This is a genomic window from Bacillus sp. FSL R5-0820 (assembly GCF_038593385.1).
GTDB classification, from domain to species: Bacteria; Bacillota; Bacilli; order Bacillales; family Bacillaceae; genus Bacillus; species Bacillus altitudinis.
Genome location: NZ_CP151991.1, coordinates 359,750 through 417,420, shown reverse-complemented (window position 1 = coordinate 417,420; position 57,671 = coordinate 359,750). Strand labels below are relative to the sequence as shown.

17 protein-coding genes and 1 riboswitch (2 of these 18 running past the window's edge) are annotated in these 57,671 nt (G+C 44.5%); of the genes, 4 read left to right on the top strand and 13 right to left on the bottom strand.

Features of this window, described 5'->3' with window-relative positions; genetic code table 11:
* Positions 1-33 carry the 3' portion of a 4'-phosphopantetheinyl transferase superfamily protein gene (locus NST15_RS02030; RefSeq protein WP_342498795.1) on the top strand. 669 nt of this gene lie to the left of the window's left edge, so the window shows 33 of its 702 coding nt (coding positions 670-702); its start codon lies off the left edge, out of view; it ends in the stop codon at positions 31-33.
* On the opposite strand, the gene NST15_RS02025 is transcribed toward NST15_RS02030, so the two are convergent.
* Positions 20-1,357: a PLP-dependent aminotransferase family protein gene (locus tag NST15_RS02025; protein ID WP_268358200.1), complete on the bottom strand. Its 1,338-nt coding sequence runs from the start codon at positions 1,355-1,357 to the stop codon at positions 20-22. The genes NST15_RS02030 and NST15_RS02025 overlap by 14 nt on opposite strands.
* A 131-nt stretch (positions 1,358-1,488) precedes the next feature.
* On the opposite strand from NST15_RS02025, the gene NST15_RS02020 reads away from it, so the two are divergent.
* From NST15_RS02020 to NST15_RS02010, 3 genes are all read left to right on the top strand, one after another.
* Positions 1,489-2,415, top strand: coding sequence for a DMT family transporter (locus NST15_RS02020; RefSeq protein WP_017358537.1), 927 nt, complete (start codon positions 1,489-1,491; stop codon positions 2,413-2,415).
* 193 nt (positions 2,416-2,608) lie between these two features.
* On the top strand, positions 2,609-3,943 hold the full coding sequence (locus NST15_RS02015) for a hypothetical protein (protein ID WP_224559202.1): 1,335 nt from the start codon (positions 2,609-2,611) through the stop codon (positions 3,941-3,943).
* A gap of 8 nt (positions 3,944-3,951) precedes the next feature.
* Positions 3,952-4,644, top strand: coding sequence for an ABC transporter ATP-binding protein (locus NST15_RS02010; protein WP_017358539.1), 693 nt, complete (start codon positions 3,952-3,954; stop codon positions 4,642-4,644).
* Positions 4,645-4,723: 79 nt separating this feature from the next.
* Here NST15_RS02010 and NST15_RS02005 read toward each other — a convergent pair whose 3' ends face one another.
* The 12 genes from NST15_RS02005 to NST15_RS01950 all read right to left on the bottom strand — a co-directional run.
* A complete protein-coding gene (locus NST15_RS02005) occupies positions 4,724-5,464 on the bottom strand; it encodes an alpha/beta fold hydrolase (RefSeq protein ID WP_048001291.1) in 741 nt (246 codons plus the stop codon).
* Between the two features lie 6 nt (positions 5,465-5,470).
* Positions 5,471-13,669: an amino acid adenylation domain-containing protein gene (locus tag NST15_RS02000; protein ID WP_342498794.1), complete on the bottom strand. Its 8,199-nt coding sequence runs from the start codon at positions 13,667-13,669 to the stop codon at positions 5,471-5,473.
* A gap of 13 nt (positions 13,670-13,682) precedes the next feature.
* Positions 13,683-23,825 carry an amino acid adenylation domain-containing protein gene (locus NST15_RS01995; protein ID WP_342498793.1) on the bottom strand — a complete coding sequence of 3,381 codons (10,143 nt, stop codon included), beginning with the start codon at positions 23,823-23,825 and terminating at the stop codon, positions 13,683-13,685.
* A gap of 62 nt (positions 23,826-23,887) precedes the next feature.
* A complete protein-coding gene (locus tag NST15_RS01990) occupies positions 23,888-27,721 on the bottom strand; it encodes an amino acid adenylation domain-containing protein (protein WP_342498792.1) in 3,834 nt (1,277 codons plus the stop codon).
* A 45-nt stretch (positions 27,722-27,766) separates the two neighbouring features.
* Positions 27,767-38,461: an amino acid adenylation domain-containing protein gene (locus NST15_RS01985; protein WP_342498791.1), complete on the bottom strand. Its 10,695-nt coding sequence runs from the start codon at positions 38,459-38,461 to the stop codon at positions 27,767-27,769.
* Positions 38,462-38,480: 19 nt separating this feature from the next.
* Positions 38,481-49,196, bottom strand: coding sequence for an amino acid adenylation domain-containing protein (locus NST15_RS01980; RefSeq protein WP_342498790.1), 10,716 nt, complete (start codon positions 49,194-49,196; stop codon positions 38,481-38,483).
* Between the two features lie 147 nt (positions 49,197-49,343).
* A riboswitch (cyclic di-GMP riboswitch) is annotated at positions 49,344-49,436 on the bottom strand.
* Between the two features lie 367 nt (positions 49,437-49,803).
* On the bottom strand, positions 49,804-50,607 hold the full coding sequence (locus NST15_RS01975; protein WP_007498221.1) for an ABC transporter permease: 804 nt from the start codon (positions 50,605-50,607) through the stop codon (positions 49,804-49,806).
* Positions 50,600-51,469, bottom strand: coding sequence for an ABC transporter permease (locus NST15_RS01970; RefSeq protein WP_008347830.1), 870 nt, complete (start codon positions 51,467-51,469; stop codon positions 50,600-50,602). Before NST15_RS01970 ends, NST15_RS01975 begins: the two co-directional genes overlap by 8 nt.
* Complete coding sequence (locus NST15_RS01965; protein WP_342498789.1) at positions 51,469-52,560, bottom strand: ABC transporter ATP-binding protein; 1,092 nt, start codon at positions 52,558-52,560, stop codon at positions 51,469-51,471. Before NST15_RS01965 ends, NST15_RS01970 begins: the two co-directional genes overlap by 1 nt.
* Positions 52,561-52,568: 8 nt before the next feature.
* Positions 52,569-53,654 carry an ABC transporter substrate-binding protein gene (locus NST15_RS01960; RefSeq protein WP_035703174.1) on the bottom strand — a complete coding sequence of 362 codons (1,086 nt, stop codon included), beginning with the start codon at positions 53,652-53,654 and terminating at the stop codon, positions 52,569-52,571.
* Positions 53,651-55,636, bottom strand: a complete 1,986-nt coding sequence (locus NST15_RS01955) for a hydantoinase B/oxoprolinase family protein (RefSeq protein ID WP_342498788.1) — start codon at positions 55,634-55,636, stop codon at positions 53,651-53,653. The genes NST15_RS01960 and NST15_RS01955 overlap by 4 nt, the downstream gene beginning before the upstream one ends.
* Positions 55,626-57,671, bottom strand: the 3' portion of a protein-coding gene (locus NST15_RS01950; protein WP_342498787.1) for a hydantoinase/oxoprolinase family protein. It continues 24 nt past the right edge of the window; the window shows 2,046 of its 2,070 coding nt (coding positions 25-2,070); its start codon lies beyond the right edge, outside the window — the gene reads right to left on this strand; its stop codon occupies positions 55,626-55,628. The genes NST15_RS01955 and NST15_RS01950 overlap by 11 nt, the downstream gene beginning before the upstream one ends.

Below are 57,671 nucleotides of genomic sequence, written 5' to 3'. Positions count from 1 at the left end.
GAGAACATGCTGTCTCGCCTTAATAACGTGTGATTTGTTGAAGTGATGACTTGAGCAAATCGACGCCTCGTGCGATATCCTCTTCTTTTACATGCCAAATGTTCAGTTGAAGTATAGGCTCCTTATGATAAGTAGAAATGAAATGGCGGTCGATCGGCTGAACCATCACAGAAGCCTTTTTTAGCTGCTGAATGAGCTGATTCATCGGAATGGACCGGTCGACACGAACGTGGGTATGGGTAGCTGGCTCCTCTTCTCCCAGCTCATAAGCGCCTTGATCATTTTTCAAACAGGCCACAAGTTGTTTGGATCGAGCTCTATAGGTCGCCTGCATCCTTTCTCTATGACGCTCAAACATCCCGCTTTTCAAATAAATTTCTAAAGCAGCCTGCGAGAGCATTGAGCTGTCGATATCTATAAGCCGTTTATGTTCACTAAAGGGGCCAATCAGCTCGTTTGGTAAGACGACAGCACCTGTTCTAAGCCCCGGAAAAATGATTTTTGAGAAGCTTTTTAAATAAATGACCTTCCCCGCCTGATCATATGAATAGATCGGGTCTCTTTTTGTATCGAATTCTAAATCAGCCAAATAATCGTCTTCAACGATGTAGACATCATATGCTTCGGCAAGGGCTGCAATTGCTATTTTTTCTTGTTTCGACAGACTCGTTCCAAGCGGGTTTTGAAACCTTGGCATCGTATAGAAAAAGCGAATATCCTCCTCTCGGAAGATACGCTCCAATTCCTGAAGATCGAGTCCGTTTTCCGTCCGCTGAATCCCCCGGACAGGTAGCTGGTTTTTCTCTAAGTATTGGAGGAATAGGTGATAGCCTGGCTGTTCGACCAATATGGTCTGTTTTCCATTTGGAAACGGGATGGTGCTTAAAATCGATAAAGCCAGCTGAATACCAGAAGTCATGACGATCTGTTCTGGAGAGGCAAACACTTGATAATCCGTTAAACGCTTTGAAATGATTGGCAGTAAAGATGGTAATCCATTGGTGGTGCCATAGATAAATAAATCATTTTGATACAGATCAATCGCTTGATTGATGCAGTGCTGAAAATCGACATATGGAAACACAATGGGATCAGGCGCAGAGGAAGCAAAATCAATCCATGTGCTGCCCTTCTTAACGGCTGACTGATTGGTTTTCACGACAAAATAGCCACTTCTTTCTACAGAGTACAGCAAGTGTTCACGCTCTAATGTGTCTAGTGCTTTTATGACAGTGCTTTTGCTCACAGCATATTGAGCCGCTAAGTGACGAATGGATGGAATTTTCATTCCAGCATTGTATTCACCGCTCTCGATTTTGTTTTTTATATTCAACACAAGCTGATCATATTTCCTCACAGTACTACCCTCCTTGTACCGGTACAGATATCAATAACTCTGATTGTACACTTTACTTGATCCGTTTACGATAAAAAGACAGAACCGGTCAATTCAACTGAAGCATGCATGCTCTTGTAAGGAGAATTCTGATGGATATGTCAAAACAAAAAGCGTATGCTGCCTCGATCGCATACGCCTGTATAATTGGTTTTTCATTCTTGTTTGTCAAAGTGGCTTTAGCATCAGCGAATCCGATTGATGTATTGGCACACCGATTTACCGTTTCTTTCGCAGCCGCTCTTTTGTTATTTCCATTTTTACGAAAAAAGTACCGTTTTTCCATTCAATGGCGTGATCTTATTTACATTGTGCCATTTTCCTTGCTTTATCCTGTGTTGTTTTTTGCATTTCAAGTGTGGGGGCTGATGTTCACCTCTTCATCAGAGGCCGGCATTATTCAGGCGACCATCCCTATTTTGACAATGGTGCTTGCAGCATGGTGTTTAAAGGAACGTCCTACCTCGATTCAGGTGCTGTTTACCATTCTTTCTGTGTCCGGGGTGATGCTCCTCTTTGTGGTGAAGGGAATTGATGTGAAACATTCTCATCTCATTGGTTATGTGCTGATCTTACTTTCAGCCTTATCATCCAGTGCCTATAGCGTATTTGCCAGGGTGATGACACGGCGATTCCATGTCATTGAACTGACTTTCGTGATGACATTCTTTGGATTTGTCTTCTTTAATGCTGCTGCTCTCATTCGGCACTCGGTACATGCTACACTACCGCAGTTTTTCAGTCCGTTTACGCAGCCATCCTTTGTATGGTCTATGCTCTTTTTAGGCATTCTCTCATCACTGCTCACAGCGTATTTATCAAACTATGCTCTTTCCCACCTTGAAGCAGCAAAGGTGAGTATCTTTAACAATCTTTCTGCTTTCATTACCATTGCCGCTGGCGTGCTTATTTTACATGAAACGATTGATATGGTTCACCTCATCGGAGCTGTGCTCGTTATTGGCGGAGTGATTGGCGGGAATGTGGTGAGGAAGGGGAATTCAACACAGAAGAACTAGACAAAACTAACAACAAAACCATTTATTGTATTGTATTTTTTTGTATAATAAGGAGAGAGAACCTTTCCTTATTATACAAACTAAAATGGACGTGTTATGAGTGCATATATTTATAGTATTTACAAAGATATTGATCCTCAACGAGTTAAGAGACTATCAACGTAACAGACCTTATTTATATGTGTTATTTGCGATGAACTACATACTAGCACCACTCTTCCTAGGTGGACTGCTTGCGTTTTTTGTCAAAAACGTATCAATCATCTACATCTCATTTTTCATTTTTTTAACAACGATTCACCTTGATAAAAGTCTTATGCGAATCTTATTTTCTTCAGATAAAAAACAAATGGCCATCTTGAAATTGAATATGGATCAATATATTTTTGGGAAAGATATGAGTAAATTTTTCGGTGTCATGATTGGTTTTATATGCTTTTTTTTAGGTTCTTTCTGCATGATTTTAAACACACATGCTTTGTATCATTCTTTTATTCTTGGAGCCTTAGGCATTAGCTCGTTATTATTCGGATATTTACTTAGATTGAACTTATTATTACTTCTTACTAGACCTAGATTCTTTTCAATCACACCCATGATTCAATACATCACCACTGGGATCATTGCTTCTTGGATGTTTTTTGTTTTTAAATTCGAATTATTTTCTATTCCTTTTTCTAACCAATTGGTGCTTACGCTTGTTGCTTTGATCTTTCTTACTAGTCTTATTTTGTTAATCAATTGGAAAAAGAACCTTAGATATACGCCTATCTTCCATTCAGATGAGAAGGATAGACATCATCAAAACACAACATCAAGATCTTTCGATCATATTTTATTTTTTGAAATCACCCTTCTTTTGAGAAACCCTCCAATACAATGGTCGGTTTTACTATTTATATTCTCAATATCTGGTGGTCTATTTACTCTCATTCTGTATGGTGTTCATACAAACCAAATCGAAACAATGAATATAGAAAATGATTTTTTGTTTATTTTTAGTGTTATGTTCCCTATGATTTTTATTTCTAACGCCCTTCAATCTTATGTCTCTTTTGATGTTGATGGTCCCATTATTCCTTTAAAACATAGGTTACCTCACTTTATAAAGAACAAAATAAACTCTAAGTTGATATTATCCGTTTTATTACATATGTTTTTTTGTACTGTATATACTATCTTTTCTACTTTTACAATAAATGTAGATCACCCCTTTTATGTGATATTTACTTTGTTAGTTAGTAGCGTTTTAATAGGCGTATGCACAGTTGGTTCTACTGTTCTATTTCCTTATTTTAAATGGGAGTATGTGTATCAAGTTCCTAGCACACTGAGCAAATTAACATTAAACCTTTGCTTCAGTTTCATTTTAGGCTTATCCGTTATGTCCTCATATAACCTAGCCTCTTTTATTGCGGCAAATACGATCATGATTGTTTGTACAGTGATCATCATCGTCATCATGTTTTTATTTTGGGATAAAACGATTAACAAAAACTGCAAATCAGTTAAAACATTATTCGAGTGAGGGATTGTATGCTTTCAATTCATGATCTAATCAAGGAATATACAGAGTCAAACTTCAAAATATCAATTCATGAATTACATTTTCATCAAGGCTCAATTGTTGGATTATTAGGCAAAAATGGCGCTGGAAAAACAACCATTCTTGAAATAATCGCGGGATTGATCTCACCAGATAAAGGTGAATTAATCATACAAAAAGATATAGAAAATGGTTTTTCAACTGTCGGTTACATGGAAGATGATCCAACACTTTTTGAAAACTTAACATGCTTCGAATTGATTAAATATCAATCCATGTTAGTTGAGCAACCGTTAAATACAAAACAGATTCAACATTTATTAGAGAAATATGGGCTTGAAAAACAAGCCCATATTCGCTCTTCTTCTCTATCCCGAGGGATGAGGCAGAGGATTTCTTTTATATTAACCACCTTACACAATCCAGCTATAATCTTATTAGATGAACCATTTACCGGTCTAGACCCAGCAAATATGACTCTTATGAAAAGACATCTAAGAGAATTTAAGGCTCAAAATAAAACGATCATTCTTTCTACGCACATCCTTCAATTTGCCGCTAACTTATGTGACGAGATCCTTTTTATAAATGAAGGACAAATCGTTCATTCAGAAAAAAAACCTTCCGAAGAAACATTTGATGAAGGTCAGCTTGAAAAAAGATTCTTTGAAATGTTATCCTAAATAGCAGTTTCTCTACGTTTAAAATGGTATTCAGCTATAGAAAACAACGGCCCTCGTTTGACGGGGCCGTTGTTTTCTTTTATTGGCTGATGAATTGCCTTTTTGTTGTCTGCTCAATGACATGCCTCATATGTTCTGCGAACTGCTCGAGGTGTGTGTTGATATACATGTGCCCTCCTTCGAAATCAGTACGTTCGATGGCGTTTGCCCATGTTAGCCAGCCGTCTGCGTCTTCCATGCATTTCTTATCTTGCTTTCCGTTCAATAAATAAACGGGTGATTTAATGATTGTTTTGTCTGTGTGCTGGAAGGATTCTAATGCTTGATAGTCGGCACGTAAGGATGGTGTAAAGTAATCCATCATTGGCTTGTTCTCTAACAATTCTTTTGGAATCCCGCCCATTTCAGCGATATGCTGAACAAATGCTTCATTCGATAAATGGGTCAATATTTGTCTTTTTGTTTGCGGTGGCTGAATGGCAGAAATGACAACCGCTGCCGGATCGATGCCTTCCCTTTCTAGCAACTGAGTCAGCCTGTACACCACAAGTCCGCCCATGGAATGTCCGAACAAAATAAATGGACGGTTTAATTTGCCTGTCAGTCCTTCTTTATACAATTCAGCCAGCCGGTCAATGCTTGTTTCAAGCGGCATGAGGTTCGTTCCATGACCCGGAGGCTCTGCTGCTGTCACTTCGGCCGTGTCCTTCAGCTGTTCAAAGAGCGGACGGTAAGAGGCGGAATATCCGCCTGCAAAAGGAAAACAAATAAGCTGAATGAGATCTGATTTTTTTTCAAAGGTTTTAAATAATTGGTTCATACGTCCTTACCCCTTTACGATCGTTTCAAGAATCTGCGCAAGTTGATCTGCCTGCGGTCTTTTCATCATGGTCACATGGTCGCCTTTTATTTGATAATACGAGCACGTTTCTCTCGTGTAAGCTTCCCAATCGGCAAATTTCTTCTGGAAATCTGTGGCGTGATCGCTGCTTTGTATAATATAAAACGGCACAGAGAATGGGTCTTTTTCTAATTCAATGGCTTGTGACATGATGGTATTATGAGTCTGCATTTGCAAGTATTTATCTAAATAGTGATCATTCATAAATTGATGAACGACTTCATCCTTTTCTGCTTCTTTGAGGATTTTCTGCTTCACTTCTTGGAAACTGAGCCCTTGTAATGCTTCTGGTTTGATGCCGACGAGGTTCCCCATACCTAGGACGAGGGCGAGCATTTTCACTTCTTCTTCGTTCATATCGGCATGAAGCGCTTGATCTGCCTCATCTCTTAATACCGGAACCGTATCTAAAATGATCAATCCTTTTGGCGCTTTTCCTGCATGACAGAGTCTCTGATTCATTCCGTAAGCAAGATGTCCGCCCATAGAATGCCCTGCCAAATAATCAATGCCTGGTCGATAGAATGTCTCAATGGCTTCAATAAAAATGGTGACAAGCTCTGTATAATGAAGGAATTGTGGTTCTTCATCCTCATATAAGCCTGGAGACTGCAAGGCGTAAACAGCTCCTTCATGTGTCATGAGCTTGGCCACATCGATATACCCCATCACCGTTCCACCAGCAGGCGGTGCAAAGAAAATTCTCGGTTCAGCCGGATCCCCTTTTTTCAACTCGATTACATAGTCTTTCGGCGCTCTTTCGACAGGCTCGCCTATTTCTGGTACTGTGTCCAAATATGCCGCTAACTGTGCTGGCGCTGGGTGCATAAAAATCCATTTCGGATCAACACGGACACCTTTTTCTTTTAATTTGGCAACGGCTTGAATACTCATAATGGAATCTCCACCTAAATCAAAGAATGAATCATGAATTCCTACTCGTTTGACACCAAGCACTTCACTGAAAGCTGTCACAATCAGCTGCTGTGTTTCTGTTACCGGTTGATCGTCTTCATGTGAGGAAGAGACTGCGTCTGTCGGCTCCGGCAAAGCTTTTTGATCGACCTTCCCATTCGTTGTGACGGGAATTGCGTCAAGTACGATAAAGTAACTTGGAATCATATAGCCTGGCAGGCTTTCCTGTAAAAATGCTTTCCATCCGGGAACAGGCTCTCCCCCATCTGTGACAAGGTAGGCTGCCAGCCGTTTTGAGCTGCCGTACGTTTTAGCAATGACGGTACATTCTTTTACTTGTGGGTGTTTGAGCAGGGCTGTCTCGATTTCTCCACATTCAATTCGGTAGCCTCTAATTTTGACCAAGTTGTCTTTTCGGCCAAGGTATTCAATACTGCCATCAGACCGCCATTTCCCTAGGTCACCGGAACGATACAGTTTGTCCCCTTTTAATGCCGGGAATGGATTGTCAATAAACCGCTCCTCCGTACGCTCTGGGTCATGCAGATACCCTTTCGCCAGCCCTGTTCCGCCGATATAGATTTCTCCTTTTACGCCTGTTGGTACTGGATTGAGATGATCATCTAGTATGACAACCGTTGAGTTGGCGACTGGCACACCGATTGGCACTGATCTAGCATCCTCCGGTACGTGTGTGACTTGATAAGTGGTCGCTAATGTTGTGTTTTCTGTTGGACCGTAAGCATTGATCAGCACACCCTTCATATGCGGCAATGCCTTTCGTGCATGCTCACTAGACATGGCTTCTCCGCCAACAAGTAATGTACGGTATCCAGCTACACTTTTTGGATCATGCTCAATCAGCCGGTTGAATAATGCAGTTGGCAAACAGTTGGCTGTGACTTGATGCGTTTTGATTAACCGAGTTAATTCGTCCATATTCAGAGCAGCATATTTCGGGATCAGAACCAGCTGACCGCCATTGAGCAGCATTCCCCATAATTCAAAGGTAAAGGCATCAAATGCATAGTTAGACAGCTGAAGCATTTTATCTTCTGAACCAAGCTCAATATAGTTTGTTTCTTTCACTAAGCGGACCACACCTGCATGAGGAAGCATCACGCCTTTTGGTGTGCCTGTTGAGCCTGAAGTGTAGTTAACATAGGCAAGCTGGTCTTCTCCTACAATCGATTTTTCCCTTTGATACACTGCGTCTGTTTCTGGTAACGGCTTGTCCATTTCAATCTTTGTGCCGCTCAGATCGTCTAAACGATTGATCAGATGCGACTGGGTTAAGATGATATCGCTTTGTGTATCGCGAACGATCAGACCGATGCGGGCATCTGGATACTCAGGTGACATCGGTACATAAGCAGCACCCGACTTGACGATCCCTAGAACTGAGACCATCATGTCAAACGAACGATCAAACAGCATCGGGACAAGTGAACCTGGTCCAACGCCCTTTGACTGTAAATAGGCAGCCAGTTTTGTCGCCTTCTCGTCTAAATCTTGATACGTCATATGCTCTTCCATATAAGATACAGCAATCCGGTGCGGGTCACGCTGCACTTGTTCTTCAAATAATTCTTGCAGCTTACGCTTTGGATAAGGCGTGTCAGTTTGATTTTTCCCTATGATCATGGCATCCTGTTCTGTTTTGTCCATGACGCAAAAGTCAGCAAATGTCCGTTCAGGCTGAGCCGTCATGCCATCTAACAGATTGAGATAATAATTCATCATACGGTGGATCGTTTCTTGCTCAAATAAATCCGTATTATATTCCACATGGATAGACAGCTTGTCCTCCTGCTCAAATACATGCAAGGTGAGATCAAATTTAGAGACGGTATGATGGACCATCACTTGTTCCGATGTCAGTCCTTTTAGGTTGATATCCAGCGAATCAGTGACATACCCCATGGCGACTTGGAAGATCGGCGAACGACTTAGGTCTCTATCAATTGAAAGGTCATCCACAAGCTTGTCGAATGGATAATGCTGATGCTCAAAGGCTTTTAACGTCATTTCTTTCACCTTTGCCAGTAAATCGGCAAAGGTATCGGCTGTTGAAACGTCCTGTCTCAGCGCCAACGTATTGACAAACATGCCGACGAGCTTCTCTGATTGTTCGACATCACGGCCAGCGATCGGCGATCCAACAATGACATCTGTTTGTCCAGACAACTTGTGAAGCAGGACATAATAGGCTGACAACATCGTCATAAATAGTGTTGTCCCCTGCTGCCTCGACAAGGCATGTAAACGACGAACAAGCGGTTCATCTATCACGATTTGCTCTGTAGCCCCATTAAATGTTTGAACCGGCGGACGAGGACGGTCAAACGGGAGCTCTAATACCGGCAACTCTCCTTGTAACGTTTCAAGCCAATAGCTCTGAGCCTTCTGGTGGTTCTTTAATTGCTCATTCTCCCAATGAACATAATCGGTCCATTCAACCTCAAGTGCAGGTAGCTCAGGCGTTTCCTCTGATAATAGCGCACCATACACGACTTCTAATTCTTGAATAAGCAGGCTGAGCGACCATGCATCGGAAATGATATGATGCTGCGCACAAAGCAAGTAATATTCCTCTTTCCCCATATCAACAATTGTCCACTGTGCAAGCGGTCCCCGTTCTAAGTCATAGATGCGGTTCGCCTCTTGCTGAATCAGCTGTTCCAATCTTCTCGCTCTTGTTTTTTCATTAAATAATGAGAAATTCGCAACGGTTACTGATGGCGGAAGGTCTTCACGGATGACTTGAACCGGCTTGCCGCCAATGGTTTGAAATGTTGCGCGCAGTGCTTCATGACGTTTTGTTAAGAGACCGATCGCTTTTGTTAACGTTTGGATGTGTAATTGGCCCATCAGCTTCCAAGCACCTAATATATTGTAATGATGGCTCTTTTCTAATGTAGATAAGAACCAAATTCGCTTTTGAGCATGTGACAGCTCATAGCTTGTTCGTTTTTCCAGCTTTGGAATGCTGGCTTCCTGAATGGCTGGTGCTCCATTGATGTCATCGACCATTTGTGCCAAGTGTGCCAGATTCTTGCTTTCAAACAATATTTTTAGCGGTGCCTTTATTGAAAACTCATGATTAATACGAGAAATCGTTTGAGTGGCCTTTAATGAATGTCCACCAAGATCAAAGAATTGATCCTCTTTGTACACACGATCGACTTCTAAAATATCCTCCCATATGGCCGCAAGCACCTGCTCTGTCTTCGTTTCTGGCAATTGCTTTTCAAACGGCTGTGCGTGTTTGTGATGGAACTGTTTGAGGGCTTCGTGATCAATAGAGCCATCTTGTTTTTTCGGTATATCTTCCACTTGCCTGATGTCCCATTTCCCCTCTATGATGTCTGTGATCTTGTCAGCATCCACTTCTTTGCCTGATTGCACCGTATAGTACAGTTTCTTTTCAAAAAGCGGCATTGGTGCTGGTTGAAGATGTTCAGCGATTTCTTGATTCGCCCCATCTAGGCCGATAAATAGATGCGCTTCATTCAGCCGAACACCTAGACATAATGAATGGAGCCCTTGTTTTTTTCCAATCAATTGAAAGCCCTTGCGAACGGTTAGCGCAGCCCCAGTATGTCCCTTAGACAAACCAAGATTATCCCACATACTGAAATTCAACGAAATCGCTCTTCTTCCCTCATGATAGGTAAGGGCATGTGCGAGTCCATCTAAAAAGCTGTTTGCCGCAGAATATGCACCAAATGTTGTGCCGCCAAAATAGCCATTCACTGATCCAAAAAAGACGAGTGGAACTGACGGGTCATGCTTGAAGGCTTCTTGTAGCACCCAAGCACCATCTGCCTTCCCTGAAAGTTCTTTGACGAAATCTTCTTCTGTCGTATGAGCCAGTGTGTACGTATCCACATGCTGAAAGTGCTCAGATACATTGCCAGCACCGGCTAAATGAAGCGCTCCTCGGATCGACTGTCCGAAATGCTTTTCTGCTTCATAAATCGCCTGCTCGACGTCACATAAATTCGTCACATCGGCTTGTACATAAAGGACGTCTCCCAGACCTTTAAGCTGTGAGAATGACGCCTCTTTTTCTCTGTCTTCTTCAAGGGATGTCCGTCCAATTAACACGAGCTTCAAGCCAAATTGGAGCATTTGCTTAGACAGTTCAAATCCAATACCGCCAAGCCCGCCAGTCAGCAAGTACAAGCCTTCATATTCTAAAAACCCTTCTGTCTGAGGTGCCGTCATCATATTCACTTTTTCCAGCTTTGGTACGAGGCGCTGGCCATGCCGGTAAGACACTTCTGCTTTCAAATGAATCGCACCTAGTTCGTCCGCAATATGCTTGGCATCCTGTTCCACATTCTCCGCTTCAATATCAAGGTGAGACACTTCTGCCCCTTCCCATTCTTGCGGGATGGTTTTTAATAATCCGGCAAGAGACGTTTTCTCCACATGAAGCTCATCTTGCGGTTTTACAAATTGACCACCTTTTGTGACAACAACGAGACGCATCGGCTCTTTATTTTCTTGTCTCAATGCTTGATACAAATACAAAATGGATTGGCTAGTGCTTGCATTCAGTTCTTTGAACTGCGCAGGGCTGGCAATCATCTCCCTGTCTGATACATTCCACAAGTGGAGCATACGGTCAATCTTTAATTCATCGGCTTCAAGCGCCGCCACAAGCCTGACGTAATCCCCTTTGATTCGAGGGTTCATCTGATACATCCCTTTTGACAGGCGTAAAAATTCATAACCCTTTTTCACAGAAACATAAGGCAGGTTCATTTGTTCAAATTGGGTATAAAGCGATTGATAAAGCCCTTTTTCATCCTCAAATACGAGTACATGATCAGTGGAGACTGGCTGAGATGGACCGATATTCTCTTTTACCCAAATACGTTTAAAGAACCAATCTGGGAGGGTTTGTTCATTTTCTGAAGCAAGATCAAGTGCACGTTCAATGTCATGAAATACCCCATCTTTCAGTGCCGCACCTAGTTGGGCACGTTGGATTTTTCCGCTTTCTGTTTTCGGAAATTGGTCTTTTTTCACCGGAATGATATGGTCAGGTTCGATTCCCATTTTGCGAATGATGCTCTCTCTAATCTGCTGAATCATTGTGATTTGATCCTCTATCGAATCCTTCTGCGTGACAAAAAAGACGGCAAGTGTGTCATTACTTGATTCGGGATTGTAAATGCCGTACGCAGCGGCAAAGGTGACTTCAACCCCCTCAACTTCTTCCACAACGGCTTCAATTTCGTAATTCAAATAGTTCGCTCCGTTGATAACGATGATATCCTTTTCTCGTCCTGTGAGGACTAGGCGCCCTTCATGAATAAATCCTAAATCTCCTGTATGAAACCAACCGTTTTCCGCAAATACTTCTTCATTGGCTTCCTCATTTTGATAGTAGCCCATCATAATCGTTGGACTCTTCACCTGCAAGCGGCCGACTTGATCTTCTGGCAACACTTGGTGATGCTCATCTACAATCCGAATCCATACAGAAGGGATGGGTGCACCGACTTCTGTAAAAGTCATCTTGTGCGGATGATCGTGCGTCACATATTGAATCTCACTTGTTAATGAGGTCTGATCAATGGTCAGCTGTCCACCCTGATCATCATGACGCATGAATTCTTTTGACTGGACAATGGCTGATGATGTTTCTGACATGCCATAAGCCGGCACCATCGCATGGCGGCTTAATCCGTGCTCACCCATGATGTGCATGAAACGCTGCGTCACTTTAGGAACAACTGCTTCGGCGGCGTTCATGATATAAGTCAAGGTGGAGAGATCCCAGCTCCCTTTGCGAATGTCGTCTTCATATTCATTCATCATCGCAAAGGCAAAGTTTGGCGCCCACGTCCTTGTGACACCGTATCTTTCTACCCAATCCAGCCACACCATCGGACGTTCGATAAATTGGTCAATGGATGGACTAATTTGCTGGCAGCCGAGGTACACATCATGGACATGAAACATGACAATGCCCCCTACATGATCAAGCGGCATCCAGTTCATTGATACATCCTCATGCGTGAAACCATTTGCCTGCTCAAAGGAAATGATTCTAGATAAAATGCTTTGATGGTTGTGCCGGATACACTTTGGCACACCCGTACTTCCTGAGGACAGCAGCTGAAGCACAGGCTCATCCGGCTCTGGCTCATAATGCTGTTCATCTGGATCACAGGCAAGTAATGTTTCGATTGTTAAAATCGGAATCGCTTTTGATTCAAATGTTTTACGCAGTCCTGCAATGTCCTCAGCACTCGCTTCGTTTGTAATAATGAATGGCTCATTTTGCAGCTGAAACACGCCCTTGAGCTTGTTCACGCCTTGATTCATTTCATCATACACAGGCGGTACAGAGACTGGGGTTGGAATGATTCCACCGAGAATACAGCCCCAGAATACCGTGATAAAATCTTGATGATCTTTCAATTGAAGCAGCACTTGATCGCCGTTTGAAAGTCCGGCTGCCCTTAATCCAGATAGGACACGTTCCGCTCCTGTGAGCAATTCCGGGTAAGTCTGGATCACCTCATGACCGCCTTCTTTGAGATACGTGACTCCGCGATTTGGTGACATAAAGGCGGCTCGGATCAGTACCTCTGTCAATGTGACTGGTGTACCTGGTTTTCTGATCACATCACCTCCATAAACAAGAGCTGGTGGTTTTTCTTGTACGGAGGATTGTATGGTTTGGCTGACTTCATCTTTTGAAAACGATTCGTTTCCATTTGTACGCTGTCTATCCGGGAAGAGGTCATCTAAATGATAAGGTGTTTGTTTTTCTGTCTGACTCTCTATCAAAACAGCTGCTTCCTCTACTCCATCTATGGCTTTCGTGCGCTCTTCTATCTTTCTTCGTTCCTCTTCATCTAGTACATCAATGGCAAGCAGCGCCTCGGTATCGACCGCTCCACTTTCTTTTCGCGGCAAGGAAGAGACGAGGACGAGTGCGGCTGGCACTTCATCAGGATGAAGCGGGCCTTTCATCAAATCCTCTCTTGTCAGCGAAGGGTCCTTCGCCTGTGCAAACAGCACAAGCGATAGGCCTCCTTCTTGATTTTTCTTCGGGATGAGCGCACATTCCTTTAGTGGAAAGTGAAGCATGAAGACTTTCTCTAATGCTTTGAGATCGATTCGTTTTCCATTGATCCTGACAATATGATTTGCTGCATTTCCTTTTCGTCTACTAACTAGCATTCTTCTTCTCCTCCTACATCCAATCCAAAATCTGAATCTTGCTTTCTTCCGTCCAAACGCCGACATCCCCTGTCGGATAAAGGTATTCGCCTGTTTGATGTTTGAATGGATGCGGAATTTTATGCGCCTCCATCCAATCGGCTAGCTCTCCAAAAAGTGCTTTGATCTCTTTGGCGCCGATAAAAATATCTCCAGGAAATCCAATCGGCATGAGCTGATGTTCTTCATTCAGGACATATATTTCCGTTTCATAGGCAGGATCATGTACGCCTGCATAAACTTCTTCTTGGTCTGGGTATAGCACGCTGACATGTGCGTTTTTCGCCCAATCACTGATCATCCGCTCTTTTTCCTCATTTGTCACAATTGTGAAGGAAGATAGCGGCGTATCCACTTGTTCTGTCATGGCTTCAAGTGTGTGAATCAGCTGCTGCATCAGCGTTTGTATTTGCTTTTCTGTATATTGATTTAAGTTGTATGTGATCCGAAGCTCCAGCGTATCTCCCGGCACTGCGACAAGGGTTAAGTCATAATTTGTTTCTTCATGACTGGCGATGTCTAAAATGCGTACGCCATACGGCTCAATGGACTCAATCGGATAGTTTTCAAACACGACAATGCTGTGAAACAATGCCTCTCCATTTGGAATTTCCGTCATCTGCTGAATATCTGGCAGTACGGTATACTCGTATTCTCTCATCTGAAAAACGGTTTCCTGTGTATGGGCGAGCAATCGTGCAATCGTCCAGTCCGAATGGATCGGTAAACGAAGCGGCAATGTGTTAATAAAGAGCCCTGTCATGCTTTCCACTTCTGGTAAGTCGGCTGGCCGGCCAGATACGGTCACCCCAAATATGACATCCTCTGCGCCCGAATGAAGGTGCAAGAGCAGTCCCCACGCTGATTGAATCAGTGTGCTCATCGTGATCTTCTGCTTGCCAGTCATCTTCTCCAGCTTCTGCTGCATCTCTGGCGTCAATTTGACGCTGGACTGCGCCATGCTTACTTCTTGGTCTAAAGCATGTTCTTCGCCGTCTCCTGGAAGCGGTGTCGCTTCCTCTACGCCTGACATATAACGCTGCCAGAATTCTTGCGCCTTCTCTTGATCCTGCTTTTGCAGCCATTCGATAAAATCTTTATATGGACGGACTGTAGAAAGACTGATCTCTCGGTCGTCCACAAGAGAGCGATACAGTGCAAAGGATTCCTGAATAAAACTGAACAAACTCCAGCCATCGATTAAAATGTGATGAAAACTAAAGACAAACGTGCATCTTTCCTCATCACAACGGAATAAAGCAATCCGAATTAGCGGTTCATCTATATGGTCTAAATGGAAATCCTTTGAACGATCAGATATTAAAAAGTGTTCGATTGTCTCTTCTTGCTCCTCGTCACTCAGGTGGCGCACATCGTGCTGAGTGAGATGGATGCTTCCTTCTGATTGAATGAACTGAACAGGCTCCTTCAGCCCTTCCCAAGCGAATTTTGTTCTCAAAATCGAATGTCGTTCTACAAGAAGATTCCAAGCTTGTTCATAGGCATCGCCGTTTGTTAAGCCTTGGAGCGTCATATGCACCTGACCAAAATAAGCTTGTGAATCTTGATCTAGCAGTGCATGAAACAGCATTCCTTGCTGCATTGGAGACAGTGGATACACATCGACTACATTGTCTGGAAGTTCATCTAATTGCTTTTGCGTGAGCTGAACCATCGGAAAATCAGATGGTGTAAAGCCGCCGCTCGTTTCAACACAATGCGTCAAGATGATCTCCATTTTTTCTTTAAAACGCTCAGGTAACAACCGCACCTCTTGATCTTGCAGCAGTTCACGATTGATCATAAAGTTCATCTGCAACTGACCATCTGTCACATATCCATACACATCGATCAAATGCTGTCTTTCTGCTTTCGGATCGTGAACATGTCCATTTCGCTCGTCTGCTATATACAGCTTGGCTTCGCCATCTGCCTGATCTAACTGACCGAGGTAATTAAAGCTCATCTGCGGCGTTACCGTTTTGAGTAAACGAGATTCTGTCATGTATTGAAGCAAACCGTAGCCGATTCCCTTTTGCGGCACAGCTCGTAAGGTTTCTTTGACGTCTTTGATTTGTCTTGCAACATCGGTTTGAATAAAAGGAATAAAAATAGGATAAGAGCTTGTAAACCAGCCGACTGTCCGTGACAAATCCATCTGTTCAAATAAATCCTCGCGTCCATGCCCTTCTAACGTGATGAGCATTGGCTTTCCAATGGCTTGCGTGAGGCCTGATAACAGTAAATCGTTAATCTCTGTTCGGTATGCTTGTGAGGCCTGTCTAAGTAACATATCTGTTTGTTCCTTTGTGAGCTGAACCGACAGGATCTCTGCATGTTCTTCTATATTAGAAAGCGCAGGCAGTTGGAAAGGAGAACCTTCTTCCTCTTGATCCTTGATTTTTTGCCAAAAAGAGGCCTGCGCTTGTAATTGATCTGTTTGTGCATATTCATATAAGGCATCTGCCCACTGCTTATAGGAGGCGGTTTTTTTCGCAAATAGGATGTCCTGCCCCGAAGCAAGCTGTTTCAATCCATTTAGTACATCTTCTTGTATTATGCGCCATGATATGCCATCCATGACGAGATGGTGTGCAGCAATAAAGAGCTCAGACGTGTCTTCACCTGTATGAAAAAGAATCGCTTTGATCACTTCTCCACGCTCTAATGACAATGTTCCTTGACAGGCATTTGTCTCCAAGCGGATTTGTTCCCGTGCTTCCTCTTGAGACACATCTGTCACATCAAAGAATGTGACACAAGGTGTGACACCAGGCTCACGAATGGTTTGAATCCATGTGCCATCTGCCTCTTTTGTATATATAGCTCTCAGCATATCGTGATGATCGACCAGTTTTGAAAGAACCTGTGTTAACTGTTCATGTGGAACAGATCGCTTCATTTCAATATGCGCCGAGAGATTCCAATAATCTTGATTGGTCATCGATTGCTCAAAGAACCAAGATTGAATCGGGAGAAGACGAACCTCTCCTGTCACAGGTGATTGATCATAGACCGTAGAGACCTCTGACTTTCTCATCGCTTGTGCGAGTTGTGAGATGGTCTGTTTTTCAAATACATCTCTCGGCTGGATGACGTAGCCTTCCTGTGCTAAGCGTGCCACCATTTGTATGACAATAATGGAATCTCCGCCAAGCTCAAAGTAGTTATCATGGACGCCAATAGAAGGAACGCCTAGCAGCTGAGACCACACTTTTTCTAACACACGTTCTTCCTCAGTAGCTGCTTTGTCAATGGCTGTTTCTACTTCTTCTTGTCTCCACTCTGGCGGTGGAAGACGCTTTTGGTCTACCTTGCCATTTGGCGTGAGCGGTAATTCATCCAGCTCTATTAATAGGCTTGGCACCATATAATCTGGCAGAATGTCTTTTAAGTTATGGCGAATGTCTTGCGTGGTCATGCCGCCTTTTTGGACAAAATAACCGATCAATCGCTTATGACCACTCTCGTGCTGATGCGGGATAACGGCACATTCTGTGATGTCATCAAATGTCAGCATAGCGGCTTCAATTTCTCCGCATTCCACGCGGTGTCCACGAATTTTCACTTGATGATCGATTCTTCCAAGACAGTCAATGATGCCATTTGACAGCCAGCGGCCCATATCGCCTGTTTTATATAAACGCGCTCCTTCTTGGAAAGGATGCGGGATAAATGATGATGCTGTTTTTTCTTCATCTCCAAGGTAACCAAGTGCTAGCCCTGTGCCGCCAACATAAATTTCGCCGATGACGCCTTGCGGAACTGGCTGCATTTGGTCATCTAATACATAAGCTTGTGAATAAGCAATAGGCTGTCCAATCGGGACCGTCGCCTGATCTTCTTCTAGTGCTCGAATGTGATGCACACAGGAGAACGTCGTATTCTCTGTTGGTCCATATCCATTTAAAAGCCCTTCAGGCAAATACGGTAGTGCTTTTCGGATATGAGCGGCTGATAAGGCATCTCCGCCGATCAATAATGCATGAAGTCCAGATAAAGCTTCTGGATGTTCTTCTGTTAAACGGTTGAACAGCGGCACAGTCAGAAACCCTGTTGTAATCTGATAAGTTTTTAGTGCTTCCGCTAATGTATCCATTGATAAAATGGTATTTCGATCCGTCAGTATGAGCCTTCCCCCGTTTAAAAGGGCTCCCCATATTTCATACGTAAATGCATCAAAAGAGAAGCTAGCGATTTGTAAAATGCGCGTTTGTTCATCAAGGGTGACATAGTCTGTTTCACACACAAGCCGGACGACCGCTTGATGCGGGATCAGTACTCCTTTTGGCTGTCCAGTTGACCCCGATGTGTAATTGATATAAGCAAGTCCATCAGGTCTTAGTGCAGCGGGCATGACCTCTGCTTCTGGTAAAAATTCTTCATACCCTTGATCAAGACAAATGAGCTCCGTTTGATGAATGGATACTTTTTTCAGCCATTCATTTTTTGTCAGTAAAAGCCGAATCCCTGTATCTCTCAGCATATAGTCAATGCGGGCATCTGGATATTCAGGATCAATTGGCACATAAGCCCCTCCTGCTTTCACAATGGCCAGCACCCCAAGAATCATTTCAGGCGATCTGTCGATGAGCAGTCCAACTGGTTCATGCGGCGTCACGCCTCGCTGCTGCAAATAGGCTGCAAGACGATCGACTTTCTCGTGTAACTCCTGGTACGTCCACTCATCTCCCTGGAACTCGAGCGCCACTGCATGAGGTGTCTTTTTCACTTGCGCTTCAAATCGTTCCGTCATAAGCAGCGGACCTTTTGGTTGATCAGTCTTTCCGCTCCATTCATAGAGCAATTGATGCTTTTCTTTCTCTGGCAGGAAATTCACTTGTCTGATCGGCTGCGCTGGATTTTCACAAATTCCTTCAAGCAGGTGCTCGTAGTATGCAAGGAATCGCTCCATCGTGTCATCAGAAAATAAATCCGCTTGATACTCAAGTTTTAACTGAAGACCTTCAGCTCCTTCAAACACAAACAGGGAGAGATCAAATTTCGCTGTATCATTATCTTCAATGGCTAAAACCGACGTCGCCTCCCCCATTGGAGATGCTTCAAGCGGTAGGTTTTGCAGAACGAACATGACCTGAAACAGCGGCTGCTTACTGGCATCACGCACAATATTCAATTCATCGACCACCATCTCAAACGGCACATCCTGGTGTGCATAAGCACCGACAGTTGTCTCCTTCACTCGCTCTAATAATTCCGTAAAGGCTGGATTCCCGCTATGGTCGATCCGAAGCGCCAATGTATTCACGAAAAATCCGATTAAATGCTCCATTTCCGTTCGATTTCTCCCAGCAATGACCGAGCCAATGACAAACTCATCCTGTGAAGACAATCGATGTAAAAGCGTAGAGAAAGCCGAGAGCAAGGTCATATACAGTGTGCTGTCTGTTTTCTTGGATAGCGCCTCAATCTTTTTAGACAGCGACTTCGACAGCTGATATGTTTTCGTCTTCCCTTTGTAGGATTGAACGGCCGGCCGCGGATGATCATACGGCAATACCAAATCTTCAACAGGTGCCGCAAATTGCTCCTTCCAATAGGCAAGCTGCTTATGCAATGGCTCTCCTGTCAAATACTCCTTCTGCCACAGTGCGTAATCCGCATATTGAATAGGCAATGCCGGCAAGTGAGGCTCCCGCCCTTCGATCGCCGCTGTATACCACTCAGATAATTCTCTTGCAACAATGCCAATCGACCAGCCATCTGACACGATGTGGTGAATGGACATAAGCAAGATATGCTCTGCGGGTGAAAGTCGAATCAGCTTCACTCGAAAGAGCGCTTCGTGTTCTAATTGAAAAGGTGTGGATGCCTCTTCTTTCGCCCATTCAGCCGCTTTTTGTTCTTTCTCTTCCTGTGACGCTATGCCTGAAAGGTCCATCACCTCAAGCTCTGGCAGGGCCATCTGTTCATGAATGACCTGTACCGGTTCATCCCCGCTCATCGTAAAGGACGTTCTGAGCGATTCATGCCTTTCCACCATATGATGCAGACTTTCCTGAAGCACCTTGATATCTAAAGGCCCATTCATCCGAAACGAAATCGTATTATTGTAAAATGGCAGATCCGGCTCTAATTGATAGAGGAACCACTGTCTTTGCTGGGCATAAGACATCGGAATTTCCTGACCCTTCTCCATTTTTCTCATCGGAATCACTTCATCTGCTTTGGCATTTGAATCGATCCAGTCTGCTAATTCTCCGAGTCTCGTATGTTCAAACAACACAGCAAGCGGCACGTCAAACCCTGTTTTTTGCCTAACCGCAGACAGCATTTGCGTCGCCTTCAGCGAATGGCCTCCTAGTAAAAAGAAATGATCGCCGCAGCTGACATCCGAGACATCGAGCAACTCTGACCAAATGTGTGCGAGCAGTTTCTCCGTTTCTGTGTGAGGTGCTCTGTTGTCTGAATCCATTCCGCTTTCCTCTATTAATTCATGAAAATATGCCTCGTCTGGCGATCCATCTTCTGTTTCTTTCCAATATTCCTCAGGAAACAAATGCACGGCATATTCACCAGATAGACGGGACTGTAAACACGTATGAATCGATTGATAAAGCCGCTCTTCCACCGCCTTTGTTTGATCAGTTTTGAAAAAGACGTAAAAGGTCTGCTCTGTTTGCATCTCCGCATCCGCATGGATCATCTCGTGAATCTCTTTCTTCGATCGATCCAATCCCGCATAAATGAGCGGAGCATCTGTCATCAGACATGCGAGCATTGTTTGGAAGCCTGCCTGCTTTGAAATTGGTAGATAACCTCTTTCTTTTAACATGCCTTTTATCATGGAGCCTTCACTCATGCCAATCTCGTCCCACATGCTGAAACTAAAGCAATATGGCTTCACTGTAGATGTCAGCTTCTGATAATGAGCAAACTGTTCCACGAACTCATTGGCAGCGCAATAGGCGCCGACAGTCATACCGCCCTTTAGCGTTCGGGCTGACGAGCTGGAAAGAAATAAAACATTCCTACGTTTGGAGGCAGCTTCATGAAGCGCAATCGTTCCATATACCTTTGCTTCGTACATGTCATTCAGAGACACAGATGTCATATCAGCAAGCAGTTCTTCTTGAATAATACCTGCGAAATGAATGATGCCATCCAGCCTTCGATTTCCGGCGACCTCATGTCTAGAGATGATTGCTTCTACCTCTTTTTCAGCCGTGATGTCTGCTTTCTCATAAAGAACCTTGCCGCCATGCACTTTTGCCTGCTTTTCTAGCAAAGACAATGTCTCTTGCTGGTCACTAGAAAGTGCCTCTCTCTCTTTCCTTCCAAGCAACACGAGATGTGCTTGATAAGATGTCAGTAGGTGTTCACTGACTAAACGTCCAATTCCGCCTAGCCCGCCTGTTATGACATAAAGCCCAGATGATTCAAATGGCGGCTCTTCCCTTTTCTGTTCCTTTTCCAAATGAAGAGGTGCTAAAAAGGGAATATAACGAACACCTTGACGATAAGCAGCAACATGACGGTCTTGGTCATGTGTAAGTTCTGCCATCATCGCCATTGCATGGGAATGACTAGATACCGATTCTGCTAGAGAAAAATCAAGACATTGCACCTTGATAAACGGCCATTCATGCTGAACTGCTGTCATCAGTCCGGCTGTCGTTGCTTTTTCTACATCGTGGATATGATCCCCCGGCACATTCATCGCATGGGCTGAGACAAAAGTGATGGCCACCTGCTCCTCATAGACGGAAATGGCTTTTGTTAAAAATAATGCACTCATGCTGCCCGTTTTCTGCGCTTGTTTTGCCTTGGACACATAAAGCTTGTCTTCTTGGTTTGTATAGTTCCAAAGGTGAATGATGTGTTTCACCGAAACGCCATACGAACGGAGCGTCTCAAAGAGTTGTTCGTAGTCAGACGGCCGATTCGGGTGGATGATGAAGTGAGTGTGTGTGAGTTGTTTGAACGCTTGACCCGGTTCAACCGTAATGTATGTTTGTTCACTGTTTGCAAAAGATTTCAATTGATCTGCCAGTCCTAATGGATCTGCAAAGATCACAACGTCCCCTATGATCTGCTTGTCAGCTGCATCAAGTGGAGCAGGTATCCACTTCTTTTGATAACTCCAATCAGGCAAGGTATGTTCATTTTCAAGTCTCATGTCCATTTCCATGATCATTTCATCAAATTCGCCTTCTTGCCATCTTGTCTTGAGCTGTGCCCTTTCTATTTTTCCAGAGCTTGTTTTGGGAAATGCATGCTTCTGGACAGGAATGATGCGAGATGCAGACAAGCCCATTTTTGTTGCAATATGGGATTTAATGTGCTGACTTGCCCTCATAATATAAGCTGGCTCATACAGCTTCGGTGTAAAAAAGAGAATCAGTTCATCGGATGCAGAAGCCTCCATTCGGACGGAACAAGCAGCCACAAAGCTCGTTTCTACTCCCGGTACTTCCTCTGCTATGGCTTCAATTTCATAGTTGTGATAGTTTTTCCCGTTGATGATAATCATGTCTTTTTCTCTACCGGTTAGTGTCAGCCTTCCTTCGTGCAGGAAACCTAAATCACCCGTGTGAAACCAGCCATCCGCTTGAAATACTTCTTGATTCGCTTCGTCATTCCGGTAATAGCCCTTCATGGTGGTTGGACCTTTTATTTGCACACGGCCAATATGATCTTCTGGAAGAAGCTCATGCTGATGATTGACGATGCGTATCGTGATACCTGGAATCGGTTTGCCCAACTCTGTAAAGCTGACGGTTCCTGTCTCACGTGCTTCTGCTGGTCTTAGCTGCTCTGTCAGCGACGTTTCCTCAAAAGTCAGAACCCCGCTGTTTTCATCTCCACGCTCAATCGCAAAGGAAAACACAACCGCTGATGAGATTTCAGACATGCCAAAAGCCGGTCTGATCACATCTCCCTTTAAGCCGTGCGGAGCAAGCAGGTGTAGAAATCGGTGGATGGTTTTTGGCACGACCGCCTCTGCCCCATTGATCATGCAGGTCATCGCCGACAGATCCCAAGATCCTGATGAAATCTCTTTCTCATAATCATTGATCATCGCAAATGCAAAGTTAGGTGCCCACGTCTTCGTTGCACGGTAGCGGTCCATCCAGTCAAGCCACCGCAGCGGCTGAGCGATAAAGTCATCTGTTCTTGCCCGAATCTGCTCGCAGCCTGTGTACACATTGACAAGGTGGAACATCACGATGCCACCAATATGATCTAAAGGCATCCAGTCTAACGAGACATCCTCTTGTGTAAATTGATTTGCTGCCACTGTTCCTTTGACGTTCGCCAGCACACTTCTATGGGAATGCTCTACACACTTTGGCATCCCTGTACTTCCAGACGTTAAGATAAAGAAGACGGAATCATCTGGCGCGGCAGGGTGAGCGGCTGTATCTCTTTCTAATGTCAGCATCGGCTCAACTGCTGCGACACGTAATTGGTCTGTATGCCACAGTAAGGCTAACCCTTGCACCTCCTCGATCAGTGAGTCATCTGTTAGGATGAGCGGATGCTCGAGCAGCTTCCAAGCGTGATGAAGCTTCTTCACTGCAGCATTCATCTCCCGATAGGTTGGGGCAGCCGACACAAGCGTTGGAACAAATCCGCCTAATACACATGCCCAAAAGGCAGTGACCATGGCATGATTCGATGAGAATTGAAAGAAAACAGGATCGCCTGCCTTAAGCCCCAGTGCCCTTAAACCAGTCAGAACCCTCTCGGCGTCCCCTTGTAACTGCGCATAAGATTGTGTGAGTTCGTTCTTGCTATTCACGATATACGTAAGCCCATTTGTCGTTTTTGCAGCCTCTGTTAAGACGTCCTGTAAGGTCTGTGCGCCTTGTGTGACGTCGAGATCCCCTCCATAGGAAAGAGCGGGCGGCATATCGGCCAAAGCAGGTACAGCCTTTTGCGTCTGTATCGCTTCCGCTGCGGCCTCCTGCTCAATGTGCTTGTCGAGAAATAAATGAGAGAGGTGATACGGCCGCGGTCGAATGGTTTTTTCACGTGAAAAAACAGCGAAGCGTTCGATTTCGTTGGTTTGTAAAATGGTTGTCTTTACATCTTGTAAAATCGCATCCATTGATTCATGTCTACTCGTTTGGTTAATGGTTGATGGTTTCATATGAGTTCCTTTCCTTTTTTGTTAGGCAGGACTGCAAGGCTGCATCCTGCCTAATCTAAAGTTTACAAGACTCGTTCTCTATTTGTTTGATTGACAATATGTTTGATCAGCTGTGCATTTTGAGCTGCACATTCTTTATGTTTGAACATATCAGCATGCCGGCCATAGCCTTGGTATTGGGTAAAAGATCCGGCCGTTGCCTGTGTCCACTCTTCCATCCAGTCCGGGATCGCTATTTGTTCTTCAGATTGGATGAACGTAATATCTGCCTGTATTTTGCCTTGATTCACCCCCTTAACAAACGTTTCATAGTAGGCGCGCGTCTTTTGTGCAAGCGCTTCTTGAACAATCTCCCCTTGAGCAAGTTCGTTTTGTTTCGTTTGATGAACAATCGCTTCAATATCATCATCAATGGATCGTCCTTCTAAATCACTTTCTCCAATTTTCTTATAGGAATCGATCATGATGACTTTCTCGACTGTCCGTCCTACTTGTTCAAGCGCTTGAACAAGCTCAAAGGCGAGGTAACATCCGCCTGAGTACCCCATCAACGTCAGCGGCCCTTTTGGCTGAAGGTGCTGAATATGCTGAACGTACTGTGCCATTCGGTTATTCGTTTCAATAAAATCAAAGGCGACTAGCCGAACATCATCAAGCGTTTTTGCTGCTTCCTGATAGATAAAGCCGTAGCCTGGTAATGGCGGAAGAGCAAAGACTGTTGATGTTTGAGATTCATTGAATACAAGATAGCCAGCGGTTTCACCGTCCTGATGCTGAATATAACGACTAAGCGCTTCAATCGTCGGGGTCTCAAACAACAAATGAATCGGCACCTGAACCTCAAACTCTTTTGATACTTTGGACAAAAGAGACATCGCTTTTAAAGAATGTCCGCCAAGCTCAAAGAAATGGTCATCTGTGCTAATATCCTCTCGTTCAAGTACTTCTCGCCACATTACCAGCAGCTTTTGTTCCACTTCATTTGCGGGCAGTTTCACACGGCGGTTTCCTTGCGGTGCCTCTGGTTTTGGTAGCTGGCGTTTATCAACCTTCCCGTTTGGCGTAAGTGGGAGGTTCTCCAGTTCAATCAGCTCATGAGGCAGCATATAAGCTGGAAGACGCTCTTTCAGCCTTGATTTGATGTCATCGAGTTTGCCTTTCCATGCATCATCACACGTGATATAGGCAAGCAGCCTTGTATGATTTGTTTCATCATGATCCGCTAGGAGTACAGCTTGTTTTACACCTTGATGCATCAGAAGGTTGGCTTCAATTTCTGTCAATTCAATTCGGTGCCCCCGAATTTTCACCTGATCATCGACTCTGCCTGCATACTCAATCAGACCGTCTTCTCGAAAGTAAGCTAAATCCCCCGTGCGATACAGGCGCTCACCCGCAGCGAATGGATGGGCGATAAAGACTTGTTTTGTCAGATCAGGACGATTCAAATACCCTTTTGCCAGTCCTTTGCCGCTCAGACAAAGCTCTCCAACCATTCCAATCGGCTGAAGCTGTCTGTGCTCACTCAATATATAAGCGCCCGTCTGGTTGAGCGGCTTCCCAATTGGAATAGAACGTGCCTCTAAAGGGATCGCTTCATCTATCGGATAATACGTGGCAAAAACCGTTGATTCGGTTGGTCCGTATACATTCAACAATCTGCCTTTTCCCATCACATCAAAGGCTTTTCTCACATGCTGAACCGATGCCCTCTCTCCCCCAAACAGCACCTTACGCACACCGCGCATCCAGTCTGTTCCTTCATCAACGAGAAGATGGAATAAAGCGGTTGGAACAAACATGACAGAAATATGCTCTCCTTTTATCAACTCAGTGAGCTTCCCCATATCTAAAATGGTTTCTTTTTGCGGCAGGACAAGCTTTGCTCCATTTAAAAGCGCACCATATACATCAAATGTAAAGCCATCAAATACGCTATTTGATAACGACAGCAATGTATCTGTTTCTAAAATGGTTAAGTAATTCGTATTTTTGACCACCCGGGCAATATTGGAATGGGTCGTCATGATGCCTTTTGGCTGTCCGGTTGTTCCAGATGTATACATGATGTATGCCGTATCATTTAAACCAGCTTCAAGTGGCAGATTCTCTGAGCTCATCAGTAAAATTTCTTGATCATCTGCAAAAAGATACGTGCCATCAAATGCGAGTGACCTCGTCTGACTGATAAAGGATGAATGAGTCAGAAGATGCGTCGCTCCGCTGTCTCTCAGCATATATTGGATACGGCTTTCTGGATAATCTGGATCAATCGACACATAGGTGGCACCTGCTTTTAAGACAGCGAGTAAGCTGACAATGAGTTCAGGTGTCCGCTCTGCTAAAATGGCGGTCACCGTTTGATGACCCACCCCATTTTTTTGTAAATGCCTTGCCAGTCGATTGGCTTGTTCGTTCAGCTCCGCATATGTCATCGTGTGATCACCTGCTGATAATGCCACTGCATTCGGCTGTTTTCGGACATTATGCTCAAACCACTTTGTCAAATAAAGCTGATCATGCTCCAGCTCAGGTGCATTCCATTCCTCTAACATTCGCTGTTTTTCCTGCTTTGTCACAAGTGTCAGTGTATGAACTGACTGATCTGGATGTTTGATGGTCCCTTTGATCAAAAGGGTCAGCTGATCCTTTAATTTATGGACAAATGCAGGATCAAATGCACGCTGATTAAAGGCCAGCTTCAGCTGCAATTGTTCCCCGGGCGACGCCAGTAAATTGAGATCATAGTTCGATTTTTCATAGACATTCATGTCTTCTACTGTAAAGCCAAGCAGTGACTCCTGCTCGTCTTTCTTTGCAGCAGGGACATTCTCAAACACCACAATATGATCAATGAGCTGCTGCTGACCTACCTTAGCCTGAATATCATAAATCGGGATATATTGGTGCGGTTCAGCCGCTAAAGACTGCTGCTGCGTCTCTGATAATAGAGAACGGAACGTCATTTGGTCTGTCAGCTGAATTCGTCTTGGAATGACATTGATGAACAACCCCACCATCCGGTCCACACCAGCCAAATCCGACGGACGTCCTGACACAACTGTTCCAAACAAAACATCATTTGACCGCTGATACCTGCTTAGTAAAATGGACCAAGCCGATTGAAGCGCACTGCTTAACGTGGCATTCTGCTGCAAGGCTAACTCTGATAAAGCAGCTGTTTCTTCTTTACTCATGGCCCATTCGATTTCGCCTAATTCATGCTCATTTGTTTGCTTTCGCTGTTCTTTAAAAGTCGATTGCCCCTCAAAGCCAGCCAAAGATTGCGTCCAATATTCAAGTGAGGCTTGTTTATCTTGTTTTTCCAGCCAATGAATATATTCTTTATATGGCTTGACTGGCTCCAGCCTGTAAGGGATGTCATGCAAAAGTGCATGATAAATCGCAAACAATTCCTGCACAACTAGACCAAAACACCAGCCATCTAGAAGGATATGGTGATAGCTCCATATCCAGCGATAGCTTGAAGGACCCGTTTGAAAAACAGAGGCCCGCATGAGCAGATCCTTTGAGAGATCAAATCCTCTCAGCTGATCCTTTTGTTTAAAACGATCAATACGTTCAAACTGTTCACTTTCAGAAAGGTCCTGTATGTCCACAACATCAAGCTGGAAAGGTCGATTCTTTAATACAACTTGGACAGGACGCTTCACTTTTTCGTGGAGGAACACGGTACGAAAAATATCGTACCGTTCCACGATGATATTCATGCTTTTCTCAAGCAAATCATGCCGAAGTGTGCCCTTCACGTTCATATCCATTTGTTCTACATAAAAGCCTTTTTCTTGATGATGGAGGGTATGAAACAGCATTCCTTCTTGCATCGGTGACAGATAGTACATATCTTGAACTTGATCCCTTTTAAATTGACTCATCTATTTCATTCCTCCTTTCCCTTTTTCATGACTGATCTAGTGGTGTTAGGTCAATTTCTCCTCGAGCATGTCAAAGATATCGTCCATTTCATCCATTTCAAGGTCTGCAGCCGAGAAGTCACTTGGCGTAAATTCTCGCTCTTGATGCGCTAAGCAATGGGTGATGATGGATCTGATTTTCTCCTTCAACAATGCGATGAACTGCTGTATCGTTTGTTCTTCATATTCACTTGCACAATATGAGCACGACAGAATGAATTGATTGTGCCGAACAAGACCGCTGAGGTTCAGCTTATAAACAGCTTCTGATTCAGGGCTTGCTTGACGGCCCATATCATAGGTTGAGGGCCCAAAGAGTTCTGTCGTCACTTCCTGATCAATCTGCCCGAGATAGTTCAAGCTGATTTCAGGCTGCACATGTTTGACTGACGGTTCGGATGGTCTCATGTATCTTAAAATACCGTAACCAATCCCTTTATTCGGTACACGCCGCAGCATCTCTTTCGTTCCTTTGATAGCATCTGCAATGGTCTGATTCGGTTTCGCTTCAAGAACGACTGGATACATGCTCGTAAACCAGCCAACTGTACGGGATATATCTAATCCTGATAAAATGTCCTCTCTTCCATGACCTTCAAGCTGTACATGTACATGAGATTGTCCTGTCCATTCCTGAACGGCCAGCCCGAGCGCACATAGAAGAATATCATTCATTTCTGTTGTGTACGGAAGATGGATATTCGTTAACAGATGCTCGGTTTCTGCTTCTGTCAACTGCATTTTGACCGCTTTCGTATCTGCGACTTTTCTTTCTTTTACTTCATGGTCAACAGGTAAAGTCGTAAACGGTCTATTTTCAATCGCTGCCCAATACTCCTTCTGGTTTTTTAGCAGCTGTGACTGCGCGTATCGTTCAACCGCTTCTGCCCATTCTTTGAAAGAGTGTGTTTTTGGCGGCAGAACCATCGTTTCTCCTTTTTCTGCCTGATGATAAAGAGACATAAAGTCTTCTAGTAAAATCCGGCATGAAACGCCGTCAATCACTAGATGATGTGTGATCATGAGTAAGTGATCACCGTTTTCTGTATGGAAACAAATCACTTTCATCAACGGACCTTTTTCAAGATTCAGTTGACGCTGATACTCATTGGCGTATGTGGAAATCGCCTGTTTCACATCTTGCGCTTTTGAAACATCACAAGAAATAATTGAAAATGGTTCTGTCAGCTCCCGCTGATTGTATTGCAGCATGTCATCATGCTCTTGTCTGAACACCATGCGCAGTGCATCATGATGTGAGAGCAGTCTTTGCAGAACTTGTTCTGTGACATCCAAGTCAAACCCTTTTGGTGCATGAAGCATCATTGAGAGATTCCAGTGGTGCTGGTGATCAAAGTTCCGTTCAAAGAACCAGCGCTGAATTGGTGTCAAAATAACCTCTCCTTCTACAGCTGACTGATCGGCTGTGAGAAGGTCCGCTTCTTCGATATATGGGCGGAGCTCCGCAATTGTTGGGTATTGGAAAAGTAGCTTCATATCGAGCTTCCAGCCCTCTTGCGTGAGTCTGCTTGCCATTTGAATGCCTTTAATCGAATCTCCGCCAAGGAAGAAGAAATGGTCGTGAATACCGACTTGGCTGACGCCAAGCACATCTTCCCAAATGCCGCAAAGCAGTGCTTCCACTTCATCTCTTGGCGCTTCGTATGCTGTTTGATTCGCTTCCACATCAGGTGCTGGCAGTGCTTTGAGATCTACTTTTCCATTTGCCGTCATCGGCAGTTGGTCTAGCTTGATGATCCATGATGGCACCATATATTCAGGCAAGGTACGCTTTAAGCTTTCTTTCAAAGTGCCCGTTTCTTCATCTGTGATGACGTAAGCAACAAGAGCGTCTTGATCACTCGCGTCTTTGACCGTTGTCACGACGGCTTCTTTCACTTCATTTAGCGCAAGGAGCTGCGCTTCAATTTCTGACAGCTCAATCCGGAATCCGCGGATGCTCACTTGATGGTCTTTTCTACCGAGATAGATCAGTTCGCCATCCTCTGTCCACTTCACCAAGTCACCTGTACGGTACATGCGCTCTCCTGGATAAAACGGATCTGGGACAAACCGTTTGTCCGTTTCCTCTGGGAGATTCCAGTAGCCTCTTGCCAGTCCTTTCCCCGCAATCACGAGCTCACCCGGTACGCCTTGCGGCGAGAGGTCATATAACGAACCCATAATGTAAAAACGAGTATTGGCAATCGCTGTTCCGATAGGAAGCGTGCCTTGATCTGGATCAATGATCCCGCTTGTCGCCACGACCGTATTTTCTGTTGGGCCGTAGTTATTGACGAGTTTGTATGGAACGGGCTTCACCTGTTTCAGCTTGTCCCCGCCTGTCAGTAAGTAACGGAGAGAATGATTGTCCATCGACATAAACTGCTCACATAGCTGTGTTGGCAGGAATGCAATGGTGATGCCTTCGTGATTAAAATACGAATTGAGCTTGATCATATCGAGGCGAATCGCTTCATCGATGATATGGAGCTCTGCGCCGGCGATCCACGTCGGGAACATCTCCCAAATGGAGGCATCAAAGCCAAAGCCGGCATATTTGGCGGTTCGGTCTTGTTTCGTCACCTGGAAAGCATCATTGTGCCAAAAAGCAAGATTGACAAGAGACTGATGCTCGACCATGACACCCTTCGGCTGTCCAGTCGTTCCAGATGTGTAAATCATATAAGCGAGATCCGTTGGTTTGACAGGAACCTGAATCTCGTGCGCTTCTCCTTCTACTGCCTCTTCTATGAAGAGGGTATGACCTGTGAAAGAACGTGGTGCAGTGAGCTCTTTCTGAATCAGAAGGACCTCTGCCCCGCCGTCTTCCAGCATGTAGGCAATGCGCTGCGCTGGATAATCGGCATCAATCGGCACGAATGCCGCACCTGCCTTGAGAACTCCGAGAACAGCGGCTGTCATCTCGAGCGATGGACGCGTGAGAATGCCGATGCGGTCTCCCGGTTTTGTGCCGGTGGAAATGAGTCTTGCGGCGACTGTATTCGCCCGGTTGTTCAGTTCTTCATACGTCCAGCTTGTGCCGCAGAAAGTTGCGGCTTTTTGATGAGGTACTTCTTGCGACTTCGTCTCAATCAATGCATGAACCGTTTGATCTGTCGGGACATTTAGGATAGGACCTGACCATTCATCAAGCAGATGTCGCTCTTCTTCTTTGGTTAAGATGGAGATGGTTGAGATCGGCTGATTCAATTTCGCGATCATTTCGTCTATGATCCGCTCAAAATATTGACTCCATCGCTGAATGGTACTCTTTTTAAATAGTGCCTCTGCATATTCAAAGCGCAAGCCCACTTGATCTTGTTCCTCAAAGACACCGAGCGTTAAATCAAACTTTGCCTGAACGGCTTCTTGCTGTTTGTGCGAAAGCGTAAGTCCATTCAAATTCGGTAACGTCAGATCACGCTCATCCGTTGTCATCATGACACTAAACAACGGGTTGCGGCTCGTGTCTTTCGGAAGGTCTAACTGCGCGACCAAATCCTCAAATGGGAATCCTTGATGTTCATAAGCTGATAGATTGTGATTTCTTATTTTTTCTATCAGATGCTCTGCAGTTTCTTCTAACTGAACGTCATGTCGAAGGGCAAGTGTATTCACAAACATGCCCGGAATCCGTTCGATTGACGCATGTGTACGGCCAGCCGTTACAGCACCTATGACGATGTCATGCTGCCCAGTCAATTTATGAAGGAGAATGGCAAAGGCCGTTTGCATCACCATGTTCAAGCTCACATTTTTTTCAGCCATGAGCGCTTTGACATGCTGCGCCTTTTCAGCAGACAGCCATCTATCCACCCGGTCTCCTGCAAATGACTGCACGCTAGGCCGCGGGAAATCAAGCGGAAGTGCTAAGTCTTCTGGCGGCTGTGCATATTGCTCCAGCCAATACTGCCGTTGTTTTTCAAGTGCTGCTTGCTGTTCATCCTCTTGCTGCCATACCGCATAATCCTTGTAGTGCAACTGAACTGGCGGTAACGTCTTATGCTCATACAACTCCGCTAATTCTTGAATGAGCAGACTGCGTGTCACCCCGTCTGAGATGATATGGTGCATATCCATCATGAACACATATTTATCATCAGACAGCTTTGCCACTTTCGCCCTCATTAGAGGTGCTTGATGTAATGAGAATGGTGTCATGAAGTTGTCTACGACGGATTGTACCTGATCGCTTTCTACTTCAACCATCTGTAACGTAAACGGCACACGGCGATAAATTTTTTGGACGGGACTGCCGTCAATTTCAACAAAGGCTGTCCGCAATGACTCATGTCTATCAATTAAAGCTTGAATCGCTCCTTCTAGCTGCTTCAGATCAAGGTTTCCTTCCATCATGAAAACGGCTGGCATATGGTAGGTGACGGATTCTGGATGCAGCTGCTGTAATACGTACATTCGCTTTTGTGCGGAAGAGACTGGATAGAAATCTTGCTTTTCCGCTGGCTGAATGGATGTAACGAGCGAAGCATCAGCTTCTTCCAAATAGGCAGCTATCTCCCGTATTGTTGGCTTTTCAAAAAGAACCTTGAGTGGAACATGCTGATTCAGTTTGGCTTGCATGTTCGAAATGAGCACCATGCCTTTCAGAGAATGCCCGCCTAATTCAAAGAAATGGTCATCAATGCCGACTTTTTCAATCTCAAGAACATCTGACCACATATCACAAAGCGTCTGCTCAAGCGCCGTTTCAGGTGCTGCGTGTGCCGTGCGGTTCATATGTGCCTCATGAGGAAGCGGCAGAGATTTTGCATCTACTTTTCCGTTTTGTGTCAGCGGCATATGATCAACTTTGACAAAATAAGTAGGAATCATGTAATCCGGCAGTGTCTCTGAAAGCTTTTCTCTAAATGCCAGCGTCCCAATGTGATCAGGTGCTGTATAATATAACGCCAACTCCGGTAAACGGGATGTGTTGATTACTTTGACATATACTTTTTGAATGTTTGAAAGGGCACGTGCGGCATGCTCAATTTCTTGTTTCTCAATTCGATAACCGCGAATTTTCACTTGATCGTCTACTCTTCCAAGGAATTCAATCTCCCCATTAGCATGCTGTCTAACCAAATCTCCCGTTCGATACATCCGCTCTTGAGGGAAATAAGGATTTTCAAGAAAACGCTCCGCTGTTAATTCAGGCTGATTCAAATAACCTTTTGAAACACCATCACCTGAAATGTAGAGCTCACCCGGTGCGCCATAAGGGACAAGACGCTGCTCGTGATTGCATACGAGCGCTCTTGTATGAGCAATAGGCTTTCCGATGATAGAACGCTCCTTTAAAGCATCCAGCTCATGCGGTGTCATTAGCTTGCTCACTGTACCAATCGTTGTTTCTGTCGGACCGTAATGGTTCATCACTGCCACGCATGGATGCTGCTTCATAAATGTTTCAACATCTTCAGAGACAATCGGTTCTCCTCCCAATACCACAAGCCGTAAAGCGTCAAATGTATATCCCTTTGAATCTGCCATCATATGAAATAAGGATGGTGTCATTTTGATATAAGTCAGCTCTTGTTCATCAATAAAACGCATGAGACGTACAGGGTCTGTATACACGTCTTCACGAGGAATATAGAGTGTCCCGCCTGCTTTTAGAACCGGGAAAATGCTTGTGTAACCAAGGTCGTATGCATAAGAAGACAGGAGTGCCGTTCGATCGCATTCTTGTAAAGTCACTTCATGTGTCAACCAATTGACGTAGTGTGATAGATTACGATGCGTGAGCTGTACACCCTTTGGCTTCCCTGTTGTTCCAGATGTGTAAATCACATAAGCCAGTTGATCAACCGATACGTCCGGCAGGTCTAGAGAATCGTTTCGTTGGACGGCTTTCTCCACATGTACGACCTGAATCGACTTGAGATGCTGATAGGAATCGCCAAGAGACTCATTTGCCACGATGACTTTTGCCCCTGAATCTTTTAATGTGTAACGAATACGTTCTTCAGGAAAAGCTGGATCAATTGGTACAAATGCACCGCCCGCTTTCATTACACCTAGCATCGAGACAATGACATAGACAGAGCGATCAAGAATAAGTGCGACTGTGCTTTCTTTCTCTACGCCTTGCATCTTCAGCTCACTGCAAAGAGCATTGGACATGTGATCTAGTTCACGGTAGGTCAGCTTCCTTTCACCATCCATCACCGCAATGGCATCAGGCGTTTCCATGGCTTGACGTGAAAATTGCACATGGTACGGCTCATGTTGACCTGTTTGTTCTCCATCCCTTTTCTCCAGCCGCTCCATTTGCTCATGCTGATCCAAGAGGTTGAACAAGCCAATTTGTTCATTCGGATGCTGGACCGCCTCACGAATAATCGCAAGAAGATGTGTTCCGAACCGGCGGATGGTTTCCTCTTTAAATAATGCCGTTGCATAGTCTAGGCTTAGTTTTATTTCTCCCTCACGTTCAAATGCTTCTAGAGACAGATCAAATTTGACGGATCGGTGCTGCATCGCATAAGGCGAAATGTTCAGATCGCCGAGCTTTAGTGCAGGAACATCCATGTTCTGCATATTAAACGAAACACTAAAGAGCGGGCTTCGGGTTGTATCACGATCAAGCGGCAGACGCGCGATTAACTCTTCGAGCGGATAGCTTTGATGTGCAAAAGCATCTACACTCGTTTCTTTTATTTCTTCAAGCAGCTGTAAAAATGACTTTGTTTGTTCCGGTTTCCCGCGCATCGCAATGGTATTGATGAACATCCCCGGCATGTCCTGAATATCTGGATGTGTTCGCCCCGCAACAGGAGATCCGACAATGATATCTTCCTGTCCGCTGTAGGATGCGAGCAGCACTTGAAATGCTGATAACAAGAACATGTACAGCGTCGTATCTGTATTCTTGAGCAGCTCATGAATACGCTGAGTCGTCGCTTGATCACAGCCAAACATCACCCGTTCTCCAGAAAAATCACGTTCCACTGGACGCGGGTAGTCTGTCGGCAAATCTAAAACCGGTACATCTCCATCGAATTGTTTCAGCCAATACGTTTCATGCGCACGCTGTTTCTCTGTTTCTTCTTCACTTAACTGCCAGACAGCGTAATCTTTATAATGAATGGCTCTTTCTGCAAGTGCCTCTCCATCATAGGCTTTCGCCAAATCCTGAATGAACGTCTTCATGGAACTGCCATCTGTAATCAGGTGATGTGCTTCCAGAACTAAAAGATGACGGTCGTCACTCACTTTGAGCAGCTGTGCCCGCAAGAGGGGAGCGGCTGTCAAATCAAACGGCGCCTGACGTTCAGCAAGAAATGCCTCAGCCTCTTCTTCCTTTACATCATGGACAGGGAGGTCAAATACCGCTCGTTCATGTACCCTTTGGACGATGTTCTCGCCTTTCATATGAAAACTCGTTCTTAAGATTTCATGCGTTTGAATCAACTCATCAAATGCTGAGGTGAGCCGCTGATGATCGAGCGTACCTTCAAGCGTTAAGACGATCGGAATATGATAGTTCGTACTCTTAGGTTCAAGTGTTTGTAAAATGTATAAGCGCCGCTGAGCTGGTGACACTGGGTAGTCCTCCGCCTTCGCTGCGGGTAAGATCGGATGTCCATGTTCTTCTTGACTGTCCTGGTCAATGTATGCCGCAAGCGATCGAACCGTTGGCTTTTCGAATATCACTTGAATCGGAACTTCCTTTTGGAACACTTCTTGGATTTTGGCTGACATCATCATTGCTTTGAGTGAATGTCCGCCAGTCATGAAGAAATGCTCATCTATTCCCACCGCTTTCCCAAGCAGTTCCTCCCAAATTTGAGCAAGCGCCTTTTCCGTCTCGGTTTCAGGTGGAATGATCCTGATTTCTTCACGATCAGCTTCGTCAGGCGTTGGTAAAGCTTTTCGATCGACCTTTCCGTTTGCTGTAAGCGGAAAAGCATCTAGCTTCATGACGTGATGAGGTACCATATATGCTGGCAGTACTTGATGAAATAGAGCCCGCACTTCTTCTTCTGTGATCGTTCCCGTATAGTAAGCGGTCATTTCTTTTTCTTCTGAAGGAGACTCATGGATGAGCACAACCGCATCATCGATCCCTGTCTCTTGTTGAAGAACCGTTTCAATTTCACCGAGCTCAATACGGAAGCCGCGGATTTTCACTTGATCATCTGTCCGTCCGAGAAATTCGATTTGACCATTTGAACCGTACCTAGCCAAATCTCCTGTTCGATACAAACGCCCTTCTGCCTTGAAAGGATCAGCGATAAATGCTTGCTCTGTTAATTCTGGACGATGGAGATATCCTCTTGAGACACCGTCTCCGCCGACATACAGCTCTCCTGGCGCGCCAATTGGCTGAAGTCTTTGATTGTCATCTAAAATGTAAGCGGTCGAATGATTGATCGGCTGACCAATTGGAATCGTGCCCGTTTCATCCCCTCTCACCTCATAAATGGTTGAGATGGTGGTGTTTTCTGTTGGGCCATACGCATTCAGTAAAACAAGTGATGGATGGTTTTTCTTCACAAGCTCTGCACTTTTCACATTGATCACATCACCGCCTGTGATCAATTTGGACAATCCTTTAAACATATGCGGCCGCTGCTGAGCGAGTTGATTAAACAAACCTGTCGTTAAAAAGAGCGCCGAGATTTGATTCGTTTGGATAAATCGTTCAAACCGGTTGATGTCTAATAACGTGTCACGGTCAACAGGATAAAGCGTTGCACCGTTCAGCAGTGTTGTAAAAATTTCAAAGGTAATGGCATCAAAGCTGACTGCTCCTGTATGTGCCATACGATCCGACTTGTTCAAGCCCAGTGTCTCCTGAGAACATGCCAATCTGACAATATGCTGATGCTCAATTTGAACACCTTTTGGCTGGCCGGTTGACCCCGACGTGTACATGATATATGCCAATTGCGAAGGAGAGGTCTCGACTTCCAATGGTACGATTGACTGATTCGATATGTCTGACACATGAACGGCTTGGATGCTTTCATGAACTGGCGGCTGGCTGTCCGCATAGAGCAACACGGATGCACCGCTGTCTTCAAGCATAAAGCGGATTCTCTCCTCTGGCTGGGCTGGATCAATTGGTACATAAGCAGCCCCTGCTTGAAGAACCGCTAAAATGGCGATCACTGCTTCAGCAGATCGATTCATATACACTGCGACGGCATCTTCTTGTTTCACTCCGCTATCAATCAAATGTCCCGCAACACGATGGATTTCTTGGCCGAGCTCTTCATAGGTGAATGCCCGCTCTCCTTCGACTAACGCCAGATGGTCTGGTTGCGTTTGAATGCGTTCTTTAAGAATCTCAGGAATAGACAGATGCTTTGGATAATCTCGTTCTGTCTTGTTCCATGCTTCAATCTGCTGTTTTTCTTCTTCGGTGATACACGTCACGTCATGAAGGCGAACTTCCGGATTTTCGATGATCTGCTTCATGAGATTAGTGAGGTGTTTCGATATTTTTTCAATGACCTCTTCTTCAAAAGCCACCGCATTGTATTTGATTTTCAATGTCCATGTTTCACCTGGATATACGAGGACATTTAGATCGAAATTCGTTTGTTCAAATCCGTCTTTTACATCAATGGAAAACCCTAGACGTTCCGACATGGTGTCACCAGATAGCTCTTGATCTAAAGGATAGTTCTCAAACCCGACCAAGTGATCGAAGAGTTGTCCTCCTGCAGCTGTCTGTTGCTGAATGTCATAAAGCGGCATAAAATCATAGTTTTCCGCTTCCAGCGCATGCTGCTGAACTTTTTGAAACAGCTGTTTAAAGGTGTCTTCCTGATTCATTTCTACCCTGACCGGTATTGTATTGATAAAAAGCCCTGCCATCTGTTCAATACCAGCCACACTTGGCGGCCTGCCAGATACGACTGTTCCGAAAGTGATATCATTTGCCGCATGGTAAGTGCCTAAAAGAACCGACCAAACAGCCTGGAATAGATTTGGTGCTGTCACTTGGCAATTCCTTGCGATCTCTTGAATGCTGCTGACCATTTCAGCATCCCATGTGAATGTCCATTCCTGATGGTCATATTGCCCGTTCGCTTCTTTCTGTTGCAAAAGCCCTTGATGCTGAACCGCACCGTCTAAGCGATCCTTCCAATAGCCTTCCGCTGCTTGTTGATTTTGCTTGCCAAGCCACTGGATATAATCTGCATAAGGTTTTCCTTGTGAGCGATCCGGCGTTTTGCCGTTCCGATAAGATTCGTAGTAATGAAACAATTTTTTCATCAAAACTCCCATGGACCAACCATCCATGATGATGTGATGGTTGCTCCAAATGAGATGCCAGTTTGTTTCATTCAGTTGAAAAACAGCGACCTTCAATAACACATCATTCGTTAAATGGAAGCCTTGCTTTCTCACTTGCTTTTTATATTGATCTAGTACCTTTTGCTGTTCCTGATGATTCAGGTGAGATAGATTCTCTCTATACACATCTAGATTGCGCTCTGCCAGTACAACCTGACGAGGCTTCTGTAATTGCTGATAGACAAAGGCTGTACGGAGAATGTCATATGTGCCGATGAGCTCATTGAGACTTTTTTCAAAAAGATCGAGATCAAATTCCCCTCTTATTCCAAGCTCCAGCTGTGTGAAATAAGAGAAAGAATTAGGGTCTAGCATGGCATGATATAACATGCCTTCTTGCATTGGTGTTAAAGGATATACCTTTTGAATCTTCTGTTTGCTCATAGTCCACCTCTTCGTTTGCTTAAAATATATCCATTAGCTTTTCAAGTTCATCCATGGTCAGGTCATCGTCACCTACATCACTAGGCGTAATTTGCGCTTCATCTTGTGATACACAATGTGAGATGAGTGCCTTCACGTTCTTTTCTAAAAGGTCCTTGAACTGCTCCATCGTTTGCTCTTCGAATTCAAGCTGGTGATATGAAATCGTCATATGGAACATGCCCTGTTCTACGAAACCAACAATATCTAATGCATGAGGTTTCTCTGATTCTGGACTTAATGATTGACCTGCCTGCCAAGTGGATCGACTTAGTTCACCCCCGCCAATCTGTTCATCAAACTGACCAAGATAGTTAAAGCTGATATCTGGCATGACATCAAATGCGATACCGTCCTTCATTTTGTCAGGCGTTAAGTATTTTAAAATGCCATAGCCGATTCCCTTGTTCGGAATGTGTCTGAGCTCTTCTTTCAAAAGCTTGATTTGATAGGAAAGATCCTCCGCATGCGACAAATCAAGCAGCACAGGATACATGCTCGTAAACCAGCCGATGGTCCGCGACACATTGACCGCCGGAAGGATGTCTTCCCTTCCATGTCCTTCAAGATGAATAAAGTGTCTGTCTTCTCCTGTCCACTCTTTCAGGGTCAATCCCAATGCGGCCAGCAAAATGTCATTGATTTCCGTGTGGTACGCCTCATGTACTTCTGTCAGTAGGCTGCGTGTTTCTTCCTCAGACAGCGTAAAGCGAATGGTTTTTGTATACAGCATTCTTTGATCCTCTGTAACATGATCCTTTTGCAGAGGTGCAGTTAAATGCCCAAGTACCTTTTTCCAATAGTCCCTTTCTGCCAGCAGATCATCTGACACTGCATATTCCGTCAACTTCTGGGCATATGCTTGGAATGAATGTGTTTTTTCAGGAAGTGTCAGCTCCTCCCCACGCTTCGCCTGCTCATAAAGAGCTATGAAGTCTTCAAGGAGAATACGCCATGACACACCATCAATGACAAGATGATGTACAACGAGCAATAAGTGATCTCCATGATCCGTACGGAAAATCGCAGGTTTGACTAATGGTCCCTCTGTTAAAGAAATACTCGCCTGCACTTCATTTGCCAGCTTTTCTACCTGCTGGATTTGCTGTGGTCGTTCTCCTTGTACTTCTACCACGTCCACCGCTACATCGTTTTCGTCTACTCCACGATGACGCTGAATGATGCGTCCTTCTTCTATCGGATAAACCAATCGCAAAGCATCATGATGGGTCATTAACTGCTCGAGCACTTGTTTGACAAGCGCTTCATCCAAACCATTTGCCGCATGGAGCATAACGGACTGATTCCAATGATGTTGGCTGCTGAAGTTCCGTTCAAAGAACCAGCGCTGAATTGGTGTTAAAATGACCTCTCCTTCCACAGGTGATTGATCAGCTGTGAGAAGGTCCGCTTCTTCGATATATGGGCGAAGCTCCGCAATCGTTGGGTATTGGAAAAGCAGCTTCATATCGAGCTTCCAGCCTTCTTGCGTGAGTCTGCTTGCCATTTGGATGCCTTTAATCGAATCTCCGCCAAGGAAGAAGAAATGGTCGTGAATACCGACTTGGCTGACGCCAAGCACATCTTCCCAAATGCCGCAAAGCAGTGCTTCCACTTCATCTCTTGGCGCTTCGTATGCTGTTTGATTCACTTCCATATCAGGTACTGGCAGTGCTTTGAAATCCACTTTTCCATTTGCCGTCATCGGCAGTTGGTCTAGCTTGATGATCCATGATGGCACCATATATTCAGGCAAGGTGCGCTTTAATCTTTCTTTCAAAGTGGCCGTTTCTCCATCTGTGATGGCGTAAGCGACAAGAGCGTCTTGATCACTTGCGTCTTTGACCGTTGTCACGACGGCTTCTTGGACTGAATCCAGCGCAAGGAGCTGCGCTTCAATTTCTGACAGCTCAATACGGAATCCGCGGATGCTCACTTGATGGTCTTTTCTGCCGAGATAGATCAGCTCGCCACCCTCTGTCCATTTCACCAAATCACCTGTACGGTACATGCGCTCTCCTGGATAAAACGGATCTGGGACAAACCGTTTGTCCGTTTCCTCTGGGAGATTCCAATAGCCTCTTGCCAGTCCTTTCCCCGCAATCACGAGCTCACCCGGTACGCCTTGCGGCGAGAGGTCATATAACGAACCCATAATGTAAAAACGAGTATTGGCAATCGCTGTTCCGATAGGAAGCGTGCCTTGATCTGGATCAATGATCCCGCTTGTCGCCACGACCGTATTTTCTGTTGGGCCGTAGTTATTGACGAGTTTGTATGGAACGGGCTTCACCTGTTTCAGCTTGTCCCCGCCTGTCAGTAAGTAACGGAGAGAATGATTGTCCATCGCCATAAACTGCTCACATAGCTGTGTTGGCAGGAACGCAATGGTGATGCCTTCGTGATTAAAATACGAATTGAGCTTGATCATATCGAGGCGAATCGCTTCGTCGATGATATGGAGCTCTGCGCCGGCCATCCACGTCGGGAACATCTCCCAAATGGAGGCATCAAAGCCAAAGCCGGCATATTTGGCGGTTCGGTCTTGTTTCGTCACCTGGAAGGCATCAATGTGCCAGTAGGCGAGATTGACAAGGGACTGGTGCTCGACCATGACACCCTTCGGCTGTCCAGTCGTTCCAGATGTGTAAATCATATAGGCGAGATCCGTTGGCTTGATAGGAACCTGAATCTCGTGCGCTTCTCCTTCTACTGCCTCTTCTATGAAGAGGGTATGACCTGTGAAAGAAGGTGGTGCAGTGAGCTCTTTCTGAATCAGAAGGACCTCTGCCCCGCAATCTTCCAACATGTAGGCAATGCGCTGCGCTGGATAATCGGCATCAATTGGCACGAATGCCGCACCTGCCTTGAGCACACCGAGAACAGCGGCTGTCATCTCGAGCGATGGACGCGTGAGAATGCCGATGCGGTCTCCCGGTTTTGTGCCGCTCGAAATAAGTCTTGCGGCGACTGTATTCGCCCGGTTGTTCAGCTCTTCATACGTCCAGCTTGTGCCGCAGAAGGCAGCGGCTTTTTGATGAGATACTTCCTGCGACTTCGCCTTAATCAATGCATGAACCGTTTGACCTGTCGGAACATCTAGGACAGGTCCTGACCATTCATTAAGTAGTTTTCGCTGCTGCGCTGGTGATAATAATTGCATCTGATCTAATAATTGATCTGGTGCTGACACCATTTGTTCTATCAGGTAAAGGAAATACTCCTTCCACTTCTCAATCGACGACTGCTCAAAGATAGAAGAATTAAAATCAAACACGAGCTCGATTTGATCGTCAGATTCGTTTCCAGTTAAGGTCAAGTCAAATTTGGCTATGTTCTCATTGAATAATTGTGGAACAATGTGAAGTCCATCCATCGACAAGTCACGGATATCTGCATTTTCCATCGAGAACACCACATCAAAGATTGGATGACGGCTTGTGTCGCGAACCGTTTGTACTTGGTCCACCAGTTCTTCAAATGGGTAAAGTTGATGTTCATTTGCCGCTAACACAAGCTCATGAACTGTTGACGCAAATTGAGAAAATGTCTGGTGTCCTTCTGGTTTTGTTCTGAGTGCCAGCGTATTCACAAACATGCCGATGACTGATTGAATATCAGGATGGGTTCTGCCCACCACTGGAGAACCGATCATGATGTCTTCTTGTCTCGAAAGCTTGCTTAAAAGCGTACTGTAGCAAGCAAGTAGCACTGTATACGTTGTACCGTTGAGTGATCTAACCAGCTCATCCAATTGCGCTTTAAGCGCACCGTCTATAGAGAATTCGACGCGGCCCCCTTCAAACGTCTGAACCTTTGGTCTCGGAAGATCCTCAGGCAGCGCCAAAACAGGCAGTTCTCCTTGTAATTGTTCCAGCCAAAACGCCGCTTCAGCCTCTTTTTTCACAAGAGATTCTTCACTGTTTGACCAGACCGCATAATCCTTATATTGAATAGGCAATTCATCAAGTTCGTCTCCTCGATACAAGATCGATAGCTCATCAATTAAAATACCGACAGACGCACCATCTGAAATGATGTGGTGCATATCAATCAACAGATAATGAACACTCTCCGATTCAGACACAAGCCCCACTCTGAGCAGCGGCGCTTTTTCTACATCAAATGGACGGATAAAATCATTCATTAATTGCTGAATGTCTCGGCCTTCCCCTTCGATGTTTTCAATGTTCACAGAAACATTCGTTTCAATTCGCTGAACAGGTTCACCCTGAACGAAGTCAAAGCTCGTACGGAATGCTTCATGACGATGAACAAGCTGGTCAATGGCTTTTTTAAATCGTTTTTTATCAAATACACCTTCAAGCTTTAAAGCAGCTGGCATATGATAGCTCTGCTCGGCATCTGTCATTTTTTGCAGAACAAACAATCTTTTCTGAGCAGATGTCACTGGATAAAAAGCCGCTTCTTCCGCTTTCTCCACTCGCCTGATTTCAGTTCGATCTGTTTGATCCACCGCAAGGGCAAACGCCTCTAAAGTGGGTGATTCAAATAATGTTTTCAACGTACATTCCACATGCATCTCTTCATAGAGCCTGTTCAACATTTTCATGCCGCGCAGTGAATGACCTCCGCATTCAAAGAAATGATCACGTCTGCCGATTTTCGGAAGTTCAAGAACTTCCTCCCAAATGTGTGCCAATATACGCTCTGTATCTGATTGAGGAGGGACGTATTCATTTGCCGCCTGTTCACTCACATCAGGTATCGGTAATGCCCGTCTGTCTACCTTGCCATTCCCCGTTAGTGGCAGCTCGTCTAATTGCATGAAGAAAGCTGGCATCATATAAACAGGGAGTTCTCGTCCTGCTTGCTCACGTAAATCCGACAGTGGAACAGCACCTTCTGCTGTGAAATATGCACACAATGTATCATTTGATAACGCAATGACAACGGCTTCCTTCACTTGCGGATGCTGCAATAGCTGGTGTTCAATTTCGCCAAGCTCGATACGCTGACCTCGAATCTTGACTTGATAATCTATTCGCCCAATGAATTCAATATCTCCATTTGACAGCCATCGTGCGAGATCGCCCGTTTTGTACATGACTTCACCAGATCGGAAAGGATTTTCAACAAACTTTTCGCTCGTTAACTCTGGCTGGCGATAATACCCCTTGACCAGTCCGTCACCTGCGACACAAAGCTCTCCAGCTACTCCCGGCGGCTGCACATGTCCAAACTCATCGACAATATAAACAGCCGTTTGACTCACCGGCTTTCCGATCGGAATCGACAGTGCTTGTTCTTCAATGTGATTCACCGGATAATACGTTGTAAAAATCGTGCTTTCAGAAGGTCCATACATATGAATAAGTTTGTCTTCTCCAACCGTTTCAAGGGCTGCCACAACATGCGGCACAGAAGCACGTTCCCCGCCAAACAGCACTTTTCTGACGTTTTTTAGGCTGCCTTTTTTCATATCAATCAGTAAGTGAAATAGAGCGGTCGTGATCATTAAAATACTGACTTTTTCCTTCTCAATCGCGCCAGAAAGCTCATTCATATTTAAAATGTGATCCTTTGGCAAAACAATGAGTTTCGCTCCGTTCAATAAAGCGCCAAACACATCAAACATAAATGCATCAAATACATAGTTTGAAATGCTCATCACCGTGTCTTCATGATGAATGGTGAGATAACTCGACTGCTTCACTGTTCTCAAAATGTTCCGATGCGTCACCATGTTCCCTTTAGGTTTGCCTGTCGTACCAGATGTATAGGTCAAATTCGCCAAGTCCAAAGGCGAAACACATACAACTGGATTGCTCTCTGACTGCTGATCAACGGCTTGATCTTCTGTTTCTATGATTTTCCCTTCAAACGCAGTAAGCACAGAGCGATGACGTAGCACCTGATGGGTCAGGACAAACTGTGCACCACTATCTGTCAAAAAGTGCTTGATGCGCTCATCAGGGAAGTCAGGATCGATTGGCACATATACACCGCCAGCCTTTAGCACAGCTAAAACCGACAACACCATCTCATTGGAACGTTCAAAGAATAAAGCCGCTGTCATCCCTTTTTCAAAACCATGTTCACGTAAATAATGAGCCAGCTGGTTCGCTCTGTGATTCAGCTCTTGATAAGAAAGAACCACGTCTTTATATTGCAAAGCAGGCTGATGACCGTGCTGCTCTACTTGCGATTCAAATTGCGTCACAATGGTTTCTTCCACAGGATAAGGCGTAGGTAACGGGTTCCACATCTTCAATTGAGCCGCTGCCTCTTGTTCAGACAGTAAGCGGTATGATTGAATCGCTTGCTCCGGCACTTCGACCATCTGCTCCAGAAGATAAACATAATGCTTGAGCAGCTGCTCGGCTGTACTTCGTTTAAATAACGCCGTACTATAATCGAGGACGAAGGAAAGACCATGACTTGACTCCATCGCTTGAAGTGTGAGATCAAACTTTGCAATATGGAAATTGGTTTCCTCAACTTCGACTTTCATCTCTCCAATATGCTGGGCTGTTGAATGATCTGGCGTTAGAGTAAAGACCGTATCAAATAATGGATGGCGGCTAAAATCTCTTTGCACATTTAGCTTTTCAAGCAGCCGCTCGAATGGATATTGCTGATGCTCAAACGCCCTCATCGTCTTTTCCTTTACTTGTTCAATCAACTGCGTCATTGAACCGTTCGGATCTACCTCTGAACGTAAAGCAAGTGTTTGGACAAACATGCCGATCATGTCATTCAAATCTGCATGCACCCGGCCTGCTGTCGGTGTCCCCACAACAAACTCCTTTTGACCTGTGTATTTCGCAAGCAATGTATAGTAAGCAGAAAGCAACACGGTATACAGCGTCGTATGATGATTCGCTGCAAGCTCCTGCAAACGGCCTGTTAACGTCTCATCTATGTTTCTGAGAACGCGGTCTCCAGCGAAAGACTGGACAGCCGGACGCTGATAATCAGTTAGAAGCTGCAAAGCAGGGATATCTCCTGAAAATTCTTTCAGCCAGAATGCTTCATCTATTTGACCGAATTGCTCTGCCTGTTGTTCTTGCCAAACAGCATAATCTTGATATTGAAGCTTCAATGGCGCTTTCACTAATCCCTCATATGCGTCAGACAGCTCACGCAGCATCAAATCAATTGAAAGACCATCTGAAATCAGATGATGCATATCGAAATAGAGAAGATGCTCCTGATCATGTAAAGACTGTAGCCCAACACGCAAAAGCGGAGCCTGCTCAAGATGAAAAGGTCTGACAAATTGACGCATGTTCTCTTCCATCGTGCTGCCTGTCAGCTGTTCTATTTGAAATGGGACGGATGAAGCTACCCGCTGACGAGGGACTCCTTTGACTGTATGAAAAGAAGTTCGCAGCATATCATGACGTGCGATCAGTTTTTCAAAAGCTCCCTCCAACTTCTCTCGTTGCAGCGTTCCTCTTAATTTCACAACGGCAGGCATATGATAGGCGATGCTCTGCTCCAGCTGAGTCACCATATAAACACGCTGCTGCGCTGGTGACAGTGGATAATCGGCGGCAGTCGGTGCTTTCGGTATGACCACTTGTGAAGACTTTTCCGCTTGTACAATATAAACAGCAAGTGCTGCAATCGTTTGCTGTTCAAATAAAACAGATAAAGGGACCTCCACTTGAAAAGCCCGCTGAACGAGTGTAAGAACTTTCATCGCTTTGAGTGAATGCCCGCCTAGGCCAAAGAATGAGTCGTACACACCTATGTTCTCTTGATCAAGAACGTCTTCCCACAAACGAACAAGCTTCGTTTCTACATCGTTTCTAGGCGCTACATAAACAGCACTGACAGCCTTGTCTCCTTTTAATGCAGCAAGCGCACGCCGATCGACTTTCCCACTCACTGTCAGTGGAAATGCCTCAAGCTGCTTGAAATAAAGCGGCATCATATAAGCTGGCAGCTGATGTTTGATAGCGGCTTGCAGGGTGTCCACGGAAAGAAATTCTTGTCGTGCTTGATAGTAAGCACTTAAAGCCTTTCCACCGTCCGGTTCATCCACGACAAGGACAACAGCCTGGTCGACTCCGTCTACCTGCTCCATGACCGCCTCAATTTCACCTGTTTCGATGCGGTAACCTCTTATTTTTACTTGGTCATCTATTCTTCCAAGGTAATCAATTGTGCCGTCTGGAAGCCATCTCACTACATCACCTGTGCGATACATCCGGTCTTCAGGAAAAAATGGATCTGGTCTGAATGCCTTCTCCGTCAATTCAGGCTGATTCACATAGCCCCGTCCAACTCCTATTCCCGCAATGCATAGTTCTCCCACAGCTCCCTGCACCTGTAGTTGTTCATGTTCATTTAAAATATAAATCCGGTGATGGCCCAGTGGCTTTCCAATTGACACATAGCGCTGTTCTGGTGACTTCTGCAGCTCACTGATATCTAGACGGTGAACCGCCGCATCCACACACGTTTCTGTCGGACCATACACATTCCACAAGGTAAAATCCGGCTGGCTGACACGCACAGCTTCAATCAGCGCCTGCGCTGCTTTCGCAGGGAGTGCTTCTCCCCCTATCAGCATATGAGTCAGTGCAAGCCCATCCAAATCAGCTGCAAGTAAAAGCTGCACATGTGCTGGCGTTCCATCTGTTGCCTTAATTTGATGTTCTTTGTAATAAGCCGCTAGCTGTACACCGTTTCGTGTCGTTTCTCTTGGCACAATATGAAGCGTATGTCCAAATAAAAGAGCAGCAAAGATTTGTTTAACAGATGCATCGAAATGGAATGGTGCAAGAAGCGCCACTTGAAGCTGATTTGCCCCCTCATACACTTCGTGATGCAGGGCATGAACCAAATGATGCAGCTGAAGATGCTCGATCATCACTCCCTTCGGCTTTCCAGTCGTACCCGATGTATAAATGAGATAAGCCAAATCCTGTGATGTCGTCTGATCGATCAGCTCAGGCAGCGGACGATCTTCTAATTCCATATGCTGCTGGACAATCATTTTTTCCGCAATGGATGAATATCGCTGAACAAACGATTCTTCTGTTAAAACGATAGAAGCACCGGAATCTTCTACAATAAATTGAATGCGTTCCTCAGGTAATGCCGGATCGATCGGTACATATGCACCGCCAGCTTTTAATATCCCAAAAATGGCAGCCATCGCATCTGCCGTCCGTTCCATTAAAACGGCAACTGGTACATCAACCGAGACACCTTTCATCTGTAAAAATCGTGCCAGTTTGTCCGCTTTTTGATACAGCTCTCCATAAGTGAACGTTCCATTTTCCGCAACCACAGCTGCCCGTTCTGAATACTTTTTAGCTGCCTCATCAAATAAGTGGTGAACTGGTTTCGCTCCTGGTAAATCAAATGCTTCTCCCTTAGATAATTGAAGCAGCTGCTTTTGTTCATCTGCTGGCAGTAAAGAGAGAGCCCCAATCAGCTGATCTGGCTGAGAGACTGCCGCCTCCAGCAAAATAATCAATCGATCAAACAGCTTACTCATATCGGCTTCACTAAATAGGTCTGTACGGTAATCCAAATCAATGGTCAATGTATCTGTATCCCAGCGGTCTTTCACATGAATCGATATATCATTCATTCCGCTTCCACTAAAAATCGGCTCCGTAATGAACGAAAGATTCTCTTTTTTCTGCCACTGCATGACCTGATACTCTAAAGAAATATCAAACAGGCGTCCTGTAAATCCATCTCTTTCCCTTAAATCATTCATGAGCACATTGTAAGGATATTTTTGATGACGCAAGATCTTCATCTGATCCGCCATGACCTGCTTCACGAAATCAAGAAACGTGAGGGATCCTTGCACAGATGCGCGCATCGGAATGGTCGACACAAACATCCCAATCATCTTTTTTTCCTTTGCATTTGTCCGATTGCCCATAAAAGTTCCAAGGACCACATCCTCCATGCCGCTAAATCGGTGCAAGTAAATATAGACAGCGGACATAAACATAGAAAGCATACTGACTTTCTCTTCTTCACAAAAGACTCGAAGCTTCTCCTTTAAAGAATCAGGAATATCCCCTGAAAATCTCTCCGCATGTAAGCTCATCTCGTAACCTTTATGCGGTGTTAAAGAAGCGAAATCTGGAATATTGGAAAATTGCTCGTTCCAAAAAGCTTGGTCTTTCTGAAAACGTTTAGAAGATTCATACGTTTGCTCACTCATGATGTGATCAACGAAGGAAATGTCTTCAATTGGGGAGATGTCTGTCCCCTGCAGCATGTCATGGTATAGATCAATGATTCGGTTTCCCATCAAGATAATTGAAATACCATCAGCCACAATATGATGTGCTTTACAGAACAGCCAGCACTCTTGATCACTGATTTGAAAGACCGTAAATTCAATTAAGGAACGATCAATCAGTTCCATCGGCTCACGAATCTCCTCGTTCGCCCACGCTCTGACTTCCTTTTCACTCCAGCCTTTCACCAAACGAATCGGCTGTTTTTCATATGGCTTGATATATTGAACGGGCTCCTCCTGCTCATGTCGATACACCAGCCTTAAACGAAGAGAATCAGTTTCACGAATGTACGCTTGAAGCACATCAACGATCAAAGAAGGATTTAGACCTGATACCGATCTTAACTTGGCAAACCCACCCAAATTAGAAATACTTGTGCCTGGATAAAATCTTTCCGTGTAGAATACTCGCTTTTGCGCATGTGTTAAGGGGTAATAAACTGTACTCATTCTCATCCTCCGCTCTTCTATGTTTTCTCCACCAACTGTGATACCCTGCACCCTCTATATCAAAAGAACCAAGTCTATTTCATTAAAATAGACGGAATAACAAAAAAGGAGCCCACCCCGAATAAAACGGAGGGACTCCCATTTTGATTCGGTAACCTGCCGACCATAGTAAAAAAGCAACTTTTACCTTAGGACATGGCTTTGCGTCTCTATGTTTCCATAGATTTGCCTTTTTCTTCTTTTCTTTTAGATATTTTCTATTTACGTCCACTTTATATGAAATTATTGTTTTTTTCACCGAAAAATGGGTGTAAAGATTCATGCGTTATGCCGAAGGGATCACATCATAATTTATGATATTTACCGAAAATAACTAATAATAGTTGCGCTCCACCGAAAATAAATGACCAATTACCGCAAAAATTTCATGTTTTTCCTTAAATTTTTCAAATATGACCGAAAATGTAGGAGAGAGGTCTCCTATCACGCCTCGCATTTTCTTAAATCTTAAGAACTATATTCCCTAAAACTTTGAATATTTTTACCATAAAAACAATACAAAAAGAGCTGTCATTTCAAATGACAGCTCCTTGTTTCTTCATTATATTTACATCACCTTAGACAGACCAATCGTTTTCTCAATAATGAGCAACGCAATGATAGAAATGATAATAAATATGACAGATATCGCATTGACACTCGGATCAAAAGTTTGCTCAATGTAATTAAACGTCCTCACGGGAATCGTAATGGTTTGAGGTGAAGAAACGAACAAACTAATCGAGATTTCACCAAATGATGTCACAGCAGAAAACACCCCACCTGCGATAATACCAGGCTTGATCAAGGGCAGTGTCACACGAAAGAAAGTACGTATGGGCCCTGCACCAAGATTCATGGAAGCTAGCTCAAGACGTGGATCAAGATTTGAAACACTGACACCCACAGTTCGTACCACATAAGGAAAACCAATGATGACATGCCCAATGACTAATGCCCACAAAGACCCTGTAAAGCCCATAGCCGTAAACAAATACAGCATCGCAATCCCTAATACCACCTGAGGAATCATAAGAGGTGACAAAATAAAGGCTTGAACAGCTTCCTTTCCCTTAAAGGAAAGCCTTGCTAAAGCATAAGAAGCCATCGTTCCTAAAAGAACAGTAAGCGGCGTCACAATCAATAACAGAATCACGCTGATACGCAAAGATTCCATCCATTCTGGATTCGACACGACCTCATGAAACCAGCGAACGGAAAACGAAGTCGGCGGGAATTCAGGAAAAGCATTCGGACTAAAAGCAGAAAGAACAATGACAAGAACAGGTACGGTTAAAAAGAGATAAACGAGTGAGCCTGCGGTCCATATCAGAACCGAAAGCAAACGGTCACCTATTGATTTTTTACGCATGCATCCTCGCCTCCCAACGCTTCAATAAATAGCTTAATAGACTGACGACCGCTAGCACACAAATCAATAAAGTAAAGGACATCGCAGCGGCAAGAGGCAAATTATACACCTGCATGACCTGCTGATAAATGGACAGTGGCAAGAGCGGTTGCATCCGTCCGCCGACTAGCAGAGGAGTAATATAGCTTCCTGCTGCAAGTGAGAAGACAATAATTGCTCCGGTGATCATGCCTGGAATCGTAAGCGGCAAGGTCACATGAAAAAATGTCCGAATACGACCAGCACCAAGACTCATAGAAGCCGGTCTTAAGTGACGGTCCATATCAGTTAAGCTCGTTGCAATAGGCAGCACTGCAAAAGGCAGCATCACTTGAACATAAGCAATAATGACCGCATTCATATTCCACAGCATCGATAGCGGTTTCTCAATCAGATGTAAATCGATCAGCATGCCATTGATCAAGCCATTTTGCGAAAGAAGAACGATCCATGCAAATGTCCGAATGACGACACTCGTCAAAAGCGGCGATACAAGTAAGATATAGAAAAAAGCCCGCAACCTTGGGTGAGGTGCTTTCACTAGCACATAAGCTGCTGGATATGCCATCAATAAACAAATCACCGTTGTCTGTAAGGCCACCCACACAGTACTTCCAATTGCTTTCACATATGCATCTGTCGTAAATACATGTAAATATTGAGACAAACTATAGGATTGTAACGTATTCATCATCGAATCCACATCACGAAAACTGAGGACAAACATCATCACAAGCGGAGCAAGAAGGAATACAACTAGAAACAAACAAGCTGGCAGCAGCATAAACCAATGAAAGCGCTGATTCTTTTTTTTGATTCGCATCACGCATGCACCTTCGAATCTAAGAACACAATATCTTCAGGCTGCCAATGAATATGCACAGTTTCTCCAACTTGAGGCAGCTCGGGAAATGCTGCGTCTGATGCATGGACAATGATTTCACCTTGATTAAGCCCAACGACCAAACGTAAAGAGTGCCCAATATAACTGACATCTGCCAACACGCCTGTGACATGATTTGGCTGAACTTCCTCCCCGACAGAAGATAACTTGATTCTCTCAGGACGCAGCATGAGTAAATGCTTCTCGCTCTTCTCTTTAAATGCGGCAACTTTTAGCTGAACTTGCTTCCCGTTTGATTGAATGAAATGTGGAACAGTGTATGTGGAAGTAACTTCATCATATTCCGCTTCAAATAGATTGACCTGTCCGATAAATTCAGCAACAAAACGATTATTTGGCTGACGATATACTTCTAAAGGTGTCCCAATCTGCTGAATTTTCCCCTCACCTAATATCCCAATTCGGTCGGAAAGACTTAAGGCTTCCTCCTGATCATGCGTCACAAGAATAGTCGTAATCCCGACATTCCGTTGAATATTTCGCAGCTCCGTCTGCATATTTTTTCTTAGTTTTGCATCTAAGTTACTGAGTGGTTCATCCAGAAGAAGAACGGCAGGCTGGATGGCAAGTGCCCGTGCAATGGCGACCCGTTGCTGCTGACCTCCACTTAATTGGTGCGGCATACGTTTGGCAAATGACTCTAATTGAACAAGAGACAAACTCTCCATCACCTTTTGCTTGATTTCCGCCTTCTTTTTCTTTTGAACCTTCAACCCATATGCAACATTATCAAATACGGTGAGATGTGGGAAAAGTGCATAGCTTTGAAAGACCATCCCCGTTTTTCTTTGATAAGGAGGTAAAGTCGTCACATCCTGATCACCAATATAGACGACTCCTTTTGTCGGTTCTAAAAAACCACCAATGATATTGAGTAAAGTTGATTTTCCGCAGCCACTAGGGCCAAGAAGGGAGAAAAACTCTCCCTCTTTTACCGTAAGACTGACATCATCAAGAGCAATCTGCTCGCCAAAATGCTGGCTGATATTTTCTAAATTGATTCCACTCATGCGATCACCTATTTTCCTCCGCCTAATACTTCATTCCATCGATTTGTCCATTGACCGAGCTCCGAAGTCGCTGTTTCGTAATCTACCCAAGTCAGCTTGCTATAATAATTTTCGCCAACCTTCACTTTCCCCTTAATTTTGTCTCCGTATTTCACATCAGAATTCGACATGCCATAGTAAGATTTTTCTGAGAAGGCTTCTTGAGCTTCTTTCCCGCTAAGGTAGTTTAATAGCTTATAAGCCGCTTCCTCATGCTGACTTCCCTTTGTTAACGCCCAGCTCGCAACTGCTGCCACAGCGCCTTCTTTCGGATATGAGAATCCAATATCCATCCCTTCTTCTTCAAGTGCAAATGCTCGGCCATCCCAATATGGAACTGCCGTCACGTCACCACGTTCTAACAGCGTTTGAATAGACCCTGGGTTATCAGGAAAAGCAGCTACACGCCCTTTTAATTGTGCTAGGCTTTTAAATGCTTTATCAATATCCTTAGGATTTGATTCTGCCCCTCCTTGAGCATGGACAAGTGCAGAGAAAAATTGTAAGCCCGCTGAATAAGTTGGGGAAGAAATCGCCACTTTCCCTTTCAGCTGATCGCTCCATAAATCTGTCCAGCTGTTTGGCTCCTGTTTGACAAGATCTTTTCTATAAGCAATTCCAAGCTGTCCCATACTAAAGCCTGCTGCATATTGTTTTCCATCAACAGTGAGTTTCTTTTGAACAGAACGATAAAGCTTTTTCACATTCGGTGCTTGATCTTCATCAATAGGCGCAAGAACGTTTGCCGCAATACCTCTTTGAATCGTATCAGGCTGTAAAATAAGCAAATCATACGGTGGATTTTTACCATTAGATGCTTTTAATTTTGTAAACCATTCAGAATCTGCCCCAGAGACCGTTTGTACTTTAATGCCTGTATCCTTTTCAAACTTTTCGAGGATTGGCTTAATATTCTTTTCCCAATCCCCTCCGTAGACACCAACGATCACAGTCTGCTGCTGTTTACTTTGGTCCTGCCCATTTCCACCGCATGCAGACAGCAGTAACATGATGGATAGGACACCTGCAAATATGGTCATTAATCTTCTTTTCATAATTCGTTTCCCCCTTTTTGTTGATTCAACTGATGAAGTGCTTGAATAATATCCATCTTTGTTAATGGTTCCTGTCTATGACCAAAATGAGAATGAACCGCATGTTTATAGTGCGTACGCTCATTTGCTGGGTATGAACGAAGCTGCACAGCAAGCTCACTGCTGGCTTCGTCCGTCCACACTTTCTCATAAGCTGCTCTTTGCTCTCCAAAATCCCAAGCGACAGCATCAGCATCATTCATCTTTTCACGAAGCCTGCTCGTCTGTTCGTCATCAATTTTCCATTCATTATGATCTCGATAGACTTTGACGCCATATTGCTGAAGTGCTCTTTCTTCACTTAATAGCCCTGCTTCCACTTCATGAAGGACTTTTTCTTTCGTTCTAGCAAATGGATTCCCCCATCCTCCTCCACTTGGTGAAACCAATTGAACAATATCGCCTTTTTCAAGACGCATGACATCAATTTTCGGCTGGTTTTGTGTCTCCCCATTTGGTTTGGTCAATTTCACCTCACCAATTGCTCCTGCACGTCCGCCCATTAACCCCCAAGGTTGAAACTTCATTCGTTCCATTCCTCGTGCCGTCACCATCGATTCTGGCTTGATCATTTCAAATTCTAAACCAATTGCATGTCCCCCTCTATGTTCCCCTGCTCCACCTGTGTTTGGCAGCAGTTCATATCGGTGTACATGAATATCAATATGCTGTTCCAAGCTCTCAATAGGTGTATTTTTTAAAAATCCTGACGAATGATCAATTCCATCTACTCCATCAGTCCCTTTTTGAGCACCGCCGCCTCCGCCTAACGGTTCTACCACAGACATTTTTCTGCCTCCTGTTTGATCATCAGGAACAGAGAGAACGACGATAGCAGATTGACCTGCACCTGCCGCCGGCACTGCTTCAGGCAACAGCTTACCAATAGCACCTAGCACGACATTATACAGTCTCATTGTAATGGAATGCCGAATACCGACAGAAGCCGGATATTCTGGATGGACAAGCGTTCCTTTAGGTGAAATCACGTCTATCGGATACGTAATCCCACCATTAATCGGAATAAAAGGATCTTTACTAATGATGTAATTGATCAACCCTTGATACAAGAAGGAGTGCTTTTGACCATTGGTGACAAGATTAAAAGCTGTCTTAACTTGCGGGTCACACTCAGAGAAGTCCAATGTCAGCTGTTTCCCTTTGACCGTCAGCTTGATCTTTAATCGGATCGGCACGTCCGAAATCATATCATCATCCAAGTAATCAGCGAATTCACTCGTTCCATCAGGGATGGCTTCAATTACTTTGCCTGCGCGATCCTCTGCTTGCTTCAGCAGATCAATCATTCCTTGCTTCACTTCGTTTTTTCCGAATTTCTCGATCATTTCTTTTAGTCTGATTTCTGCTGTATTAACAGCGGCAATCATCGCATTAATATCGCCATCATTTAAATGACTCGCCCGGCTATTAGCTCTTAAAAAGGTACGAACAACCTGATTCTCTTTTCCACCTTCATAGATTTTCACTGGTGGAATTCTTAATCCTTCCTGATGAACATCTGTTGCAGTTGGAGAAATGCTTGAAGGGACAAGACCTCCCACATCACTTACATGAACAAAAGACCAGGCATAGCTGACAATTTCATCTTCTATAAAAATGGGTTTGATGATATGGACATCTGGCAAATGAGTCGCTAAACCGTCTGTCGTATAAGGATCATTTGTGATGATAATGTCACCAGGCTGCATCGGTCCGCTTTCTTCAATCGCTTTTTTGAGACTCAGCCCTAAAAAGATCGTGACACCGACTGTTTTTGGGTAAACAAAGAAATCCCCAGAAGGCGTGGCTAATGCTGTGGCAAAATCCGCCGATTCTTTTACGAATGTTGTAAAGGATGTCCGCTCAATGACATGTCCCATGCCTGATGCAATCGCATTAAAATAACTCCTCATCATCTCAAGCTTTGCTGGATCAGTTCCCATGTAAAGCCGCCTCCCTTGAAATCACCAAGTTTCCTGAATGGTCTATGCTGCCTGCCCAGTTTGGCAAAATCAATGTTGTCGTATCATCTTGCTCAATGATGGCAGGTCCTTTCACAACAGCACCTAATGACAAAGTACTCCGATTGTAAACAGATGCTTCGTACTCTTTTTCTTCTATAAAGATTCGTCTGTATGATTGTGGTATTAAAGGCTGTCCGCTGCTTTCATCAACAGGAGAGAAAGGCAGTGGAGGCGTTTCACCTATAACCCGAACTCGCAAATGAGTAAATTCAATGTTCGCCTGATCATCTCTATGGCCATATTGACGCTCATGCAGGTTGTGGAAAGCTTCAATCAGGTGATAGACGTCTTGTTCCTGCTTTAGCCAATCCACCGATAATGGCAATTCAATCTCAAATGCCTGTCCTTGATAGCGGGCATCTCCTAATAACAAAATGGACGTTTGTTTGATATGTTGAATGTTTTGCTGGCTGAACCAATCCGTTGCTTTGCGAGAAAGCATTTCATAATCTTGTTTTAATTCGTCAATCGTATAGTCTTGTAAGCAGATTTTCTTAGACAACACAGCATCATGGATAAAATCGGCTGTAAGTGCACCTAGCGCACATAATGTTCCTGGACTTGGAGGGACGACCACATTTTTTGCATGAATTTCTCTCGCAAGGAAATTCGCAACAACAGGCCCTGCCCCGCCAAATGCCAACAAACTAAAATCTCTAGGATCAAACCCTTGCTGCTCCATGACATTGCTTAGTTCTGTGTACATATTGGCAACAGCCACTTGAATCAACTGGTCAGCCGCCTGTTCGACCGTTTTATGAAGCTGATCAGCAATTGGCTGAAAGGCTATTTCCGCTGCAGACCGCTGCAATTGTAAATGTCCTCCGGCAAACCGATCTTGATTGAGGTAACCGCATATGAGAAATGCATCGGTTAAAGCAGCCTTTTTTCCCTTTCCATACGAAGCAGGTCCAGGCTGCGAGCCAACTGATTCCGGTCCTGCTTTAAGAAGCCCGCCTTGATCAAGCCATGCGACAGAACCTCCGCCAGCCCCTATCGAATACATTGCAACAGATGGAAGAATGATCGGAAATCCTGAAAGCTGATTTGATTGAGCCATTGTAGGCTGCCCATTTTGAATGATCGAGATATCTGCACTTGTGCCACCAACATCAAACGTAATTAAATTGGGTTCATTTGCAGAAGTTGCAATTCTCGCCGCACCAATTACACCAGCTGCCGGGCCAGAAAAAAGTGTTTTAACGGGTGAAGTGGCTGCACTTTCTGCATCCATTAAACCACCATTTGATTGGGTAATGTATGGAGAAATTGGTACACCTTCTTCTTTCAAGCGGCTTTTCAACGTTTGTAAATATTGTTTCACCTTTGGTTGAATGTACAAATTGACAACAGACATCACTGTCCGCTCATATTCCCTCATTTGGGGCCATAACTCAGAAGACGTCAGGACTTCTAACTGTGGGTAATGGTGATGAATATAGGCTTTAGCTTGTAATTCATGAACTGGATTCTGATAACTATGTAAAAAAGAAATGACAATGCCTGCTAGTTTTTTAGACATGACCTGCTGGACAGCATCATCTAATTGCTGCAGTTGGAGAGGTTTTTTGATCGAACCATCATGTATGAGCCTTTCAGAGATTGGATATACATGTTTTCGTGGTATCAATGGTTCTGGCAATTGAGAATTGAAGTCATAAGGGATGGGTAGACGTAAACGCTGTAATGACAAAATGTCTTGAAAACCTTCTGTTACAAAAAGGGCTAAATCTGCTCCCTTTCTCTGCAATAATGTATTAAGACCGATTGTCATCCCGTGTACGAGATATTGTATTTTGGATAAATCGACACCTCTTTCTTTTAGAAGTTTCAGCCCATTGATAATTCCTTGAGCTGGGTCATCTGTCACTGTAGGTGTCTTGAGTTCAGTCAGCTCCCCTGTCGCTTCATTCATCAGCGATAAATCAGTAAATGTTCCACCTATGTCTATTCC

Bases quoted from the DNA above. Each gene is read 5' to 3' on its own strand.
- NST15_RS02020 (WP_017358537.1), top strand. From the start codon at position 1,489: ATGGATATGTCAAAACAAAAAGCGTATGCTGCCTCGATCGCATACGCC.
- NST15_RS02015 (WP_224559202.1), top strand. From the start codon at position 2,609: ATGAACTACATACTAGCACCACTCTTCCTAGGTGGACTGCTTGCGTTT.
- NST15_RS02010 (WP_017358539.1), top strand. From the start codon at position 3,952: ATGCTTTCAATTCATGATCTAATCAAGGAATATACAGAGTCAAACTTC.
- NST15_RS02005 (WP_048001291.1), bottom strand. From the start codon at position 5,464: ATGAACCAATTATTTAAAACCTTTGAAAAAAAATCAGATCTCATTCAG.
- NST15_RS02000 (WP_342498794.1), bottom strand. From the start codon at position 13,669: ATGCTAGTTAGTAGACGAAAAGGAAATGCAGCAAATCATATTGTCAGG.
- NST15_RS01995 (WP_342498793.1), bottom strand. From the start codon at position 23,825: ATGAAACCATCAACCATTAACCAAACGAGTAGACATGAATCAATGGAT.
- NST15_RS01990 (WP_342498792.1), bottom strand. From the start codon at position 27,721: ATGAGTCAATTTAAAAGGGATCAAGTTCAAGATATGTACTATCTGTCA.
- NST15_RS01985 (WP_342498791.1), bottom strand. From the start codon at position 38,461: ATGAGCAAACAGAAGATTCAAAAGGTATATCCTTTAACACCAATGCAA.
- NST15_RS01980 (WP_342498790.1), bottom strand. From the start codon at position 49,196: ATGAGTACAGTTTATTACCCCTTAACACATGCGCAAAAGCGAGTATTC.
- NST15_RS01975 (WP_007498221.1), bottom strand. From the start codon at position 50,607: ATGCGTAAAAAATCAATAGGTGACCGTTTGCTTTCGGTTCTGATATGG.
- NST15_RS01970 (WP_008347830.1), bottom strand. From the start codon at position 51,469: ATGCGAATCAAAAAAAAGAATCAGCGCTTTCATTGGTTTATGCTGCTG.
- NST15_RS01965 (WP_342498789.1), bottom strand. From the start codon at position 52,560: ATGAGTGGAATCAATTTAGAAAATATCAGCCAGCATTTTGGCGAGCAG.
- NST15_RS01960 (WP_035703174.1), bottom strand. From the start codon at position 53,654: ATGAAAAGAAGATTAATGACCATATTTGCAGGTGTCCTATCCATCATG.
- NST15_RS01955 (WP_342498788.1), bottom strand. From the start codon at position 55,636: ATGGGAACTGATCCAGCAAAGCTTGAGATGATGAGGAGTTATTTTAAT.